This window comes from Novosphingobium sp. 550D, assembly GCF_057401885.1.
On sequence record NZ_CM171613.1, the window covers coordinates 226,913 to 284,583 of the forward strand.

The window sequence follows — 57,671 nt, forward strand, 5'->3', positions numbered from 1 at the left end:
CAGCCTTGCCGATGTCGAGGCCGCTGCGGCGCAAGGCATCAGCCTGATCATCAACAACCGCCCCGAAGGCGAAAGCGATGACCAGACGCCGGGCGATTCCATCGCGCAGGCCGCCGCCGCCGCAGGCCTTGGCTATGTCGCCATCCCCGTCACCCACGCCGGTTTCAGCCAGGCGCAAGTCACGGCCATGGTCGATGCGCTCAAGGGCGATGGCAAGATCCTGGCCTATTGCCGCTCAGGCACCCGCTCGACGCTGCTCTGGTCGCTGGCTCAGGCCAGCCTTGGCGCTGATCTGAACGAAGTCACCGCGCAGGCCGCCGCCGCCGGCTATGATGTCAGCCCGGTTCGACCGCTGATGGACATGCTGGCTGCACAGGCTCGCTAATCTATCAGCTAAAACGCAAAAAGGGTCGGGGTTCGCTCCCCGGCCCTTTTTTGCTGCCCTGCGCGCATAAAAAAGGGGCCGGAGCGGCTGGCTCCGGCCCTTTGTTAGTTTGTCGTTCGCAGGAGGAACATCGGTAGGCGGAACCGGGGAGGAAGAGAGAGAGGAGAAACCCCAGCCCCGCCAAACTTTTAAATTCACATGTTGTAGGCGCGTTCGCCATGCTCGGTGATGTCGAGGCCTTCGCGCTCGGCTTCTTCCGAGGGACGCAGACCGATGGTCTTGTCCAGAGCGATGAACAGGATCGCCGAACCAACACCCGAGAGAACCAGCGTCAGGACGACGGCCTTGATCTGGGTGATCACCTGACCAACCATGTCATAGGTGCCGGCCTTGGCGGGGAATACGGTGTAGTCCACCCAGCCCTGACCGCCCAGCGAGGGGTCGGCAACGATGCCGGTGCCGATGGCGCCGACGATACCGCCGATGCAGTGCACGCCGAACACGTCGAGCGTGTCGTCATACTTCAGCTTGTTCTTCACGGTCGACACGAAGAAGAAGCAGATCGGCGAAACGATCAGACCCAGAACGATCGAGGTCATCGGAGCCGCAAAGCCCGAAGCCGGCGTGATGGCAACCAGACCAGCCACAGCACCCGAAGCAGCGCCCAGCATCGAGGGCTTGCCATGCTTGACCTGTTCAACCAGCGACCAGCTGACAGCGGCGGCGGCGGTGGCGACGAAGGTGTTGATGAAGGCCAGCGAGGCCAGACCATTGGCTTCCAGATTCGAACCGGCGTTGAAGCCGAACCAACCAACCCACAGCAGCGAGGCGCCGATCATGGTCATGGTCAGCGAGTGCGGCGGGGTGGCTTCCTTGCCATAGCCTACGCGCTTGCCGATCACGAGGCAGCCGACCAGGCCAGCAATACCGGCGTTGATGTGCACAACCGTGCCGCCAGCGAAGTCCAGAGCGCCCCAACCATAGAGCAGGCCAGCATCGGCGGTGTTATCCGACAGGAAGTCGGGACCGGCGAAGTACCACACCATGTGCGCCATCGGGAAATAGATGAAGGTCAGCCACAGCACCGTGAAAATGATCAGCGGGGTGAACTTCACGCGTTCTGCAAAAGCACCCACGATCAGCGCCGGCGTGATGCAGGCAAAGGTCATCTGGAAGATGACATAGGTGTATTCAGGCAGATAGACGTTGTTCGAGAAGGTGGCCGCATAGGTGCTGGCCGAAACGCCCATCAGGAACGCCTTGGAGAAGCCGCCAACAAAGGGCGAACCGCCGGTGAAGGCCATCGAATAGCCCCAGCACACCCACACAAGGGCGGCCACCGAAACGATCATGAAAACCTGCATCAGCACGCTGAGCATGTTCTTGGTGCGGACAAGACCGCCATAAAACAGGGCCAGAGCCGGGATGCTCATCAACAGCACCAGCACCGCGGACACGAGCATCCAGGTGTTGTCGCCCTTGTTGACCATGGTGGCCATCTGTTCGGCGGTCGGCGCCTTGATCGGCGCGGCCTGCGCAAAAGCGGTGGTGGCGGCAAAGAGCGATGCGCCCAAAGCCCCAGCGCCGCAGATCATCTTGCGGATCATAGTGGGTTCACTCCTAAGGCTGGCACCGCTCACAGGGCGGTATCCCCGGTTTCACCGGTGCGGATGCGGACGGCCGAGGCCAGGTCGAGCACGAAGATCTTGCCATCGCCGATCGCTTCGGTGCTGGCGGCCTGCTGGATGGTTTCGACCACGCGCGGCGCCAGTTCGTCGCTGGCGGCGATCTCGATCTTCACCTTAGGCAGCATGTTGGTCGAATATTCGGCACCGCGATAGATTTCGGTCTGCCCTTTTTGCCGACCAAAGCCCTTCACTTCGGACACCGTCAGACCGGCGACCCCAAGTGCGCCGAGAGCTTCACGCACCTCGTCGAGCTTGAACGGCTTGATGATGGCGATGATGAACTTCATGCCTATCCCCTATTAGCCCACCGGCCCTGCGCCGGCATGCCAATAGGGATTGCAAGGGGCGTGCCAATTCATCGCTTCTTGAGATTTCGGTTCATCTCGGCGCGAATTGGCATCATCTGGCGGATAAATCATCGGACACCGCGCCCGATTCCTATGCATCTGCTTAAAATTTAGGCAGGCATTTGACCCTAAACGCGCCACGCCCAAAAAATTGCGCGCCAGAACCGGGGTTCCGACGCGCAATTTTTATCCAGCGATGATACCGACCCTTACCGCTCCTTGGTCGCGGAAAAGGTCAATTCGGGATTGCGCTCCTGCTGATACGAAACGTCCCAGACCGAGCGCGCCATGAACACCGGATCGCCATCGCGGTCCTTGGCCAGATTGGCGCGGTTGAATTCGGCAAAGTCAGACAGGGCCTTGGCATCGCCCTTGACCCAGCGCGCCGTGTCAAAGGGCGCCGGTTCGAGCATCGCCCCGACCTTATATTCCGCCTCCAGCCGCGAAATCAGCACGTCGAGCTGAAGCTGGCCCACGACGCCGACAATCCATTGACTGCCGATTTCGGGATAGAAAACCTGAATCACGCCTTCTTCCGAGAGATCGTCCAACGCCTTGCGCAATTGCTTGGTCTTGGTCGGGTCCTTCAATTGCACGCGGCGCAGGATTTCCGGCGCAAAATTGGGCAGGCCGGTGAAGCGTACCTTGTTCGTTTCCGACAAAGTATCGCCCACGCGCAACGTGCCGTGGTTGGGAATGCCGATAATGTCGCCCGGCTGCGCCTCATCGGCGATTTCGCGGTCCTGTGCAAAGAACAGGATCGGCGAATGCACCGCAATCGGCTTGCCCAAAGCGCTGGGAGTCAGTTTCATGCCGCGCTTGAACGTGCCCGACACCAGACGCATGAAGGCGATACGGTCGCGGTGCATCGGGTCCATATTGGCCTGCACCTTGAAGATGAAGCCCGTCACCTCGCCGCCCGAAGGGTCGATTACGCCAGCCTCGCTCGGCTGGGGCCGCGGCGGGGGCGCAATGCGGGCAATTGCCTCGATCAATTCGGCCACGCCAAAGTTTTTCAGCGCCGAGCCAAAGAACACCGGCGTCAGATCGCCGTGGCGATAGGCCTCTAGATCAAATTCGGGATAGCCCGCCTGCCCCAGTTCGATCTCCTCGGCAAATTCCTCCGGCACCGGCTCGTGATCGACCTTGCCCAGAAATTCGCGGCTGTCGCCCTCGGGACGGCTGATGCGACCGCTGTTCAGGTCAAGGATACCCTCAAACTGGCCGCCCATGCCCACCGGCCAGCTCTGCGGTGAAACGTCCAGCGCCAGCGCATCGGCCACTTCGTCAAGAATCTCGAACACCGGGCGGCCTTCACGGTCCACCTTGTTGACAAAGGTGATGATCGGCACATTGCGCATCCGGCACACTTCAAACAGTTTGCGCGTCTGCGGCTCGATGCCCTTGGCCGCGTCAATCACCATGATGGCCGAATCCACCGCGGTCAGCGTGCGATAGGTATCCTCCGAGAAATCCTCGTGCCCCGGCGTGTCGAGCAGGTTGAAGGTGATATGCCCCAGCCCTTCGAACTCGCGGGCAAAGGTCATCACGGATGACGTCACCGAGATCCCGCGCTGCTGCTCGATCTTCATCCAGTCCGAACGCGCGCGCCGCGCCGCGCCGCGCGCCTTCACCTCGCCCGCCAGGTGGATCGCGCCGCCGTTCAGCAACAGCTTTTCGGTCAGCGTGGTCTTACCCGCGTCAGGGTGCGAGATGATGGCAAAGGTGCGGCGTGTGGCGTAGGCTTGATTCATGGTCGCGCGCTTACATGGCGCGGGGCTTTTCGTCTATCCCGCGCTTACGCCCTTGGCGTCTATCCCGCGCTTACCATCACATCCATGCGGAACCTATGTACTTCACCCGACGGCAACAGGATAATCCCTGGCTTGGCACTGATCTCGCCATCGAAACCTTGTGGATCGGCATGGCCCGCCCATGGCTCGATGCACAGATAATGCGCGCCCGGCACCTGCCACAGGCCCAGATCCGGCGTATCGGGAAAGGCCATATCAAGCGCGGGGCCTTGCGGAGAAACATAGCGCAGCGCCCGGCTGGCCATATCTTTCCAGATCATCGCGTCCTGATCAAACAGCCCTTCATGCAGCGCCAATTCGCGCCCCACCACCGGCGTCGCCTCACCCTCGGGCAGGAGCTCGCCTGTGGCCTTGCTGACCCGGCGGACAGGCCCCGGTTCGTCTGCGGCGAATATGATCCGATGCGCGGTCTTTTCACCTCCGCCCGGCAAAGGCCATGCAAAGGCCGGATGATAGCCAAAGCTGAAAGGCATCACTCCATCGCCGCGATTATGCACTGTCGCGGCCATATGGAGCGTTCCGCCAGCCAAATGGAACGCCATCTCCAAACGGAAAGCAAAGGGGTAAACCTCACGGGTCGCCTCGCTATCCTCCAGCGCGAAAGTGACGGCATCCTCGCTCTGCTGAACGATGGCAAACAGATTGCGCCGCGCAAATCCATGGCGCGGCAGGGCATATTCGCGCCCTTCATGGCGGAACACATTGCCCGACAGAGCGCCGACAATCGGGAACAGCAAAGGCGCGTGGCCGGTCCAATAGGCCGGATCGGCGTCCGTCATATACTCTCGCCCCGCCCCATCGCGCAGCGAGCGCAGTTCAGCCCCCAGAGGATGGATCAGCGCGCTCCATTCGCCCGAAACGATACGTACCAGATTCTCGCTCACGCCATTCCCCATATCCGGCCCACAAAAAAGGCGCCGCGAGAATGCCCGCAGCGCCCTTTTATCTCAAGCCCTTAAAGCCTTAGCCGCGCAGAGTTGCCCCCTGCTTGGCGGCGGCGGCCGTCACCTTGTCGGCAATCGCCTTGAGGTCGGCTTCATTATAGCTCTTTTCCGTCGGTTGCAGCGTCACCTCGATGGCCAGCGACTTCTGACCTTCGGGCACGCCTTGGCCCCGGAAATCGTCAAAGATGCGGGCCGCGATGATATTCGCCTTATCCGCACCCTTGACCGCGCGCAGCAGATCGCCTGCGGGAAGCTCGGCCTTCACAAGGAAGGCAAAGTCACGCTTGACCGCCTGCAAGGCCGGGGGCGCATAATTGACGCGGGCAAAGCCTGATGCGCCCTTCTTGCCCGGAATGGCGTCGAGGAAGATTTCCGCCACCGCCACCGGGCCATCAAGGTCAAACGCCTTGGCGGTGGTGGGGTGCAACATGCCAAACCGCGCCAGCACATTTTTTGGCCCAAGGCGCAAGGTGGCTGACTGGCCGGGGTGGAACTGCGCGCCCGCCTCGCCCATGATTTGCAGATTGTCCACCGGCGCCCCCGCTTCGGCCAGCAGGGCCAAAGCCTCGGCCTTGGCGTCAAAGGCGTCAAACGCCTGCGCCTTGCCCGTCGCCCAGCCGCGCGGGGTCTTGTCGCCCGCCAGCACCACGGCCAGCGTCAGCCGCTCCGCCCCCTTGCCATTGGCATCGCGCAGATAGCGGCGACCAATTTCAAACAGACGCAGCGAAGAGCCCCCACGCGCCAGATTGCGCTTGGCCGCCGAAAGCAGGCCGGGGATCAGGCTGGGTCGCATGACCTTGAGGTCTTCGCTGATCGGATTGGCCAGACGCCAGAGCGGGCCTTCGGCAAAATGCTCCGCCTCGCCCTCGGGCAGGAAGGACCAGGTGATCGCCTCGTTAAGGCCCCGCGCAGCGGCGGCGCGGCGAAGGCGGCGCTCCAATTTCTGCACCGGGGTCGCGGTCGGCTTGGCCACGCCATCCTCGCGGGGCAGAGGCACGCTCTCGATCCCGTCGAGGCCGTGGATACGCACCACTTCCTCAACAATATCCGCCGCGCCATCGACATCCGGACGCCAGCCCGGCACCGTCACGGCCCAATCGGCACCCACGGCAAAGCCCAGCGCGGACAGGATGCGCTTCTGCTCGTCCCCGGCAATTTCCACCCCGCCCAGCTTGGTCACCAGCGCGGGATCGAAGGCAACCACCTTGGGGGTCGCAGGCGCTGCACCGGCGCGCACCACTTCGCTGGCCTCACCGCCGCAAATCTCAAGGATCAGCCCGGTCAGCAAATCAAGCCCGGTTTCAAGGAAGGCCGGGTCCACCCCGCGCTCAAACCGCGCACGAGCGTCCGAGGTCAGGTTCAACGCCCGCCCCGTCGCGGCAATCCGCTCCGGCGTGAAATAGGCGATTTCCAGCAGGACATCGGTCGTCCCCTCGCTGCACCCTGAATGTTCGCCGCCCATGATCCCGGCAATGTCATGCACGCCCGCATCATCGGCAATCACCGTCATCGTGTCGGTCAGATCATAGGTCTTGCCATTAAGCGCAAGGCACTGTTCACCCGCCACCGCGCGGCGGGCAACAACCGCGCCCGACAGCTTGCCCAGATCATAGGCATGGGCCGGGCGGCCATAGGTCAGCATCACATAATTGGTGATGTCCACCAAGGCCGAGATCGGGCGCTGACCCGCAGCCTTGAGCGCGGCCTGAAGCCATTCCGGGCTGGGGCCGTTCTTCACGCCCTTGACGGTGCGGCCATAAAAGGCGGGGCAACCATCGGTATCCTCGGTGCGGATTTCGACCGGGCAAGGGTAAGAACCGGCAATCCCCGGCGCGGCAATCGGCTTCAACGTGCCCAGACCAGCGGCGGCCAGATCGCGCGCGATGCCATAGACGCCCATGCAATCGGGGCGGTTGGGCGTGACCGAAATGTCGAACACCGGATCGGCGCCGTGATATTCGGCAAAGGCGGTTCCGACCGGCGCGTCTTCGGGCAATTCGATGATGCCGTCATGGCCTTCACCCAATTCCAGTTCGCGCATCGAACACATCATGCCGTTCGATTCGACGCTGCGCACGGCGGCGACTTTCAGCACCATGCCATTGGCCGGCACCACCGCGCCGGGCAGGCCCAGCACGCCGATCAATCCGGCACGCGCATTTGGCGCGCCGCAGACGACCTGCAAAGGCGCACCCTCGCCAGTGTCCACCGACAGCACCTGCAACTTATCCGCATTGGGGTGGCGCTCGGCGGTCAGGATGCGCGCAACGCGAAAGCCCTTCAGCTTTTCCGCCGGGTCCTCGATGCCTTCAACCTCAAGGCCGATGGCGTTCAGCTTGCCCGCGATCTGTTCGACGGTGGCTTCGGTTTCCAGATGGGCCTTCAGCCACGAAAGAGAGAATTTCATTGTTGCCGCCCCTTATGCCTGTACGCCAACGCCGCCCGAAAGGGTCGGCACATCAAGGCCGGAAAAGCCGTAATGGCCCAGCCAGCGCGCATCGCCATCAAAGAAGGCCCGCAAATCGTTCATCCCATATTTCAGCATGGCCAGGCGATCGACGCCCACGCCAAAGGCAAAGCCCTGCCACTGGTCCGGGTCATAGCCCCCAGCAGTCAGCACATGGCGGTTGACCATGCCCGACCCCAGCAGTTCCATCCACGAATGGCCCGGCGCATCGCCCGAACCGCCCACCACGCGGCGCCCGTCGACATAGGAATAGCCGGTGTCGACCTCGACGCTGGGTTCGGTGAAGGGGAAATAGGACGGGCGCAGGCGCAGCACGATATCGTCACGCTCAAAGAACGCCTTGAGCATGGTTTCCAGCGTCCATTTCAGATGCGCCAGAGTAATGTCCTTGCCGATCACCAAGCCTTCGACCTGATGGAACATCGGCGTGTGGGTGGCGTCGCTGTCGCTGCGATAGACGCGGCCCGGCGCGATGATGCGCAAGGGCTTGTCGCCCCCTGCGGCCAGCATCGCGCGGATCTGCACCGGACTGGTATGCGTGCGTAGCACCATGTCCTGCTCGGTCTCATAACCGCTGGCGGCCTTGTCGATATAGAACGTGTCATGCATCGCGCGCGCCGGATGGCTTTCCGGCATGTTGAGCGCGGTGAAATTGTGCCAGTCGTTCTCGATCTCCGGCCCGGTGGCGACGGCAAAGCCCAGATCGGCAAAGATCTCGGCCAATTCGTCCATCACTTGGCTGACGGGATGCACGCTGCCACGCGCGCTTTCGGGCGCGGGCAGGGTCAGATCGACCGTCTCGGCGGCCAGCTTGGCTTCGAGCGCCGCGCTTTCGAGCGCCGCCTTCTTTTCGGCCAGCGCATTCGTCACGCCTTCGCGAAGGGCATGGATTTTGGGGCCAGTCGTCTGGCGCTCCTCCGGGCTCATCCCGCCCAGGGTTTTGAGCAGGCCGGAGATCGAGCCGCTCTTGCCCAGAAACGCCACGCGCAGCGCGTCGAGCGCGTCCAGATCCTGCGCCTTTGCAATGCTGTCGAGCGCCTGTGCGCCGAGACTTTCGTAATCCATGCTATGTCCGTTTGCTGATGGGCGCGGCATCCGGCCATGCGCCTGCACCTGCGCCCGTTCCAACGCCCTTTAGGGCGGTGCGCGCCCAAGTTCAACCAAGTTCAGCCTTGCGCGATTTTCCGGCGCGGCGCGCTGGCCGCTGCCTCCATAGGGCGCGCGGGTGCGTGGGCGGCCAGACTGGCTCCCTGCGGCCCGTCCAGCGCCTGCACCGCAGCCCCGGCAATCCGCGCCCGTTCACGCATGATCGCCTCGATGATGGGATGGGGGATCTTGGCATATTCACGCGGGGTCATGCCCATGAATTGCCGAAACTCACGCACGAACTGGGCCTGATCGTGATAATGCCCATCCAGCGCGCCGATCCATTTCAGCGTCGGGTCCAGAATGAACTGGGCAAGGCTGCGCATGAACCGTTGGCGGCGCAGCAGAAGCTTGGGCGGAAAGCCGAAGGATTGCAGGCAAATCCGCTCGACCGTCCGCGCGCTGATCCCGCTCCTTTGCGCCAGATCGGCCACCGTCGAAACCGCCGGATCGACCAGCGCGGCATGGATCGCCTGCACGCGAATATCGTCGGCCCGCCCATGGCCCAGGCGCGACAGGAAAAACTGGCCAATGCGCGCCAATTCGCCCTCAACATCGGTTTGCGGGCCAAACAGAGTTTGAGCCAGAGGCAGGAAGGAGGAGAATACAGGATGTTGTGCCCCATCCAGCAAGGCATCCGCCATAGCCGTCGCCGATACACCGACAAATTTGTCCCAGCCCAGCGGCAAAAGTCCAACGCCCCAGATCCGGCAAGCACCAACCTCAAAACGAACAGCCTGACCGCTCGGCCCGGTGACCGCGAAATGGCAATCGGAAATGCTGTGGCCCGCCGGATTTTGCGCCACCAGCGGCGCGCCCGATGCAAAGCGCAAATTGCGCCCATTCCGGGTGAAGGTGATCGACAACCCTCTCGCCCGGTTCAAGGTCGATTTCGGCCAGATAGAAGGATGTGAAATAGCGCGCCAGTTCCGCAGGAGGGGCGAAAAACCGTGCACGGACGGCCGAACCGTGTGTCATTGTCACCCCCCTGTTTTTGTTATGCGCGCCGGGGGAAGAGTGCCTTATCGCAGACCTGAATGCAACGTCACCTTGGGAATGCGGGCAACAAAAAAGGCGCGAAAGGCTGGATTTCAGCCCCTCGCGCCTCTTTGTCCAAGTCTGCGAACCGCTTAGGCGGCAGGCAGAGCAGCCTTGGCCTGAGCCAGAACAGCCGAGAACACGGCCGCTTCGTTCAGAGCCAGGTCGGCCAGCGACTTGCGATCGAGTTCGATGCCAGCCAGCTTGACGCCGTTGATGAACTGCGAATAGGTCAGGCCTTCGGCGCGAACCGCAGCGTTGATACGCTGGATCCACAAGGCGCGGAAGGTCCGCTTCTTGACCTTGCGGTCGCGGTAAGCGTACTGACCGGCCTTTTCAACGGCCTGACGAGCAACGCGGATCGTATTCTTGCGACGGCCGCGGTAACCCTTGGCCTGTTCCAGAATATTCTTGTGCTTGGCGCGGGTGGTAACACCCCTCTTGACACGTGCCATACTTCAGTACTCCTCAGTTCAGCCCGTAGGGCGCCCACTTCTTGATCACCTTCGCATCGGCGTCGCTGATCACTTCGGTGCCGCGGTTCTGACGGATGTACTTCGCGTTATGGCTGATCAAACGGTGACGCTTACCAGCGACGCCATGCTTGACCTTGCCATTGGCGGTGATCTTGAAGCGCTTCTTCACACCGCTCTTGGTCTTCATCTTGGGCATTTTCATCTCCTTGATCTAGCGGTCCGTCCCGCTTGCCGTGGCAGCCCTTGATGGCCAGGCAGGCGAGCGAATCTGTCTGGCGACAAACCCTCCGAACCGGTTGAAGGGGCGCGCCTTAGGGGCAACGCCGGGCAAATGCAAGCGCCTTGGCGGCGTGGGTGTCTATATCCTTGATGCAGCGCGTTTTTGCGAATGATCCGCAAAAACGCTTGCTATTGCGAACGCGTCGCATTAAAAGCGAATCACTCTCTTTGGAGCCGAATGTCGATGTATATCTGCATCTGCAATGCCCTTCGCGAAAAGGATCTGCGTGCCACCGCCCGCTGTCATGCCGGCGATGCCGAAACGCTCTACAACCGCCTTGGCTGCCGCCCTCAATGCCGCCAATGCCTTGAAGACGCCGACCAGATCGTGAACGAGGAACGCAGCAGCGTCCCGGCCTGACGCTCGCATTCTATTTGCCTCCTGGGCCTCCGGCGGGTTAGTCATACCCCCCTCACTACCCGCCGGAGAGTTCCCATGAAGGGCGACGCCAAAGTCATCGAATTCCTGAACAAGGCGCTCTATAACGAGCTGACCGCCATCAACCAGTACTGGCTGCATTTCCGCCTGCTGGACAATTGGGGCGTGCACAAGCTGGCCCAGTTCGAGCGCCACGAATCGATCGACGAAATGAAGCATGCCGACCTTCTGGCCGACCGCATCCTTTTTCTCGAAGGTCTGCCCAATTTCCAGCATCTGGGCCGCCTGCGCGTGGGCGAAACGGTTGAGGAAGTCATCAAGGCAGACCTCGCGCTGGAAATGGACGCGATCCCGCTGCTGAAAGAGGCGATTGAATATGCCGAAAGCGTGCGCGATTTCATCAGCCGCGACCTGTTCCAGAAGATCCTGGAAAGCGAGGAAGAACATGTCGACACGCTGGAAAAGCAGCTCGACATGATCGAGCGCATGGGCATCCAGAACTATATCCAGCTTAACAGCGAAGCGGCCAAAGACTGATCAGCGCTTTAATCGGCAAAGGCCCGCGCCCGGCGGGCCTTTAGCCAAGCTGCAAAATCCCCCCCGGCAATCCGCATGGCCCCGCGCGGCAAAGCGCCTCGCCAGATATAGGCCTGCGCCCATTGCGTCCCGGCCATAACCCTGCGCCGCCGATAATCACACCCTTCATAGGCATCGAGCCGCGCCAGCGCCCGCGCATCAAACCCGGCCCCCGCACGATAGATCACACCACGCACGGACCCCGCCCCCGGAACCAGCGCCGGATACCATCCCCGCCGATCAGGCACGGCATAAAGCCGCCCCCGAACACAAGCGGGCCGCCCCGCCTCCAAAAGAGTATGGGCGGCCCGTTCATGCCGGTTACCGCTGCCCGCGATCAGCGTGCCATAGAAAAAGAAGTGACGCCCGGATCGCAAAAGCCGACCGGGATCAATGGTCGTGGTGGTGATCGTGGTTACAGGCCAGTGCCTCGACCACATCATCCTGACGCGCCGGATCGCCCATCGCCAGCACGTGCCCGGTCGAACCGGCATGCAGCGGATCGCCGTTCCAATCGCACATCAAACCGCCCGCGCCCTCAACCACCGGCACCAGCGCGGCCCAGTCGTGCAGTTTCAGCCCCGCCTCGCAAATGATGTCGAGATGGCCGCTGGCCAGCATGGCGTAATTATAGCAATCGCCGCCCATCACCATCCGGCGATAATCGGTCTTGGCCGCCAGAGCCATGAAGTGCTCGCCCTCATGGTCGCTGAAATAATGCGGGCCGGTGGTGGCAATGGTGGCATCGCCCAATTCGCGGCAGCGGCGGGTGCTGACCGGCTGGCCATTGAGCAAGGTCTTGCGGCCCGAGGCGCCCACCCAGCGTTCACCCGCAATCGGTTGATCAATCACGCCCAGCACCGGCCAGCCTTCGACCACCAGCGCGATCAGCGTGCCGAAAATCGCGCGCCCGGCCAGAAAACCCGCCGTGCCGTCAATCGGGTCCAGAACCCAGCTGCGGCCCGACGTGCCCGCCGTAATGCCATATTCCTCGCCAATGATGGTGTCGTCGGGGCGTTCGGCGCGCAGGATCGCACGCATCGCTTCTTCGGCGGCCTGATCGGCAAGAGTGACAGGGCTGGCGTCCTCCTTGCGTTCGCTGGCCACGCCAGAGCGGAAATAGGGGCGGATCGCCGCGCCTGCCGCATCGGCAAGACGTTGGGCCAGATCAATGTCAGCGTCGAGGTTCATTTTCATAGGGCGGCTTGTGCCTCTGCTGGTGGGGTACGGTCAAGCCAATGGTCAATCTTGACGTTCAATATCGCATGACAATCGGTTGACAAAAGGTGATGCAGGCGAAATTGAAACAATAAGTTTCCGTAAGTACGCCTTACGGCATAAATCAAAAGTTGGTCCAAAATTATATGCTAAAACCCACCAAACCTGCGCTCGATGCGGCGGTCACCCCGCTCGCAGGTCGGTCGAGTCAAGGCCAACCACTTTCATTTAATCGCGGACCAGCAGCCGATTTGGTGCCTTGGGTAGGCCGAATTTACGTTACGCCGGTTAAATTGCCACCTGATTACTGCCTTGTTTCTGGCATATTCAACGACACTTCTATGGTCCGCATCCAATTAGGCGGGGAATGGACCGCTCATTCGGCCGACGGGATCGTCCATCATGGCCGTTCTGCCCTGATCTTTGGGCCGCAGACCAAGCTTATGCCTATCACGGTGAAGGGCAGCTTCACCTCGATCGGCTATGCGCTCAAACCCGGCGCGGGCTATGCCCTGTTCGGGCGCAGCGCACACGAAATGGTCAACCGGCTAGTCCCGCTTGAACATTTCGGAATCGACAGCGCAGATACGCTGGCCGCCTTTGAACATGTCGATGATCCCGCCACGATTGCCAATATTCTTGAGCGCAGATTTCGCGATCTGGTTGAAAAGCTTGGCCGCCCCCACCCCAGCCCGATCAGCGCGGCTTTCGAGGCGCTCAGCTTTATCAACCCCAACGCAAGCATTGCCGAATTTGCCGAGGAAATGGCCATCAGCATGCGCCAACTGGAGCGGATCATCCGCCGCGACTTTGGCATGCCGCCCAAGCAGGTCATGCGCCGCGCCCGCGCGCTCGACATGGCCAGCCACCTGCACGGCGTGGCGGATGAGGCCGAGGCCGAGGAACTGATCCTGCGCTATTTCGATCAGGCGCAGATGACGCGCGAATTTACCGAATTGTTCGGCGTCACCCCGCGCCGCTTTGTCAAAACGCCCAATCCGCTGCTGACGCTGGCGCTGGAATCGCGCCAGGCCAAACGGCTGGAGGCGCTGGAACGCGTGCCGCCAGGCGGCAGCCGCCCATGGCAATAGGCAAAAGAAAAGGCCGGGCGGACCTGTTGAGGTCACACGCCCGGCCTTGATTCTTCGGGCCACTAACGCCCGGTCGTTATCAGTCGAACAGGCTCGACACCGAGCTTTCATCCGCAATACGACGGATCGCTTCACCAATCAGCGGCGCGATGGTCAGGAGACGGATCTTGTCCGACTTCTGGGTTTCTTCGGTCGGCAGGATCGTGTCGGTGATGACCAGTTCCTTGAGCGCCGAATTGTTGACGCGCGACACCGCCGCGCCCGACAGAACGCCATGGGTGATATAGGCGGTGACCGAAGCGGCGCCTTCATCCATCAATGCCTGCGCGGCGTTGCACAGCGTGCCGCCCGAATCGATGATGTCGTCGATCAGGATGCAGGTGCGGCCCTTCACGTCGCCGATGATGTTCATCACTTCCGATACGCCGGGCTTGTCGCGACGCTTGTCGACGATGGCCAGAGGAGCGTTGTTCAAACGCTTGGCCAGCGCGCGGGCGCGCACAACACCGCCAACGTCGGGCGAGACAACCATCAGCCCGGCATCGCCATTGCGCGCCAAAATGTCGGCGGCCATCACGGGCGCGGCAAACAGGTTGTCGGTGGGAATGTCAAAGAAGCCCTGAATCTGACCAGCATGCAAATCGACCGCCAGAACGCGGTCGGCGCCCGCAGTCGTGATCAGATTGGCCACCAGCTTGGCCGAGATCGGCGTGCGGGGGCCGGGCTTGCGGTCCTGACGAGCGTAACCGAAATAAGGGATCACGGCGGTGATACGCTTGGCCGATGCGCGACGCAGCGCGTCGATACAGATCAGCAGTTCCATGAGATTGTCATTGGCCGGATAGGCCGTCGACTGGACGACAAAGACGTCCTCGCCGCGCACGTTTTCATGGATTTCGACGAAGACTTCCTCGTCGGCAAAGCGGCGCACGCTGGCATCCGTCAATTGCAGTTCCAGATAGCCCGCAATCGCGCGCGCCAGCGGCAGGTTACCGTTACCGGCAAGGATCTTCATCTCGCGTATCTCCACTGCACGCGGCATGAAAGACTCACCGCCGCGTAGCTTCCCTCCCGCGCGCCTCTAGCCAAAGCTGGCAGGAATGCAAGGTTTGCGGACATGCAAAAGGGGACAGACCGCGCGGCCTGTCCCCTTTCGTGACATTTCACCGCAGAACGGATTATGCCCGACGATCGCCCTTGACCCAGCGCACAGTGCCCGTGCTGGCGCGCATGACGACGCTTTCGGTGGTCATGCGGCCATTGCGCAAGCGCTTGACGCCCTTGAGCAGCGAACCATCGGTCACGCCGCTGGCGGCAAAGATACAGTCGCCCTTGGCCAGCTCGGTCAGGTCATAGATCTTGTTGAGATCGGTGATGCCCCATTTCTTGGCGCGGGCCTTTTCATCGTCATTGCGGAAGACAAGGCGCCCCTTGAACTGGCCACCAACACAGCGCAGCGCGGCGGCGGCAAGGACGCCTTCGGGCGCGCCGCCCTGGCCCATATACATGTCGATGTTGGTTTCTTCGGTGTTGGTGGTGGCGATCACGCCCGCCACGTCGCCGTCGCCAATCAGATAGACGCCGCAACCCAGCGCGCGCAATTCGTCGATGAGATCAGTGTGGCGGGGACGGTCCAGCACGCAGACCACGATATCTTCGGGCGCCACACCCTTGGCCGCGGCCACCGCCTTGACGTTCTCGGTCGCGCTCTTGGCCAGATCGATGATGCCATCGGGGTAGCCCGGCCCCACGGCCAGCTTGTCCATATAGGTATCAGGCGCGTTGAGGAGCCCGCCTTCCTCGGCAATGGCCAGAACGGCCAGCGAGTTCGGGCCAGCCTTCGCACAGATCGTCGTGCCTTCCAACGGGTCGAGCGCGATGTCGATCTTGGGGCCGGTGCCCAGCGCCGCGCCGACCTTTTCACCGATATAAAGCATCGGGGCCTCGTCGCGCTCACCCTCGCCGATCACCACGGTGCCGTCGATGTACAGTTCGTTGAGCTTTTCGCGCATGGCTTCGACGGCGGCGGCGTCGGCGGCCTTCTCGTCGCCTCGCCCGATCAGCTTGGCCGAAGCGATGGCCGCCGCTTCGGTCACGCGGACCATTTCAAGCACCAGAACGCGGTCGAGAATCTTGCTGGCAGGAGTAGCGCTCATAATCTGTCCGATTCCTTCCGGGGTTTGGGCCACCCTGTTGGCCCCGTTTTTCGCCAGTGTGAATTCTGGTTGTGAATACCTATGCAGGCTTGTCCGCTTACCTATGCAAGATCCGATTGTCGAGCCGACAAATGCCGCAAACGCAAAGCCGAGGCCGCAATTGGCCCAACATACGAACCCAGCCCCGCACCGAACAAAGAAAAACGCCGGAGGACATGCCCCCGGCGTTCCAATTGCCGTACAAATGAAGCGTTTTTACGCGCCCAGAATCTGCATCACCAGCGGCTGGCCCACCAGACTGGGCGAACCTTCGAGCAGGGCCAGCGCCTTGGCGACGGCGGCTTCGGGCACCTCATGGGTGACGATGGCGACGATGACCGCGCCGTCCTTACTGGCCTGACCTTTCTGGATCAGGCTTTCGATCGACACGCCCGCATCGCGCATCGCCGCGGTGATTTCGGCCAGAACGCCCGGACGATCCGCCACAAGGAAACGGATATAGGCGCGGCCCAGACGATGGCCTGCAGGGGCGGGCGCCATATCTTCCAGACCACCCACAGGAATCGAGAAGGCCATGTCAGCCTCAAACCCGGTGTCCATGCCGCGCGCGATGTCGATCAGGTCAGCCACCACCGCCGAAGCGGTCGGACCATCGCCCGCGCCCGCGCCCTGAAACAGCAGGCGACCGGAGAAATTGCCTTCAACCACGACCGCATTGGTCGGGCCATCAACATGGGCCAGCAGATTGTCGAAAGGCACCAGATGCGGCGCGACGCGCTGGAATAGGCCGGGGGCGCCATCGGGCCCGGCATCGGCCTCGGCCGTGCCGATCAGGCGGATGCAATAGCCCAGCGAATCCGCCTGGGCGATGTCGGCGGCCAGAATGCGGCTGATGCCCTGCGTATCGACGCTGCCGAAATCGATCTTGGCGCCAAAGGCAATGGCCGAGAGGATCGAGAGTTTGTGCGCGGCATCGATACCTTCAATGTCAAAGGTGGGGTCGGCCTCGGCATAGCCCTTGGCCTGCGCCTCGCTCAACACTTCGGAGAAGTCGCGGCCCGTGTCCTCCATCGTGGACAGGATATAATTGCAGGTGCCGTTGAGGATGCCATAGATCCGCTCGACCCGGTTGGCCGCCGCGCCTTCGCGCAGGCCCTTGATGACCGGGATGCCGCCCGCAACCGCCGCCTCGAAACGCATGGCCACGCCCTTGGCTTCGGCTTCCTTGGCCAGAGCCATGCCGTGATGGGCGATCATCGCCTTGTTGGCCGTGACCAACGCCTTGCCATGGCGAATCGCATTGCGCGCCAGCGTCAGCGCCGGGCCATCAGACCCGCCGACCAATTCAACCACCACGTCGACATCGTCGCGCGCGGCCATCGCGGTCATGTCATCTTCCCACGCATAGGGGGAAAGATCCACGCCGCGATCCTTGCCGCGATCGCGCGCCGACACGGCGGAAACCTTGATCGGCCGTCCGGCGCGACGCGCAATAAGATCGGCATTGGCCTCCACCAGTCGAATGACGCCCGCGCCCACCGTGCCAAGGCCGGCCAGCGCAATGCGCAGGGGCGTCTTGCCGGATTGGGGCGAAAGAGCGGCTTGATCGACAGTGTTGGTCATCATGGGGTCCCTGAATTTGGCGTCACGCGCCGGGGCGCTTTGGACCCTGCGCCACTAGGCGGCAATTGGCGCGTCAGCAAGCCTATTTGCCCGGTTTGGCTATATCGCCGCCCCACGAAACCCGCGTGCGCGTGCAAGGCCCCAGATCACGGCGAACCAGCAGATAGTCGGCCACCGCCTGATCCTTGTCCGCCTGTGTTTCGCCCAGATTGGCCGCAGCAGGCAGCATTTCGGGCAGCGAACAGGCCAGACGATACCATTGCAGCGAATCCTTGGCCGGCGGGGCGTTGGCGACATCGACCACTTCGGAGAAGGACGCGCTCCAGCGCGAAGGCTGGTTGGGCTTGTGCTGAATGATGATCGCGGCGGGTGTCCCCTTGGCCGTGGTCAGGAAGATTTGCGTCTCGCCTTCCCCCGCCAGATCGCCCTGTTGATAAAGCGCCATGTTGATCCCGGTGATATGCGGCGGCGAATCAGGCGCGGCCAGATCGCTCAAAATCTTGCGGACCTGCGCATCGAGCGGCTGGCTCCAAGGCAGTTGTGAATCGGGGGCGACAAGCTGGATATCAGCCCCGCCATCGGCGGCAGGACGGGCAAAAAGCAGGACCATCTGCTTCTTTGGATTGGGAATTTTGTGTCGCGAATCAAGCCGGACATCGGCAAGATAGCGAATATTGGTCGAAACCGAGCCCTTGCCGCTCAACAAATCAATGCCCTGCGCCTCAAAATAGGCCCTTTGCACCGGTGTAAAGGGCGAAGCATCCCTTGGCAGGGGGATCGGAATCACTTTTTTCAGCTCTGCAAAAACGACCAAAGGCGATGATTCGGCCAGACCAACGAGGTCAGCATACGATTGTACGACATTTTGCGTAACGGGCTCCTGAGCCCCTGCACAGACCGGAACAAACAGCGGCAATAGAGCCGCAAAGCAAGCCGATTTTCTATGCCGGATGCCTTGAAACATCGCGGAAAACTCCGAAAAAATCGCCATTGGCGCATAACCCCTGCATTGGGCCCCTAAGGGTCCCTGTTAGAGACACCTTAACACAAATGAATTTTGCCTGAACCCTACCCCTATGCGCATAAGACGTTGCGCCGAGTCTGCAAGGTGGTTAGGATTGGCAAAAAAGCGGACCCCCAACAAAGGGGGCCGATGCGTTCGCCAAAAGCCCGCACATAAGGCATTTGGCGAATATCCGGTAAATCCGGCAGGGTGGATATGAGCTTTTCCCCATGGGCCTCGTCTTCGGACGCGGTTTGTGGTCGGCCCGGGGTTTGCCCGGGTGTTTGTATGGAGTGATGCGTCTGAATGGCCTACGCTGATCAACAATTGAGCGGTAATCGCCTTACCGCCATTATCATCGTTGCCTTGATTCACATCGTCGTTGGTTATGCCCTGGTCTCTGGTCTCGCCTACTCGGCAGCTCAGAAGATCATGAAAAAAGTAACGACTGTCGATATCAAGCAAGAGGAAGAACCGCCGCCGCCGCCGCCGCCGCCGCCGAAGGACGCTCCGCCACCGCCGATCGTCGCTCCGCCGCCGCCGGTGAACGTGGCGCCCGTCAGCGCGCCTGTGATCGAAACGGTTTCGGTTGCTCCGCCGCCGGCGCCGCCTGCCCCTGTGCTGGCTCCGCCTGCACCTGTGGCACCGCCGCCGCCGCGTTTCCAGCCCGTCGGTGCTGCCCCCAAGGGCAACCCCGCCAACTGGGTAACGCCGGAAGACTATCCTTCGCGTCCTCTGCGTGAAGGTGTGCAGGGCACGACCGGTTTCCGTCTGACCGTGGCGCCTGATGGCCGCGTGTCGGGTTGTGAAATCACGGCCAGCTCGGGCAATGCCGAACTGGACGCTGCGACCTGCAAGTACGCCACCAGCCGCGCGCGCTTTGCGCCCGCCAAGGATGGCGAAGGCCAGCCCACCACCGGCGTTTATGCCAATCGCGTGAAGTGGGTCATCCCGAAGGACTGAGCCACACTCCCCAGGGGATTGCGGCATTGGCGCCCGGTCCCTTTTGTAAACGATCTATTTCTCTATTCGAGAGCCCTTTGAGAGGACCATCGCATGCTTATTGACATTCTGACCGCCGCTGCTGGCGCGGCTCCCCAGAACAAGTTCGGCTTCAAGGAAGCCCTGGAACAGGGCGGCCTGATCGCTCAGTCGACCGTTGCCATCATGGCGATTTTCTCGTTCGGTTCGTTCTTCGTGCTCTTCACGCGCTGGTCGGACCAGTCCAAGATCTTCAAGCAGTACAAGGCTCTGGGCACGTTCTGGAAGGCCGGTTCGCTGAAGGAAGGCGCTGCCAAGCTGGAAAAGACCAGCCCGTTCCGTGACATCGTCGAAGCCGGTATCCTGGCCGAAGAAAACCACGGCAAGATGGCCGACAGCCTCGAAGCCCACGACTGGGTCCACTCGTCGCTCGCTCGCACCGAAGCTTCGATCGGCGCTTTCCTTGCTCGCGGCCTGCCCTTCCTCGCCACCGTTGGTTCGACCGCTCCGTTCGTGGGTCTGTTCGGTACCGTGGTCGGCATCTACCGCGCTCTGATCGCCATCGGTCTGGCCGGTTCGGCCTCGATCGACAAGGTTGCCGGTCCCGTGGGTGAAGCTCTGATCATGACCGCCATCGGTCTGCTCGTCGCTGTGCCTGCCGTGCTTGCCTACAACTTCCTGCAGTCGCGCAACAAGCGCATCAACGAACTGCTGACCGGCTTCTCGGCTGACGTTCTGGCCTACATCAACTCGAAGGGCGCCATCAAGCCCGTCGTGGCTGCTGCCCCGGTCAAGGCTGCTCCGGCTCCTGCCGCCAAGAAGTAAGACATGAGGTTGTATCCGGGTGGCCAGCCTGCCCGGATGCTACGGGGCGCCATACACAGCATGCGGTATGGTTCCCCGGTCCTCCCCTCCCCCCAATCCCTCCTCTCGAAAGAGGGCATTGCAAGAGTAGGATCATAACATGGCAATGTCTGTTGGCGGCGCGGGCGGCGAAGAAAAGCCGATGTCCGACATCAACACCACCCCTCTGGTGGACGTGATGCTGGTGCTGCTGATCATCTTCCTGATCGCAGTTCCGGTTGCGATCCAGACGATCCAGAAGCTTAAGATCCCTGTGATGGTTTCGCAGGAATCGAAGGATAAGGTCGAAAACCTGCTGATCTCGGTCAGCACCACCGACGCTGCTGGTCGCAGCGCCGGCGACCCCGGCTTCGAAGGCGCGTCGCGTGGTGGCGAATGCCGCATCTACTTCAATAACGTCACCCCGGTCGACTCGACTGAACTGTTCGACAAGGCGTTCAAGCGTCTTGACGACATCATCAAGCGCGAAGGTGGCGCAGAGGCTCTGCGTGATAACCCCGAAAAGGTGCCGCAGGTTCACGTTCGTGCCGACGTCGAAGCGCCCTGGCGCTGCGTCGCTGGTGCGATCTTCAACGTGCAGCGCGCGGGCTATCCCACGGTTGGCTTCATCTCGAACCCGGTCGATCCGAACGGCTGATAAGCCCTTTAACTCAGGAGTAACATCCCATGGCAATGTCAGCCGGTAAAGACGATGGCGAGCCAATGTCGGAGATGAACACGACTCCGCTGATCGACGTTATGCTCGTTCTGCTGATCATGTTCATCATCACCATTCCGGTGGCCACCCACGCGGTGAACATCGACCTGCCTTCGCCGCCGCCGCCGAATATGCCCAAGCCGCCGGTCGATCCGATCAAGAACAAGGTCGTGCTTACCCCGGACAACCAGATCCTGTGGAACGGCACGCCGATCGATCGCAGCGTTCTGGCCGCGAACCTCAAGTCTTCGCGCGCCATGGCGGTTGAGCCCGAACTGCAGTTCGAGCCCGACGCACAGGCCGGCTATGAACTGACGGCGAATGTGCTTAACATCATCAAGGCGTCGGAAGTGACGAAGTTCGGCTTCGTCGGTAACGAGCGCTATGCCACGTTCAACAAGGCCGCCAATGCCAAGTAAGGCAAAGGTGACCTGCTGATACGGCAAGAGAAGGGGCGGAGCGATCCGCCCCTTTTTTGTGCCTATGGCTCCATGGCCAGAGCGGCCAGAGCTTCGGCCTCCAGCAGCAGTTCATCGTCCGCGGCACCGGCGGGCATGCTCTCGCGCCCGATCATGGTCAGCGTGGGCACCGCCAGAGGGCTGACCCGCGAAAGGCGCTGATGACGGATCGCGGCCTGTGCCCGGTCCAGCACTTCCCCCACCCGCGCGATGTCGGTCATCTTTTGCCGCGCATCGGCCCATGCGGCCTGAAGCAAAAGATGGTCGGGTTCATAGCGCCGCAACACGTCAAAGATGAGGTCGCTGGAAAAAGTCACCTGCCGGTTGCTCTTGCGCTTGCCCGGCAATTGGCGCTCGATAAGGCCAGAGATCACCGATGCCTCACGAAAGGCGCGGCGCAGGAGAAAGGAATTTTCCACCCACTCGACGAATTCATCGACAAGGATATCGGGCGACAAGAGTGCGGCCGGATCCTCAATCGGGCGCAGCCCCCATACCGCCAACGCATAATCATTGGCGACAAAGCCCAGCGGCATCAGCCCGGACGCTTCCATCCGTTTGGTGATCAACATGCCCAGCGACTGATTCGCGGGCCAGCCTTCGAACGTATAGAAGGCGCTGTAGAACCGGTCCTGATGCGGAAAACTCTCGACCAGCAATTCGCCCGGTTGCGGCAGGACGGAAACGCGGGCCTGCACCTCGAGCCATTCACGCACATCGTCCGGAAAATCGGACCAGCGCGATCGGTCCGCAATCAATCCGCGCACCCGGTCGGCCAGATGCGAGGAAATCGGAATACGCGCGCCATTATAGGACGGGATTGCCGCCGACCGCCGCGACGCGCGTACCAGCAAGGAGCCTTCCCGCAGCGCTTCAACCTCCAGGTCCAATCCGGCGAAACGGAATGTATCCCCCGGCCCCAGTGAGGCGGCGAAATCCTCCTCGACCCGGCCCAGCGCGCGCCCGTTGCGAAAAGCCACCTCGACCATATCGGCGTCGACGATAATCCCTGCGTTCAGGCGATAGGAGCGCGCCAGATCGGGATGGGTCAATCGCCACAACCCGTCGCGCCCATGGGTGATCCGCCGAAACCGATCATAGGCCCGCAGCGCATAACCCCCGTTGGACACAAAGCCGAGGACGCGTTCCCACTCATCCTCGCTCACATCGGCATAGGCCGACGCCTGACGCACTTGCGCCAACAAAGCCTGTCCATCAAACGGTCCGGCGCACGCAATGGCCAGAACATGCTGGGCCAGAACATCGCGGCTTCCGGGGCGCAATCCCTCGCCATCGCGGGTGCCCGCCCGCACCGCCTCGACAGCGGCCACGGCTTCGAGGAATTCAAACCGGTTGCCCGGCACCAGCACCGCCTTGGACGGACAATCCAGCCGGTGATTGGCCCGCCCGATCCGCTGCAACAATCGGCTGGAACCCTTGGGCGCGCCCATCTGCACCACCAGATCAATATCGCCCCAATCCACCCCCAGATCGAGGCTGGCGGTGCAGACCAGCGCGCGCAACCGCCCCGCCGCCATGGCCGCCTCGACCTTATGCCGGGCCTCGGCGGAAAGGCTGCCGTGGTGGATGCCGATGGGCAGGTTTTCCTCGTTGCGATCCCACAGCAGCCCGAACGTATATTCGGCCAGAAAGCGCGTATTCGTGAAAATCAGCGTCGTGCGATGCGCCCGGATCAGGTCGAGGATCTGCGGCACAGCCCAACTGGCCGCATGGCCGCTCCACGGGATACGCTCGCCCTGTGGCAACAGGATCGAGACATCGGCGGGCGCACCCGTTTCGCCCTCAACCATCGCGACATCTTCGACACGCCCGCCCGGCGCGATCCAGCGGGCAAATCCCGCCGGATCGGCCAAGGTTGCCGAAAGTCCGATCCGCCGCATGTCCGGCGCCAATGTTTGCAGACGGGCCAGCGACAAAGCCAGCAGATCCCCCCGCTTGCTGGCCGCCATGGCGTGGATTTCGTCGATCACGATATAGCGCAGCGAGGCAAACATCGTCGCGCTTTCAGGATAGGACAAAAGCAGCGACAGGGATTCGGGCGTGGTCAGCAGGACATGGGGCGGATCATGCCGCTGCCGCGCCTTGCGGTCGGAGGATGTATCGCCCGTCCGCGCCTCTACCCTCAGGCCAAGGCCCATATCGGCCACCGGCGCCAGCAGCCCGCGCTGAATATCATGGGCCAGCGCCTTGAGCGGCGAGACATAGAGCGTGTGCAAGCCATCGGCCAGATCGCCCTCCGCGGCATCGCACAGCATCGGCAGGAACCCGGCCAGCGTCTTGCCCGCCCCGGTGTCGGCGGCCAGCAGCACGTGCCGCCCCGCGCCCACCTGTTCCAGAACCTGCGCCTGATGGCGGCGGATGTGCCACCCGCGCCCGGCAAACCATTGTGCAACGCGCGCAGCAGGCTGTCTCACCCCCGCACCACCCCGCTTTGTGCCAATTGATCGTCCAGTTCGGCCACCAGAGCGGCCAAACCGACCTGGCTGGTGCTTTCCACCCGCGCCACCAGCATTTCCTGCGTATTGGACGCCCGCAGCAGCCACCAGCCGCCATCGCGCGATACGCGCAACCCGTCCATCCGGTTGACCTGCCCGCCTTGCGCCTCCAGCCTTGCGGCCACCTCGTCGATCACGGCGCGCTTGCGCTCTGCGGCGACGGGAAAGCGCCATTCGGGCGTGTTAACACATCGCGGCAAAGTATCGAGCCAATCGGCCAGCAATCCCCCCCGCCGCGCCAGCGCGCCCAGCAGCCGAACAGCGGCGTAAAGCGCATCATCGAAACCATAAAACCGGTGTTTGTAGAAAATATGCCCGGTGGTCTCTCCGGCCAGCACCGCCCCGTTCACCTTCATTTCGGATTTGATGAGACTGTGCCCCGCCGGCCCCATCGTCGGAACACCGCCCAACGCGGAAATCCGGTCATAAACCGCCTGCGACGCCTTTACATCGCCCAGAATGGTCGCACCGGGGCAATCCATCAACACATCCTGCGCCAGCAGCGCCAGAAGCTGATCGCCAAGGATCGAGCGCCCCCGGCCATCAACCACCACGATCCGGTCAGCGTCGCCGTCAAAGGCCACTCCGAAATCGAGGTGTCTGGACGCGACCAGCGCGCGCAAGTCTGCGAGATTGGCCTCATCGGTTGGATCAGGATGGTGGTTGGGAAAATGGCCGTCAATTTGGGTGAAAAGCAGGTGGTGATGACCGGGCAAAAGTTGCGTCAACCGCTCGATGGCGGGACCGGCGGCACCATTTCCCGCATCCCAACCGATGGACATGGCGCCGACAATGTCATTCCATTCCGGCAACAACCCTTGGGCGATGCGGGCGATATAGGCGGGCATGACATCCACCGTTTCCACCAGGCCGCGATGGACGAGATCACCCGCTCCAACCTGCGCCATGGCCAGAGCGCCGATCCGCTCGATTTCGGCACCGAAGAGCGCACCCCCAAAAAATACTATCTTGAAGCCATTATCATCGCGGGGATTGTGACTGCCAGTTACGTGAATGCCGCCCTGCACCTGCTGCATTGAGGCTTCGGCGTAATAGAGCATCGGCGTCGGGCCGATGCCGATGCGCAGCACATCGACACCGCCATCGCGCAAACCCTCGACCAGCGCCGCCTCCAACGCGGGCGAACTGAGCCGCCCATCACGGCCAACGGCCATGCCTTGCCCGCCGCGCTGGCGAAAGGCCACCGCAACGCCGCGCCCGATCGCATAGGCATCATCATCGGACAGGTTTCGGCCATAGGTGCCGCGAATATCATATTCGCGGAAAATCGTCGGATCGATCATGCCCGCTTTTCAGGCTCTAAACGCGCCAGCAGCAGGTCGCGCGCATCATTGGCCTCATGCACCAGCGCAACATCGCCGCCCCGGTCGGGGTGAACCTGTGTTATCAGCTTCTTATGCGCCTCGATGATTTCGCCCCGCGCGGCCCCGTCGCGCACGCCCAACAGGCGGCGCGCCCGGTCCACCGGCGTCGGGCCGGTCATGCGTTGCCAATGCACCCACGGCCAAGCCCCCGTCCATTGCCGACAGGCCCATGACGCCAGCGCCAGCAACAGGATCAGCTTGATCATCGCCCGATCACCCCGCCGAAACGGCGTATGTGTCACGCTGGGCACGCGGAGCAGGCAGGTTCAAGCCCGCCACCAGCGTGCGCAATTCCTGACGCGCCACCAGATGGCTGGTGCCCAGATCGCCCAGATGCCCCTTGTCCAGCAGCGTCAGACCGCTGGGGAACAATTCGCGATAGATCACGCGTTCGGACAGGCCCTGCGCGATGCGGAAACCGACCCGGCGCGACAATTCGGCCAGAGCGCTGTCGATACGGCGCATGTTGCGCGCCTCGATATGCTGGGTACGGTTGCGCACCACGACCCAGTCCATTTCGCGCCGGTGTTCGTTGATCGTGGCCATGGCCCGCTTCTTGCGCGCCTCCCAGATCATTTCGGCATAAAAGGACAGGCGGCGCACCTTGAAGCTTTCCGCGTCCACCTGACCGATCAGGTCGAAATCGACAAAGCTGTCGTTGAGTGGCGTGACCAGCGTATCCGCGCTCATCGCCACATGGCGGGCGAATTCATCATCGCGCCCCGGCGTATCGAAGATCAGGTAATCGACATCCTGCGCCACCTGCAAGGCCAGCGCGTCCAGTTCCTCGGTCGTGGTGCCGCGAAATACCTCAAATTTCACGGTGGGCAATTCGATGCCGCGACGGCGCAGCGTTTCGCCGCGATTTTCCATATAGCGGTGCATCGTGCGCTGACGCGAATCGAGGTCAATCGTCCCGACCCGCGCGCCCAGATAGGCCAGCGCGACGGCAATATGCACGGCGGTCGTCGATTTACCCGTGCCACCCTTTTCATTGGCAAAAACGATGCGGTGGGGACCAGACATGGCGGCTCTCTCATCACAGGGTTGGCGGGTTGCAAAAGCATTGAAGCCCGCGCGTTGCAGGCTTAGTAGCCCCGGCGCGAACAGTGTCAAAACCTTACCGAAGGGGCCGTGCCGGTGCAAACCATCAATCACCTCAATCTGCTGCGCAATGCGGTGGCACAATTGCGCAAGACAGGTCGCGTGGCGCTTGTCCCGACCATGGGAGCCTTGCATTTCGGGCACTTAACGCTGATTCGCGAGGCGCGTAAGCATGCCGAACATGTCGTCGCGTCCATTTTCGTTAATCCCCGACAATTTGCAGCGGGCGAGGATCTGGACGCCTATCCGCGCCAATTGGCCGCCGATCAGGCCGCCTTGGAAGGCGAAGGCGTCGCGCTCTTGTGGGCGCCGACGGTTGATGAAATGTACCCGGCCGGCTTTGCCACCAATGTCGGCGTGTCCGGGGTCAGCGAGGGGCTGTGCGGCGCGGCGCGGCCGGGCCATTTTGATGGCGTGGCGACGGTGGTGCTCAAATTGTTCAATCAGGTGGCGCCCGATGTCGCGCTGTTTGGCGAAAAGGACTGGCAGCAACTGGCCGTGATCCGGCGGATGGCGCGCGACCTTGATCTGACCGCGCCGCATGTCGATGCGATCATCGGCGTGCCGACCGTGCGCGAGGACGATGGCCTGGCCCGATCATCGCGCAATGCCTATCTGTCGGCTCAGGAGCGCGCCGATGCGGTGGCTCTGCCCCGCGCGATGCAGATCGCCGCCGCCGCAATCGCGGACGGGGCGGATGTCACCCAAACGCTGGCCCGGATGGAACAGGCGATTCTGGACGGGGGTTTTGCCTCCATCGACTATGCCCAGCTTTGCGATGCCGACTCATTGGCGCCCATGGCCCAGCGTGGGACCGGTTCGGCGCGTTTGCTGGCCGCCGCCCGCATCGGCAAGGCGCGACTGATTGATAATATTGACGTTCCCTTGGGGTGATTTGTCGGACGAGAGCGGTGATTTTCACCGCAAGATGAACAAGAATTTGCCAAAATGGACATTTTGGTTTTGAAAATACATTATATATGCCGATATGGATAGTTGACACAAATTTCAGTTGCGCGAATCATGCATCTGACCTAGTTAGAACCTGCCTTTCAGGCATCCTCTCCCAAACTTCCAAGCCCGGCTTCGGCCGGGTTTTTCTTTGCCCGCTTTCCGCGCATGGCATTGGATTGTGCCATATTGGCTATTTTTTCATATAAAACATTCCAAAATGCGACACTCGCCCAACCTTCCCCTGAATATCGCCACCCCATGTGCGAACCACACACCGCAATTTGATCGCCATCAATTCCTCCTTGCCGCCAAACACTAAAGGCAGAACCCTGACCTGAAATCCGCATCAGGCAGTGCAAAGAAGGGGGCATGGCGTGGCGAAAAATTTGGCCGACGCAACAGATCGGAAAGGCATCCATTTCAAGCCGATTGCAACCGGCGCGCTGGATATGCGGATCAAAGCCAGACCATGACACAGCCGTCCGCCGACCTGATCGAAACGATGCGCGTGTTGGGACATCCCCTGCGGTACAAATTGCTGACGCTCATGGCCCGTGGCCCCATTTCCGTGGGCGAAATGGCGAGTGATACCGGCCACAGCCTGTCCGTAATCAGCCAGCAACTGGCATTGATGCGCAAAGTGGGATTGGTTCAGGCAAGGCGCGAGGCAAAACTGGTCTATTACTCTGTCGCGCAAAATCGATTGTCAAACATTGCCGATTCACTTACCCTTTTGTCAGGCGGCACGTAAATCACTGTTCAATAATACTTTATTGAACGCATGTAACGGGAAATCCATTCAACTTTTAAGCTCGCGCCTCTTGCAAATGAGAACGAAAAGCGGCAAGCTTGTTAAGTATGAAACCCAAGGATCTCGCCGAACTTAAAGCCAATGCATCCATGATGGCCGCTCGCCTCAAGGTCATGAGCCATCCTGAGCGCCTTCTGATGCTGTGCCGCATGGATGAGGGCGAGGTCAGCGTGAATGAGCTGGTCGCGATGACCGGCCTGTCGCAATCGGGCGTGTCGCAACATCTGGCGCTGCTGCGCGCAGAGGACATCGTCAACGTGCGCATCGATGCCCAAATCCGCTGGTACAGCCTTAAGGACCGGATCGTTCAAGGCACGATCCACGCCCTTTGCAAACTCTGCGAAGAACAGGTTTAATCCTGCTTCAACAGCACTTGCCGCCGCCGCCCTTGCCATAGCGGGCTTCCTGTCGGTTGCGGAAGAAGGTCTTGCGGTCCATCACTTCGCGATCGGGGTGGTGCGCGCGGATATGCGCCACATAGGCGTCATAGTCCGGCATCCCCACAAAGGCCCCCATCAACCGGCGCAGGAACCCCATCACGCCGCCATCTCGGCCACAGTGGGCACCGGCGAACGCAGCGCGCCAAGGCAGGTCCGCACCGCCGCCACCAGAATGGACAGCACGACGATCATAAAGAACCCGCACAGCACCGCATCGACGCGGTCGTTAAAGATGATCCGCTCCATCTGGGCCATATCCTTGGCCGGGGCCAGAACCTTGCCCGCCCCCGCCGCATCGGCATATTTGGCCGCATGGGCCAGAAAGCCCACCTTGGGATCATCCGAAAACAGTTTGAGCCACCCGGCCGACAAAGTGCAGATCAGCAGCCACACGGTCGGCACGGCTGAAACCCATGCGTACCGCTCCTGCTTCATGCGGAACAATACGGCGGTGGCCAGCATCAGCGCCGTTGCCGCCAGCATCTGATTGGAAATGCCGAACACCGGCCACAGCGTATTCACCCCGCCCAGCGGATCGGTGACGCCCTGATGCAGGAAAAAGCCCCATGCCGCGACGCAGATCCCGGTGCCGATCAGGCCCTGCACCGTGCCGTTCATCCGGCCAAACGGCGGCACCGCGCGGGCCAGCAAGTCCTGCACCATGAACCGCCCCGCCCGCGTCCCGGCATCCACCGCGGTCAGGATGAAAAGCGCCTCGAACAGAATGGCGAAATGATACCAAAAGGCCTTCATCGCCGCGCCGCCCACGACATGGCTGAAAATCTCGGCCATGGCCACGGCCAGAGTCGGCGCGCCGCCTGCGCGTGACAGGATCGTGTGTTCGCCAATATCCTTGGTCAATTGCATGATGGCATCGGGCGTGATGGCAAAGCCCATCGCCGTGACCGCCGCCGACGCGCTTTGCGGCGTCGTGCCGATCAGAGCGGCGGGGCTGTTCATGGTGAAATAGATGCCCGGTTCGATGATGGACGCGCCCACCAGCGCCATGATCGCCACAAACGCCTCGGCCAGCATCGCACCATAACCGATAAAGGGGGCGTCAGCCTCGGATGAGATCAGCTTGGGCGTAGTGCCGCTGGAAATCAGCGCGTGGAAACCCGAGACCGCGCCGCAGGCGATGGTGATAAACAGGAACGGGAACAAGCCGCCCGACCACACCGGCCCGCCGCCATTCACGAATTGCGTCAAGGCAGGCATCTTCAACGCGGGGGCCATGATCAGAATGCCAATGGCCAACGCGATGATCGTCCCGATCTTGAGGAAGGTCGAAAGATAGTCACGCGGCGCCAGCAGCAACCACACCGGCAGCAGCGAAGCAATCGCCCCGTAAACGATCAGGATCCAGCAAATCTGGATCGGCGTATAGGTGAACAAAGGCCCCCAAAACGCGGACTGCGCCACATCCTGACCAAAGGCCAGCGCGGCCAGCAGGCCCACCAGCCCCAGCAAGGACACCTCGCCCACGCGGCCCGGCCGGATCCAGCGCGAATAGACACCCATCGCCAGCGCCAAAGGCACCGTCGCCGCCACGGTGAACATGCCCCACGGACTTTCCGCCAAAGCCTTGACTACGATCAGCGCCAGCACCGCCAGAATGATCACCATGATCATGAACGTGCCCAGCAAAGCGATGCCGCCCGCCACCTCGCCCATTTCCATGCGGATGATTTCGCCCAGCGATTTGCCGCCCCGACGCATCGACAGGCACAGGATCAGAAAATCCTGAACCGCGCCGGCCAGCACCACGCCAAAGATGATCCACAACGATCCGGGCAGATAGCCCATCTGCGCCGCCAGCACTGGCCCCACCAAAGGCCCCGCGCCCGCAATCGCGGCGAAATGGTGTCCGAACAATACGTTGCGATCGGTCGCCACATAATCCAGCCCGTCGGCCATCGTATGCGCAGGCGTGGGTCGCGCCGCGTCCAGCCCCATCACCCGCGCGCCGATAAACCGCGCATAAAACCGATAGGAGGCAAAGAAACAGCCCAGCGAGGCCACCACCAGCCAGAGCGCATTGATCGGCTCACCATGATCGACCGCCACCTTGGCCAGGGCGCCCAGCCCCAGCAAACCTGCCGCGATCCACGGCCAGACGGCGGCTTTTGACGGGCCAGACATCAACTTCTCCCAACTGAATTCGCGCATGGGTTAACGTCTAAAGCGCGCAATTGCCAACCGACAAACGTCGCAGTTCAGCAAATCTCAATGGCCATGATCTCAATCGCTTCGGCCACGCCGCCAAAATCGACGCATTCGCCCGGCTCGGCCTCCATCATGGCGCGGGACAAAGGCGCGGAAAAGGACAGCAGGCCCGCCGCCGGATCGGCCTCGTCATCGCCCACGATGGTGATGGTGCGCTCCTTGCCCTTTAACCGGAACCGAACCGTCGCGCCAAAGGCGACGCAGGAACCATCGGGCGCGGGCATTTCCTGAGCCGTTGCCGCTCGCGTGCGCCAATAGCGCAGATGGCGGCGGGCGGATTTGATTTCCTCCTCATCGCCCCCCGCCGCAATGGCGGCCTCATATTCGGCGCATTTTTCATCAATCATCGCCTTGCCCCGCGCCGTCACCAGATTGGGTCCAGGCGGAATCGGCAGCTCGAATTTGGGTTCGAGATGTTCCTCGTCGCCGTCACGACGAAAGGCGACGCTCATGGCATTCTCTCCGTTTTCATCGCCCGCCTATGACATCGCGCCCGTTTTACGGCAAGGGAGCGGGAACCCCGGTCAGCACCCCGCCGCGCACCTGCGCCACGCCGGAAAAGGCCGGACGCGCCACCTGCAACGTATTGAGGTCAAACCGGCTCTCGGCCCCGATGCCGGTGATCTTGACCCCGGCATAATCCAGCTTTTCCCCCAGCACCGCCTTTTGCGCGAGGCCCGCCGGTTGCACCAGCCAGCCATAGGTGCCCTTGGGTGCCATCAATCGCGCATGCCCCGCCCCGTCCACCACCAGCGAGGCACGCTCGTCCATGCCCAGCCCAACCACATCCTTTGCCCCCCGCGCCCGGACATTGGCAAGGAAGGCGATCAACCGCCCCATGCGCTCCCGGATCATGAAATGGCTGTCGGTAAAAATCCGCCGCATCCGGGGCAGGTGCAAAAACCGGTCCACCACCGTCACCCCCGGCCCCATCGGATTGTCCAGCGCCTCTGGTGACGTGATGCCATCATCGCCGAACGCGCCGTAACCCCACCACCCCATGATGGCCAGACCGGCGCTGGTCCCGCCAATCGGACGGTCCCGCGCCAATCGGTCGATCAGGCGCGATAGCGGCGTCGCCTGCCAAAAACGGATATAGCGCGATTGGTCGCCGCCCGCGATAAACACTCCATCCGCCTTTTCCAGAGCCGACAGGATGCGCGGGTCATAGGCCGCCTTGCGCGATGAAAAGACGAAGGTTTCGACCGAAGTGACCCCGCCGATCTCCTTCATAAATGCCTCGCCCGCTTGCCCCCCCTGCGATGCGCGCAGAACGACAATATGCCCATGCCCGGCGCGTTCGACGAACCAGCGGAACGCATTCACATCCCAATCGCCCCCGCCCGACAGCAACAGGCCCGGCTGACGCTTGCCCGGTGTGGGCAGGCTGCGGTCGCCCGCCATGTAATGGGCGTAACCTTCCGCGGGTGCATCATCGGCCAGAGCGGGCGCCGCCATCAGGCCAAAGGCCAGCACCAAGGCTTTTACCAGTTTCACGCAAGGCTCCCCCATGGCCGTCAGAATGGAGGGAAATCTGACAGCCAAGGGGCACGGCGGCAAACCGCCAAATTGCGCAGATTATCAGCGCGTCAGCAGCGCCTCTACACGCGGCAGCGGGCAAAGCGCGGCGCAGCCTTCGATCCGCATCGGCTGGCGGATCACCCCGGTCCCGCCGCGACGGATCTGGTCCAGCGCCTGTGCGCGATAGGTGGCGCGCACAAAACGCGCCCCATCACGGCGGCGCAGGATTTCCAGAACGATGGCCCCGCCCGGCGCCGGATCATCCGCCGCAAAACCGGACACATGCCAATGGAGCCCCAGCGCCCCCGCCAGATTGGCGACATTGGTGTCATGGCCCGAAACCAGCGTCACGCCGCGCCTGCGTAGCCCCTCGCGCAAGGCGGGCAGCAATCCGGCCAGATTGGGCAGCGCAATATCACGCGGGCGGGCCAGAAGGCGAAATTCCTCGGCATGGAACGTGGAGAGGGCGGCGATATCCGCCTCGCTGGCCCGGCCCCAGCCGACCTCAGCCATCGGCTTCCCCTCGGCATATTCCAGCAACAGGATTTGCGCCGCCGTCGAAGCCCGATCCAGCGCGCCCGACAATTTGGGCTTGCCCGTCTCGCTCGCGCCGCGCAGCGAAGTGGGCACGCCGCCCACGCCGCAATCCCCCCGCGCCGCGCCGCAAAGGATCGCATCGATGCGGGCATAGAGCGGCCGCAACCGCGCATCCATCGCCGCCAATCCGCCCGGCCCGACCTCCTGAGCCACGCCGCGATCAGCGGCGGCGGGATCAAGCCGCGCAAGGCCCGATGACAAAGCGTTGAAGCGCGGATCTTCCTGATCCTGGGGCAAATGATCGATGGTGGGGGTGCAACGCAGCGCCGCCCGCGCCCAATGGCGGGCCGTGGCGATGGTGCGCTGGTCACTGTCGGCGATAATCCGCACTGCACCGCAATCGCGCAGCTTCATCCATCGCGCATCATCGCGCCCCAGCACCTCGACCCCCGCGCCGCCATGCGCCGTCAGATAGCCGGGCGCGACATCCCAGCGGGGCCATTCCTGCGCCGCCACGCCCCGTGGCATGGCCGGGTCTTTCGTCGGCGGGCGAACGCCATGGCGCATCATCACCACGATGCCCTCTCGCACCAGAGCATCGCGCGCGGGCGCAGCCTGCGCCCCGCCTGATGTCACCATGGCCATCACCATGGCCGCCGCCAGCAAGCCCGCCTTCAAACCCTTGATCATCATGCCATCTCCTGAACCCAACGCGGATAGGGGGCGAATACGACATGCGCGTGACAGAGCCATCAAGCCAAATCCTGCATCAATCCACCGCCCCTTTGGCTTGGACCAATGCCCCCTGAAACCCTAGTCAGGGTCATGACCGGCGCCCCGACGCGCCCACCAATCTTTCAGGAGGTTTCAATGTTCGATCCCGTCTCGATGGCGCACCGGCTGGGCGAAGGCCTGTTGTCCTTTCCGGTCACCCATTTCGACGCCCAGGGCGCCTTTGACGAAGGCGCGTTTCGCGCTCACTGCGCATGGATGCTCGAACATGAATTGTCGGGCCTGTTTGCGGCGGGCGGCACGGGCGAATTCTTCTCGCTGACGCCCGACGAGGTCGAGCAGGTCGTGCGCGCCGCCGTTGCCGAACGCAAACCCGATGTGCCGGTGATTTCCGGCTGCGGCTATGGCACGGCGATTGCTGTCGACATCGCCCGCCGGGCCGAGGCCGCCGGGGCCGATGGCATCCTGCTGCTGCCACCCTATCTGATGGGGGGCAAACAGGAAGGTCTTGCCGCGCATATCGAGGCGGTTTGCCGTGCGACGGGCCTTGGCGTGATCGTCTATAATCGCGGCAATGCCATCGTGAATGATGAAACGCTGGCGGGCCTGTGCGAACGCAACCCCAATCTGGTGGGTTACAAGGATGGTGTGGGCGACATCGAACTGATGGCCCGCATCTATGCCCGCATGGGTGACCGGTTGACCTATATTGGCGGGCTGCCGACGGCGGAAACCTTTGCCACGCCTTATCTGACCATGGGCGTGACGACCTATTCTTCGGCCATTTTCAATTTCATGCCGCAATGGGCGCTGGAATTCTACAAGGCTGTGCGCGGCGGCAATCACGCCCATGTGCAACAGCAATTGCGCGATTTCGTGCTGCCCTACATCACCCTGCGCGATCGTGGACGCGGCTATGCAGTCTCCATCGTCAAGGCCGGGTGCCGCGTGATCGGGCGCGATGCGGGGCCGGTGCGCAGCCCGCTGACCGACCTGTTGCCCGGTGAGGAAGCGGAGCTGGCCGCGTTGATCGAAAAGGTCGCGCCTTATGCTTTGCCGCTGACCGCATAATCTCGCGCGGCATTTTCACTTATGAAAATGCGCAACACGCTTTATCTGGGTTCCATGTTCGAACTCAGCCAGCTTCGCTGCTTCGTCGCGGCGGCCGAAGAACTCCACTTCGGCCGCGCGGCCCAGCGGCTCAACATGACGCAGTCGCCCCTCAGCCGTCAGATCCAGTTGCTTGAACGCATTCTGGATGTGACGCTGCTGGAACGCACCAGCCGGACGGTGTCGCTGACGCCGGCGGGGCGGGTGTTCCTGATCGAGGCGCGGCGGATCGTGCGGCTGGCCGAAAGCGCGTCCTTGTCGGCGCGGCGCGTGGCCAAGGGCGACGCGGGCAAGGTGGCCATCGGTTTCACCGCCGTATCGGGCTATACTCTGGTCCCGCAAATCGTCGCACAGGCCCGCGCCAGCCTGCCCAATATCGAACTCGAACTGCGCGAAATGGTCAGCACGGATCAGACCGACGCGCTGCTGACGGGCCTGATCGACATTGGGTTTGTGCGGCCCCCGGTGGTGCGGTCGGAATTTGAAACGCTCTCGATCCTGCATGAACCCTTGCTGGTCGCGCTGCCTGCGGGCGATGCGCGGCAAGGGCAATCGAGCCTGACGCCCGCCGATCTCGATGGCCAGCCGCTGATCATGTATGCGCGCCAAGGGGCGGGCTATTTCCACGACATGCTGGTCCGCCTGTTTGACGAGGCGCAGGTGTCCCCGCAATTCGTCCAGCATGTCACGCAAATCCATTCGATGCTGGGCCTTGTACGGGCCGGACTTGCCGCCGCGGTGGTGCCGCAATCGGCGCTGGGCCTGCACCCGGACGATGTGCAGTTCCGGCAATTGGTGACCCAGCCCGAATTTCCCGCCGAACTGATCATGGCGTGGCGGCGGGACAATGCCAATCCCGCCCTTGAACCCATGCGCCGCCTGTGCGCCGAGGTGATCGGTTAGATCACCCCCACGGAAAGCTGAGGCTGGGCCGGTTGGCATAACGCGCCATGCCCAATTCCAGCCGCGCCCCGGCCCCCGGCGCCAGATCCAGCGTGAAATGGCGCGCGCCAACGCGATGTTGTCGGCCATCGACACTCACGCTGTCGATGCGATGCTCGCCATAGGCGCCGCCCTGCACGATCACACGGCGGGGCTTGTCCCCAGTGTTGACCAATGTCACCTGCGTCGCCGTATCGCCCAGAGAATGGACCAGCGCCGCCACGTCGGCCGGCAACCCCGCCCGCCGCCGCGCCGGATCGAAATAACGCAACCGGCAATGCAAAGTGACGCCGCCCTGCGGCGGGCTGTCGGCGTTCCAAGTGGGCCGCGCAATATGCAGCCCGCCCGTGGTCAGTTGCACCAAGGCCTTGGCGCTGGCCGGGTTGAAATCCAGCGTCCAATCGGCCAGCCGCGTATCGGGCGTGGTATGATCCGCCCGCCGCGCCGCATCGCGCCGCGCCAGACGCGCCAGATCAGCCTCCAGCGCCGTTTCAGGGTAGGATGGATTGGCCCCTTCAAGGAAGCTGATCCAAGGATCGCTGCCTGCCGCCGCGCGGTCTTGCGGGTCTTGCGTGGCATACCAGATTTCAAACGCGCCCTGTCGGTATGGCCCCGCCTTCCACCCATGCCAGCCATCCGGGCCGAACAGGGTGGGCGTCTGCATCCGCCCATCGACCATACGCGCCTGCGCATTGATCAACGCATTGAGCCGCCGCCAGACATGGAAATATTCCCTGTCCCCGGTCAGCAAGAGCGCGTTGAAGAAAGCCGTGATCGCGCGGGGCACCCGGTTGCGCCCCTCTCGCTTGCCCGTCTGCGGGACCAGAGGCGCAAAATTCCAGCCATAGGTGCCGCCCCACCAATCGGGGGCCGCCTTGCCATCATGGCCGACCTTGCTGGGGAATATGCCGCCATTGGCCCGCGCGCGGTCCATCCACGCATCGGTGTAATCCAGAACCCAGCGGCGGAACCTTTCCCCCGCCCCCAAAGCATAAGCGTTCAGGCCCAAGGTGGTCGATTGCAGGTTCAGCGGCGTATCGCAGGCCACATCATCATATTCATCGTAATGGCGCAGGAACTGCTCATAGCTGTCCTCGCCATGTTCCAGATGGAACCGGCTGGCGTCAAACGGATCGCCCGCCCAGTCCAAGGGCGTCGCCCGGCGCAGCATCGGCCCCCGGCTGCCGTTCAGGATCGAGCGGATGACGCGATGCCTGGGGTCGTAATTGGCAACGGTTTTGTCCGCGCCGGTGTAGAAATCGGCAAACCGCCGGGTGCGCATCAACACGCGCGGATCGCGCGGCGCCGACAGGCCCATGATGTTGAACGTCGAAAGCCCCTCGGAATTATGCTGCCAATCCATCTGGACCGGGAATTCGCGGTAATACATGCCTTGGCGGGCAATCGGCACATCGCGGGTCTGGATGCCGGAATATTGGCGCAAATGCCCTTCCCAGAACCGCTGTGACAGCGTCAACAGGCTGTCATCGGCGCCCAGCGCATGCAGCAGCACCCAATCATTGGTCGCCTCGGCCGCATCGTCCGGCCCGTCATTGGCGCCCCATCGTTCAAAGACCTTCAGATGGTCCTGCGCATCGACATAGGTTGCGTAATAGTCCTTGCACGCCTGCGTATGGGCCGACAGCAATTGCCGCTGTAACCGGGCCCAGCGCGGGGCGACCATCGGGTTGGTGATGCGAATGGGGGCCGCGGGGGCCTTGGCCAGCGCGGGGCTGGCGACAAGCGCGACGGCCCCGGTCAGCATTTGCCGACGATGCAGGATCATGCGGCAATCTCCAGCCGGCGGATCGGGCCGACAATCACCGTAAAGGCCACGATGGTCAGCACGCAATGCGCCGCCACAAACAACAGCGCCAGATCAAACGAACCGGTCGCCCCGACGATATAGCCAACCACAATCGGCGTGACGATGCCCGCTGCATTGCCGAACATGTTGAACACGCCGCTCGACAGACCCGCCAGCTTTTTGGGCGCAACATCCGCCATCACCGCCCAGCCGAGCGAAGCCACGCCCTTACCAAAAAAGGCCAGCGCCATCACCGCGATCACGGCGGCCTGACTGTCCAGCCAGACGCAGCCCAGAATGCTGGAGGCCAGCACCATGCCCAGCACCAGCGGCATTTTGCGCGCAACATCCGCCATCACCGCCCAGCCGAGCGAAGCCACGCCCTTACCAAAAAAGGCCAGCGCCATCACCGCGATCACGGCGGCCTGACTGTCCAGCCAGACGCAGCCCAGAATGCTGGAGGCCAGCACCATGCCCAGCACCAGCGGCATTTTGCGCGCCCGGTCCAGATCGCCGCTGCGCTTCAAAATGCGGTCGGAGATCACACCCCCGACCAAGCCCCCGCCAAAGCCGCAGATCGCGGGCAAAGCGGCGGCAAAACCGGCCTGCGTGATCGAAAGCCCGCGTTCCTTGACCAGATAGATCGGGAACCATGTGACAAAGAAATAGGTCAGCACATTGATGCTGTACTGCCCGATATAGATGCCCATCATCATGCGATTGGCCAGCAAGGGCTTGATATTGGCCCAGTTGAAGGCCACGCCCTGCCCGCTGCTGCTTTCCAGCGAAATCTGGCCGCCGCCTGCGCGGATAAGGTCAAGTTCGGCCGCATTGACCCCCGGATGCCGGTCCGGCCCATGGATCATCTTGGCAAAGATCACCGCCGCCACAACACCGACGACGCCCATCATCCAGAACACCGAGCGCCAGCCAAAGGAATGCACCATCCACCCCATCACCGGCGCAAAGGCGACCAGCGAGAAATATTGCGCGCTGTTGAAAATGGCCGAGGCGGTGCCGCGTTCGGAACCGGGAAACCATGCCGAAACCAGCCGCGCATTGCCCGGAAAACTGGGCGCTTCGGCAAGGCCCACCAGAAAGCGCAAGGTGAACAGCGCCGCCAGAGCCGATACGCCCGGCACAATCCCCACCAACCCCTGCGCCGCGGTCAACAGCGACCAGCAGGCAATCGCGATCGTATAGATCCGCTTGGTCCCGAAACGGTCCAGCAAGGCCCCGCCCGGAATCTGCGCCAGCGCATAGGCCCATGCAAAAGCGGAAAGCACATAACCCGTCGCCACCGGTGTCAGCGCCAGTTCCTTGGCCGCCGCGCTGCCCGCGATGGAGAAGGTGGCGCGGTCGGCATAGTTGAGCGTGGTGACCAAAAAGATCAATGCGATGATCTGATAACGGGTACGTGTGGGGGTCTGGGCGCCCGGCGCAAGCATCTCATTCTCTCCGCATGGTCTTTTTTGACCATCCGACGATAGGCATAGTGCAAAGGATCGTCCAAGCCGATTTTGGCGATGATCCAGCCAAATTTCGGCACAATGGGAAACAAACCCGCCCAACACCCCGCCATCAGTGCGCGATTGGCAATGATTGATGCCGGATTGGGATTGGCATTTGCCCCCATTGCCGGTCTATCCCCGCCATCAATCCGGCGCACCTGACCGGTATGGGAAATTGAGGGGATTAATGATGGCCCATTCCATCCGCCGCGGCGCGAAGGCCGCCCTGCTTGTTACCAGCGCGATTGTTGCCGCTCCCGCCGTCATGGCGCAGGAAGCGCCCGCGCCCATCGCCAAAGAACCCGCCGCCGCCGAAATCGTGGTGACCGGTTTCCGCGCCAGTCTGAACAGCGCATTGGGCGTCAAAAAGGCATCGGCCGCCGCCGTCGATGTCATCAAGGCCGAGGATATTGCCGAATTCCCCGACCTGAACCTTGCCGAATCGCTGCAACGCATTCCCGGCGTCGCCATCAACCGCGTGAATGGCGAAGGCCGCAACGTTTCGGTGCGCGGCCTGGGCGCCGATTACACCCGCGTGCGCATCAACGGGATGGAGGCCATCGGTACCACCGGCGGCACCGACAATTCGGGCGGCGTCAACCGTGGTCGCGGCTTTGACTTCAACATCTTTTCCTCCGACCTCTTCAACTCTCTGGCCGTGCGCAAAAGCGCCAGCGCGGACGTTGAAGAAGGCTCGCTGGGCGCCACGGTCGATATGCAGACCGCCCGCCCCTTCGATTTCAAAAAGCCCACCGTGACCTTCTCGGCTCAGGCCAGCTATAATGATCTGGCGCGCAAGACCACGCCGCGCCTGTCGGCTCTGGTTACCAAGAGCAATGATGATCAGACCTTTGGCGTGTTGATGAGCTTCTCCTATGAAGCGCGCCGGTTGAAGGAAGAAGGCGCGAACATCACGCGCTGGACCTATGGCGGTTTCAACGGCGGGTTCAACGCGGCCTCGACCGTGCCGGGTTATACCATCGGCCAGATCAACAGCGCCAACATGTTCCACCCGCGCATTCCGGGTCTGGTCAGCTATGACATCGATCAAAAGCGCCTTGGCGCTTCGGCCTCGATCCAATGGCGTCCGGGCGACCGCACACTGCTGACGCTGGACGGGTTGTTCTCCTATCTGGACGGCACCCGCGCTGAAAGCCAGTTTCAGGCGATCAGCTTCAGCCGTTCGGGCACCGGCAAGCCCCAGACGATCATTCGCAACGGCACGGTCGATGGCAATGGCAACCTGATTTCGGGCACGTTCGACAATGTCGATCTTCGCACACAGGCGTGCTATGACGTGCTGCGCACGACGTTCTACAATCTGACGGCCAATCTGGAACATTCCTTTTCGGATCGTCTGAAGTTCACAGGTCTGGTGGGCTATTCCAAATCCGCCTTCACCAACCCGACCCAGACCACGGTGACGCTGGACGCGGCCAATACGGGCAATTTCTTCTACGATTTCTCGACCCGTTTCCCCACCATCCGCCCGGGCGTAGACATCACCAATCCGGCCAATTTCTCGTTCAACAGCGGCACGTCCGAAGTGCGCATTCGCCCCCAAACCGTCGACAATGCCTTTGGTACGGCCAAGGGCGCGGTGGAATGGAAGGCCAATGACATTCTGAAGGTCAAGGCCGGTGTCGACTGGCGCCGTTTCACCTATGGCTCGACCGAACAGCGCCGCCTTTCGGGTGAAACCGTGGTCAACACGCTGACGCCTGCACAAATCGCGGCGGCCACCACGGTGTTCAGCGGCTTTGGGCGCGGGCTGGCCGTTCCGGCGGGTACGCCCACGTCATGGGTGGTGCCTGATCTCAACGCCTTTGCCAATCTCTATGGCATCTACAGCAACCCGACCTATGCGGTGGGCGGGATCGAAAATGCCACCGCGCGCGGTTCCTATATCACCGTGCGTGAAGACGACCTTGGCGTGTGGGGCATGGATGAATTCAACCTTGGCGACCGGGGCATTCCGCTGCGTGGTGACATTGGCCTGCGCTATGTCAACACCAAGCAATTCTCGACCGGCTATGCCAGCCAGGGCACCAACATCAATCTGGTGATGGCCAGCCGCAGCTATAGCCGCCTGCTGCCCTCGGCCAATCTGGTCTATGACATCAGCCGGCAATTGCTGATCCGTGCGGGCGCGGCCAAGACGCTGGCACGTGCGGGCATCGCCTCGCTGACGCCGGGGGGCAGCCTGTCGGTGTCGGGCGGCAGCCGCACGTTCAGCGCGGGCAACCCCGATCTGCGCCCGACCGAATCGACCAATCTGGACCTCAGCCTCGAATATTACCCGGCGCGCGGGGCGATCTATTCGGTCGCCTATTTCCAGAAGGATATCGGCAGCTTTGCCCAAACGCTCAGCACCGCCGTACCTTTCTCCTCGCTGGGTCTGCCCGCATCCCTGCTGACCGGCACGACCGCATCGGCCAGCGATGTGTTCATCGCCAGCACCCCGGTCAATTCCAAGGGCGGCATGCTGCGCGGCTTTGAAATCAACATGCAGCAGCCCTTCAGCTTCCTGCGCGGGATCGGCAAGAATTTCGGCGTTCTGGGCAACTTCACCTATGTCACCTCGAACATCGAATATCTAACCAGCGCCAATGGCAGCACCTCGGTCATCGCGCCTCTGGTCGGCCTGTCGAAATATGCGGCCAATGGCACGCTGTATTATGAGGACAAGAAGTTCTCGGTGCGCGGGTCGGTGGCCTATCGCTCGAAATATCTGACCGCGGTGCCCGGCACCGAAGGGCAAAGCTGGAACGGCACCAACCGCACGATCAACGTGGATGCACAGGTCACCTATGCGCCCAATGAAAAGCTGAAATTCAGCCTTGAAATGATCAACCTGACCGACGCGCTCAACGATCAGTTTGTCGATGCGACCAACCGCCTCAACGTGCTGACCCACAGCGGCCGCCAGTTCAACCTTGGGGCGAAACTCACCTTCTAAAGGGTCGCAGCTCCCTTTTCAGGCGGATCACCCCATCCCCGCGTCCGGCACTCCCAACACTCCCGCCGGACGCGGGGATTTTCATGTGACAGGAATTCAAGACATGATCGACGGCAGTATTTTGATCGCGGGCGCCGCCCATCAGACCCAAACCCGCTTTTCCGCCATCGATGCGGCCAGTGGTCAGGCTTTCGGCCCGGATTTCAGCGTATCGACGCCCGACCATGTCGATGCCGCCTGCGCCGCAGCCCGCGCCGCCGCGCCCGCCTTTGCCCGCGATGCGGCGGCGCGTGCCGATCTGCTCGAAGCGATTGCGGGCGAAATCCTTGCCCTTGGCGATGGGTTGATCGAAACGGCGATGCGCGAAACCGGCCTGCCCCGCCCCCGGCTGGAGGGTGAGCGGATGCGCACCGTCAACCAATTGCGCCTGTTCGCCGCCGAATTGCGCGGTTTTGGATGGCAGGATGAAGTGTTTGAACCGGCCGATCCGGCCCGCGTGCCCCCGCGCCCTTCGCTGCGGCGGATCAACCGGGCGGTGGGGCCGGTGGCGGTGTTTGGCGCGTCCAATTTCCCGCTGGCCTTTTCGGTGGCCGGGGGCGACACGGCCTCGGCGCTGGCGGCGGGCTGTCCGGTGGTGGTCAAGGGCCATTCGGCCCATCCCGGCACCGGCGAATATGTCGCCCGCGCCGTGACCAATGCCGTGGCCGACAGCGGCTTCCCGGCGGGCATCTTTTCCTTCCTTCCCGGCAACAATCGCGCTCTGGGCACGGCGCTTGTGACCCATCCCGTGATCAAGGCGGCGGGCTTTACCGGCAGCCGCACCGGCGGCCTTGCCCTGATTTCTGCGGCGCAGGCCCGCCCCGAACCAATCCCGGTCTATGCCGAAATGAGCAGCATCAACCCAGTCCTCCTCCTGCCCGCCGCGATGGCTGCGCGGGGGGCCGATCTGGGCCGGGCCTATGCCGCCTCGCTCTCGATGGGATCGGGCCAATTCTGCACCAACCCCGGCCTGTTGCTGGCGGTAAAGGGGCCGGACCTCGACGCCTTCCTGTCCGCCGCCGCCCAGGCTTTGCAGACGGTGGCGCCGCAGGTCATGCTGTCCCCCGGCATCTGCCGCGCCTATCGCGAAGGCGTCACGGTGCTGGACGGCCATGCGGGCGTTACGACCGTGTTGCGTCAGGACGCGCCCGACAATCGCTGCGGCGCGGCGGTCTTTGCGGTGGATGCGCAAACCTTCCTGACCGATCCGGCCCTGCGCGAGGAAGTGTTCGGCGTGTCGGGCATGGTGGTGCGCTGCGCCTCGCCCGATGATTTCGCCACGGTTCTGCAATCGCTCGAAGGGCAATTGACCGCCAGTTTCCACGGCGATGAAGGCGACTGGCCGCTGGCGCAGGCCTTGGTTCCGTTGATGGCGGAAAAGGCCGGGCGGGTGATCGCCAATGAATGGCCCACCGGGGTCGAAGTGTCGCGCGCGATGGTGCATGGCGGGCCATTCCCGGCGACGTCGGATGTGCGGACAACCTCGGTCGGCACGCTGGCCATGGCGCGGTTTCTGCGCCCGGTCTGTTTCCAGAACATGCCTTTTGCCATTGATTGATCCGGTCCGCCCTGCGCCCCGGACCAGCGCAGGGCGGATTTTGCCGCAATACGCAACATCACATGCGTAAATATCCCAGATAGACCATGCCCATCGCGCAAACCTCGACCCCGTATGATCGGTCAGAGGAAGGAAATGCAATCGATGGCATGGAGCAACAAACTGCTCGGTCGAAGCCGTGGGCTGAACAGCATACCGTGGCGGCTGGCGCTGGTGGCGCTGGTCTCGCTTGGCTTGCCTATCGTGGCTCTGTTCGTGGCCGGAATTGGCCCCGGCACCATGATGGCTGCTGGCGGTTTGCTGTTGCTGCCGGTGCTGGCCAATTATCTGGTGGGGCGCGTTTTATCGGCCAAGATCCTGTCTCTGCGCGACAGCACGATGGCGATTGTCGAGGGCGACATGTCGCGCCCCGTCACCACCAAAGGCCCCTGTGAAGTGGGCGAGTTGGCCGACAGTTTTCGTGAAATGGTGGCACGCCTCAACCACAATATGGTCCGTATGAATATACTGGCCTATACCGACCCGATTACCGGATTGCCCAACCGCACCGTGATCACCCACGTACTGGCATTGGCCCAACGCACCCAAAAGGCGGATTGTGCGGGGGCGATCATCTTCATCGATCTGGACGGGTTCAAGCGGATCAATGACACGCTGGGCCATGATGCGGGCGATGAATTGCTGCGTCAGGTGGCCGCGCGGATCATTGTGTGCGGTTTGCAATTGGGGGTGGAGGATCTGGAAACCTGCACCAATTCCTTTGGCGAATTGTGCGACACGTGCCCGACGCGCCCGATTCTTGCGCGTTTTGCCGCGGATGAATTCGTGCTGATGCTGCCCGGACGGCATGACACCGGCAAACTGGACGCGATGGCGCGGCAAATTCGCGCGGCTCTGGCCGACAGTTTCACCATATTCGGTCATGAAATTTTCATCGGCGCCAGCATGGGTATCGCCCGCATACCCGAAGATGCCGATACGCCCGATCAGTTGCTGGCCTATGCCGATATTGCCATGCATCGCGCCAAGGAAAGCGGCAAGGACACCCACGCTTTCTTCGACAGCGCACTGAAAGGCAAGGTCGAGGAACGTGCGCTGATCGAACGCGAATTGCACCATGCGATCGAACGCGATACACTGGAATTGCATTATCAGCCAAAATTCGACGCCGGCACGCTGGCCGTGACCGGGGTGGAGGCATTGGCGCGTTGGGAATGTCCGGGCGTGGGCCGGGTGTCGCCCGAAATTTTTGTCGGTATTGCCGAACAATGCGGGTTGATGGTGCCGCTGGGCCATTCGATCCTGCGCATCGCCATTCGTCAGGCGCGGCAATGGCTGGATGAAGGGCGCCCCTTGCGCGTGGCGGTCAATGTATCGCCGGTGCAATTTGAACGGCCCGGCTTTGTCGAATCGGTGCTTTCCATGCTCGATGAATTCGGCCTGCCGCCGCAATGGCTCGAACTGGAAATCACCGAGAGCATTGCCATGACCGATTTTGACCGCACCCGCGAAAGGGTCGATGCCCTGCGTCAGGTCGGCATTTCGATTTCGATTGATGATTTCGGGGTCGGTTATTCCAACCTCTCGCAAATGGCACGGTTGAATTATGATGCGCTCAAGGTCGACAAATCATTGGTCGATTGCATCGGCGATCATGGCAAGACCGAATCCATGGTGACCGCGATCATCACCGTGTCCAAGATCCTTGGCCACAAGATCATCGCCGAAGGGATCGAGAGCGCCCAGCAGATGACCTATCTTCATGCGCGTGGGTGCCATGAATTTCAGGGCTTCTACCTCGCCCGGCCGATGGCGGCCAAAGAACTGAGCGAATGGCTGGACCAGCGCGCGCAAAACCCGGTGCAGGATATGCAGGGCCAGATCGAGGACCGGATGCAATTGCGGGCCTAAACCAGCACCTTGTGCCAATATTGCAGCGGCTTGATGCTTTCCTCCGCCCCGCCGTGCTCTTTCCACGCCAGATGGGTGATCAGATCGGGGATCGGCGCATAACCCCGCGCCCGCCAGAACCCGTCCAGAGGGCGATAATCCACCGGCCTTGCAGGGTGATCGGCGGGGCGCATCACGCTGGCAAAACAGGCCGTCTTGGCACCACTGGCCACAGCTTGCGCCTCGCGGTGATTGAAGAATTCATGGCCTAGGCCGCGCCCACGATATTGGGGCAACAGCACGCTTTCCCCGAAATAGAACAAGGCGTCCGTGTCCATGCCCCGCGCCGCAAAGGGCGCGCGAAATTCCGCCTTTTGCGCCTGCATCGGACTGGCCGTGGCGGCGCCCACGATACGCCCGCCATCCATCGCGGCCACCAGAACCGCTTCGGGCGCGGCCATGAATTCGCGCAGGTAATCGGCCTCATAGTCCCGATCACCGTCATAGAGATAGGGCCAGTGGGCAAAGACCGCGATGCGCAAAGCCGCCAGATCATCCATCGCCGCCCGGATTTCGTCCCCGGTCAGCGTGCGAATATGCAGGCTCACGCCCCCTCCTTTAATCCATATCCCGCCAGCATGGCGGCCTCATGCGGGGCGTCCTTGGATGCCTTGGCAATCGCGGCTCGGCCTTGTTCGCCCCGGTTCATACCGATCAGGGCCAGCCCGCGCAGGATCTCATCGGCCGCCCCTTTTCGCATCGCCAACGCCTTGTCAAAATCACCCAGCGCCCCGGCATAATCCTTTTGCCGCAAACGGATCAGGCCGCGGCTGCCGACAAAATTGCGGGTTTCGCCGTCGCGGCGGATGGCGGCGTCGCAATCCTTGGCCCCTTTGTCCACATCCACATTGGCCAGCCCGCGCAGCCAGCAGCGCTCATTATACAGACGCCCAAGCATGTGATCCTCACGGTGCAGCGCGATCATATCGTCCAGCAAGGGAACGCCCTGCGCCGCCTGCCCCAGATCGGACAGTGTCGTGGCCAGCACCATATTGTCCAGATCACCCTTGGGCGCCAGTTTCGCCGCGCGCTGGGCCACGGCAAGCGCCTCCTTGGGTTCATCCGCGATCAGCCCGCGCGCCCATACCGCCATCAATTTGGGATCATCGGGCCGCAATTTCATCGCCTGCGCCCAATCCTTGCGCGACAGGTCTCGCTGGTGGTTGCCGGCATAGGCCAGCGCCCGGTCGCGCCAGTAATCAGCCTCGTTGGGATTTTGCGCGATGGCGGCGGACAGGTCTTCGATCGCCCCGGCATAGTCCCGCTGGGCCAGCCGCGCCGAACCGCGCCGCGCCAGTTCGGCGGCATCCTTTGGCGCTTCGACCTTGGCCGCGCCGCCCATATTCTGTTCGACCGTATTGAACTTGCCCGAGGCATGTTCGGTGCTGGTCGAAAAAATCGGGCCGCCATTATAGGTGATGTAAATCCGGCTCTGGCTGCGCGACACCAACAGGTGGTGCGAAAGGAAAAAGTCCATGCCGATGATGGCATCTTCGCTGTCCAGATCCTGATCGATCACCGAAATCGGCGTGTTCGCGATGGTTTCGCCGCCAATATCAAAGGTCTTGAGCCGCACCACCCAGCGGTTGCGCCCCTTGATGCCGATGCCATGGGCAACGCCATCCGCTTTGGCATCCGGCCCCGTCAGGTCAATGCCCGCCTTTTGCGCCGCCGCCCGCGACAACACCGTCCCCGGCGCCCCGGTGTCCAGCATCGCGCGCATTTTCACGCCATTGACGGTGATGGTGGTAAAGATGTGGCTGGGCATGGAAAACCCGCCATCCAGCAAGGGGCTGATCCCCAAAAAGCGGTCGCCCGCCCAATAGGCCAGATTGGCCTTGCCGCAACCCTTGGCGCTCATCAGGTTGATCTGGCCATGGGCAAGGTCGAATTCGGTGTCAAAGGGTTGGAACAGATTGGCCCCCAGAAAGCCATTGCCCGCATCGCTGCCGCCGACCAGAAAATCCATGCGCGGGAATTTGTATCCGGCCAGCCCGACATCGGCGATGTGGGCGACCATGACATCGGCGCTGCCCCCGATGCCACTGACATGCAGGCCTTGAGGCGGCGGGTCGAGGCGTTGTTCAAGCTGGGCGGCGCGGGCGCGCGACATGAAGTGGAAGAAGGCGCCCGTATCGATCCACATATCGGCCTTCTGGCCCTTGATGGTGACGGGGACGCTGGCGCGCACGCCCTGCATCGTGACGGGCAATTTGGCAACCGGCCCATATTGGCATTCGGCTTGGGCGGCCCCGGCCCCAAAAGCCGCACCCGCGAAAGCCATCAACGCGCAAAACGAACGGCGCCAAATCTGGGGCAAATCCCTAACTCCTCATCCGATCCGAGGATGAGAGTGCCAGAATTTCAAGCAAGGTCAACCAGCTGACCTTTACCCCACCAGACGCAGGACCTGTCGTTTTACCGCGCCTGACCATTCGACAACACAGGTTCCGCGCTCGCTGTTCTTGGCGCTGTAAAGCGCGCGGTCGGCGCGTTGCAACAGGTCGTGGCGGCAATCGCCCTGCCCCTGCAATTCCACCGCGCCGATGGTGGCGGACACCACCACCCCATCCTCGCCCCGCCCCAGCGGAAAGCGCAAGACCCGCAGCAGATTTTCCGCCAGCCGGGGCAATTGCGCAATCATTGCCTGATCGGTGATAACCAGCGCGAATTCATCGCCCCCCAGCCGCGCCGCCAGACAATCGCCCAGCCATGGCGATCGCAATTCGGTGGCGACCTTGCGCAGGATATCATCGCTCGCCGCATGGCCGAACGTGTCATTCACCGCCTTGAAATTGTCCAGATCAATCAGGACCAGCGCCATGCGCTCGCCACGCAACTGGGCCTGGGCCACGCATTCATCGACATAGGTGACGAAACGATGGCGGCTGGCCACATGGGTCACTTCATCCACATTGGCCCGGCGGTCCAGTTCGACGAACAGTTCATGGCGTTCGGACACGTCCTGAAACACGCCGATCAGGCCGACCACGCGGCCATTTTCCAGTTCCGGTTCACCAATCGCCCGCACCCGCTTGGCCACGCCCCGCGCCGACACGAAATCCAATTCCAGATCATAAGAAGCGCCAGTGTTGATCGCGCGCTCGATCATCGCGGTGATACGTTCCCTGTCGGCGGGCGGGTAATAGGACAGCGCATCTTCGACCGGATATCCCTCGCCGGGCGGCTGATCGTGAATGTCATAGACGCCTTCGGACCACGTCACGGTCTGTTGGCCAATATCCATCCGCCATGACCCCATGGATGCCATGCGCTCGGCCTGACGGAATTGGCGTTGCAGGCGCTGTTGATCGGCATAGAGGCGATTGATGCGCGATGTGTCCTCGGCCATGGCCATGCTGGACACCATGGATTGCAGGATCGCCTCGACCCCGCGGGCCAGACCGGACAGGCGTGCAACATCGGCATCGGTAAATTCACGCGGGCGCGTGTCGATCAGGCAAAAGGCGCCAATCCCTTTGGCGTCCAATTCCGGCCGAGCGCGGACGCGCAGCGGCACGCCGGCGTAGAACCGGATCCCCGGCTCCCCCGTCACCAAACCGTTGAAACAGAAACGCGCATCCTCGCCCGCGTCATGGACCACCAGAGGGCTGTCCTGTGCCACGGCGTGGCGGCAAAAGGATTGTTCGATCGGCGTGCCTTCGGCATCCAGCCCGAAGCGGCCGACAAAAACCTGTCGGTTTCCGTCCAGCAGGCTGACCAAAGCAATGGGCACGTCAAACATATCAGCCGCGATGGCCGCTAATTCGGACAACGCACTATCCCGCGTTTCCACCAATTGTCGGATATAAGGCATTCAGGCCCCTCCCTAGGGTGCGTCCAAGGATTGAACGATCTTGCCTAAAAATTCGTGAACATACCTTTGTTCCGACCCTAGGTCGCATTACCCTGATACATCGGCAATAACGTTTGCGAATTCAGCAAAATGGTTTCTTTTCAGACCATTGTGCATCAACACAATCCTGCCGTCGGACGATCTAACGGGCTTGATGATGTTCATGCGGGATGATCGGCACAAATCATCTGGCGCCATCTTCCATGGGCCAGTTTTTTGACAAAGTGGGGCAACCCATTGGAATACGAGCTCACACCTGTCGAATTGACCGACAGCATGGACTGGGGATGGCCAAATTTAGATCAGAATCTGCGGCATAAGATATCCGCATCCAAATTTGGCACATTCAGGCCGAAGAACTGGATCAGATCATCGTGCCGCAACAAGCGTGAACACTTCCCATTCCCCAATCTCCAATCGATCGACAACGGTGTTTCGGCCGTCAGGCAAAGCGCACAGAAAGTGACCAGCGCGCTCCAGCGTCATTCGCCCTTCAAAGCGGTCCATATGGAAACCACGCAAGTGTTCAGTCCAACCTGGATTGTCATCGGATAGAATGATCGGTTCAGCCCAATTGTCATCAGGCATCATCTGCACGATTGCCCCGCCCTGATCGCTTCCCAGAATCGTGCCATGCACGGTTTTCAGCCACATCGGCTCTGGAAAGGCACTCCACCCCTTGATGGCCTCATTCCAGTTTCCGCGCCAACGATCTGCACCATTGTACACGTTGTGATGCACCAAGGCCTTCATGGGATCATAAGCAATCGGGGACGATACCCGCAGAATGTCCAAAGCCGCCTGCTTCATTTCCTGTTCGAAATGCATTTCAAGACTAAAGCGCCGGCCATTTTCCGCGATTTGGCGGGCCATATCATCGTGCGTACGGCACCATTCCACTTTTTCGGCAAGATCGCTCAGATCCTGTTTGACGGGCACATAGTGCGTCCAAGGTTGAATGCGGTTATGGAACCACTGCACCCAAGGACTTTCCACCTTTATCATGCAGCACCCCAGACGCAGACGCTGGATGAAGTTCCACGAGTTCGTATTGCCGTCAATATCAATCAGGTATTTGAAATGCGCCATGTCAGTGAGAGGCAGATAGGGCTTCGTCAGGCCTTCCGCCTCGAGACGTTGGGCAATATCGGCTTTTTCACCATCCGGACATTGCACCAGCGCCACGATGCCAGCATCCGCCTGATCGCCCAATGCTTGCAATCGCCGGCACAAATCATAGCGCGGCAGGCGTTCCAGCGTTTCCATCGAGAAGCCAACCTGGTGGATGCCCGCACCATGCACCACGCCGGTGGTTGAACCGCGCCACGCAACAGCATTTCGGCGCGAGGACCACGAAGGCAAATCGGCCCCTTCGCCCAGAAAGTCCTCGTAGCCCCGTTCCATGAAATAATAGAGATCGGGGACCAGCGTAATATTGTTCCACTCCGGTCGCTTTTCCCAGGTGACGCTGGGAATATCGCGCGGACAATCCTCTCCCTGAAAGATATAGCGCAGCGAAATATCGCTTCGGCCGTTCTGCGAACAGATCAGATACGGCGTGATATACTTACGATGGAGATAGGCGATGTACCGACTCAACCTGCTTTGCGGAAGCGAAAGAGAATGGTCGGACATAACCTGCATCGCGTGGTGCCCGGCCAGATCAAAGATCGTGACCACAGACAACCAGTTATCATCCCCCAAAAGCCCCAAGGATGCAGGATTGACTTTAACAGAATCCACGTAAAATCTCGCTTTAGCAAATGTTTATGCCGGCACACCACCCTGCGCCAACAACAGTGCATTACATGCTGTGTTCCTTGACGCCGGCCCACAACAACCAGCCAATCCCGTAAAGGAAGAAAAGTCCGGCAAAAACAGAAATGATCATTTGCAAACGCTTTGGAAACTCCGCTTTGCCCGGCATATTGGGATCCACCACACGGATCAGATAAAGCTGCTTGCGACGAGCCTCGGCCTGCGCAGCCTGATAGCGCACCGCCGCCTCGGAATAGACCTTGGCGATCTCATCGCGCTGAATAACCAACTGCTCATAATCGGAAAGACGGCTCGCAACGGAATGGTCAGACCCGGCGATCTTGCTATCCTGCCCTGCCACTTGGGATTCCAGCGCACGAACCTGCCGCGCCAATGCCTGATATTGCGGACTGGCGGGGCTTACCACACCAGCCATTGCCTGCAACCGCGCGCGGGCATCCACCAGATTGGCCGTAAGGCTGGTCACCAGGTTCAACTGGGCGCGCCCCGTGCTTTCCGGATCGACGTCGGCATTATCGCGCCGATAGGACGTCAACTTGACTTGCACCTCTGCCAATTGCTCACGCGCCTGATTCATTTCACGCAAAGAAGAGGCGATATTGTCCCGATAAGTGCGCTCATTGATGGCATTGATCTGCCGCTCACCCAATTCCAACAGACGTTGCGCCAAGTGGTAGGAATCCTCCGGGCGGAAGCTGTGGACGGTCAAATGGAGGACGCCACTGCTCTCATCGGCCTGCACGTCGATATGGCGTTGATAATAGTCCAGCAGGCGCTCGGGCGCCGGGCGCTCTGACCACAGGCGGCTGAATATGTCTGCTTCTGGCCGGCGAAAAATACCCACCAGATCGTCCTTGTTGGCCAGTTCCTTTACGGCGTTGTGCGACAAAAGGTACTCCTGAACCATCACGGCATCTGGCCCTGTCGCACTGCCGCCGATGCTAAAGCCCAGCATCTGTCCCATGCCCGAGGTCGAGGCGACACTGTCCGAGCGGCGAACAACGAAATTTGCACTGGATTCGTACTGATCAGCGGCAAAAATCGTATAATAGCCAGCCACCGCCAACGTCGGCAAAACGACAATCAGAAAGAATGCACGGTTTTTCTGCACAATGCTCAACAGCTGAGACAGCAGACTCCCCCCCCTGCTTCGCGTACCGATCTGGGCCTTGGGTTGAATAAGTCCGTGCACTAGCAGGCACTCCATTTCAAAAATAGCAAAGTCATGAGATCAAGGGACATGAATTTCCCGCCGGATACGGCGGATTTCGATCAATCCCCAGAAGGTCAAGAAGCAAATGACACCGACCACAAAATCGATATGCATCCATTTGTCAGATGCCTGCTGGAACTGGCCATAGCGGGCCATTTCAAAAATGCCCATCATTGGATTCCAGGCCATATAAGCGCGCGCGCCGGATGGAAGGAAGGACATTGAAAACATGGCCCCACTTAACGGTCCGGTGAAATAGGTAAGTGGATGGATCAGGCGCTCCACAAAGGCGCTGCGATAGGAATAGGCCGCAACAATCATGCTCACCGCAAACGAAAATGTTCCAATGAGCACCAGGGCGCCGATCACATAAATCGGCCGTGCGGGAAAAGTGGACAAGCCGAAGATGATTCCCAGCACCTGTAACAGGATCAGCGCAGAAACAGCCGCCAAAAAGTCCAGCGTCATCTGAGCGACAATTACATCAAGAGGTTGGATCATTCGGTGATAGAGCAGAGACTCTGACGAATGGAGAATACCATCCGACCTGGTCGTGGCCGAACGGAACACCATGAACAGACAATATCCCGTCAGGATAAATGTGAAAGGCGCAATGCCATGCGACTTTTCACCATGCGTGGCCAGCGTATGCAAAAGCGTAATAACCGAAGCAAGCATCAAGGGCTCGCCAATTACCCAAAGGTAACCGATGTTGTGACGGCCATAGCGCGACTGCAAATCACGCAGCAACAAAGCACGCACCACCGCCGCCTGAACCGCCAGCCCCTCCAACAGTTGGTCCAGCCAGGAACGCTGCCCACCTTTCGAAATTTGCGTTTCCGTGCCCAAAGTCACTGTCTCCGCACGATCAGGCAAAAGGCTGCTTTTCCTGAATCATCGATGGCCAAATCCTGCGCCTCAGCAAAAGCCAAAGGCGCGACCGAGTAGCCCATTCCGATCAGGCGGAACACCCACTTTTTGATTTCATTGCGGGCATACCCCACCGATACCAATGTATTTGCGTCATAACTTATGCAGACGACCCCCAGACCTCCAACCTTCAGCCTCGATAGCCAGCCATAGAGATCATCCCACCGCATCGCCCCATCAGGGCCACCGCCTACGGCATGAGGCCACAACAGAAAATCCGCAAATTCCTGGAGGCTTTCATCCGGCACCGCGTCACGAAGCGACAAGGCAAAGCGCTGCTGCGCCAAATATTCTACGGTCGCACCGTGGATCGGGCCTAAGGCCCAACCGTCAAGACCTGCTATATCCACACCATAACAGGGCAAAGCGGCCAGGCATACCGCCTCACGCCAGTCGAGCAGCTGTTCATCGGTCGCGCCCTGCCCTTGCAATTGGCGCCATGTACAATCTTGAGAAACCGGGCGATCCCGCAAAACCGCATCATAATGAATCAGGCCCGTTGCCGGGCCTGATTCAGGAGCACCGCTCGGTTGGGCCAATAAGGATCTGGGCGCCTCGATTTCGACGGCCTCTTCATCCGCAGGCTCGTCCAACAGAATTTCGACCTTCTCCACCGACAGGTTGGTCTGTTCGGAAAAGTAGCCATACAAGGCGTAATCGACACCCTTGATCGCCTGGAAAGGGAGATAGACCTCCAAATCCTGTCGACCGTCCACCTCCAAATCGATGCGGTTACCAGCCGCAAGGCTAGGCGGATAACCTGAATCAGGGCGAAATGCATGGACACGCACCGTCAATTCACCCTGCGAAGATTGGGCCCCGATCAACTTTAGCGAATAAATGGCACGGCCCGGACGCACCGTTTCATACCGCGTATGAAAGCAATATTGCGGGTCTGGCGAAGGCTGCCCCCCGCCAAAGCCGCTGAGCTGACTGGCATATTCAACGAAATATGAGAAGGGGTCTATTTGACGCACCGATCAACGCCTCAGGACAAGAATAATATCTTGGTGGGGGGGCATTTGCAGGATCTGTTCCAAAGTGATGTCGACAATCCCATCGACAGGATCAACACATGACAATGAAAAACCGGGCTTCGTCAATGCCCTGACAAATTCCGCCGGATCAGCGTACCGATCTGGCGTAAACTCCAGAAGCACAGTTTTCAGCATGCCATTGTCAAGCAGACCCTGAGCCCCGGCCCAGACGATCTGCTCTGCGCCTTCTACGTCAATTTTGGCAAATTCGATATTCGCCCAATCTGCGCGGCCATCCAATCGGGCCAACGGAACACGGGCAGCGTCCAGGGGCAGGCCCGCGTCAATCGGCACAATATGACCGTTTTTGGGATCGCCGGGCGGGACAAGCAAAGCAACTTCACCAGAATTTTCCGACCCAAGTGCGACTTGGTGCAGCGCGATGCGGGAGGAAAAGCCGTTCATGGAAATGCTGCGGTTAAGCAGACAAGCCATGCGAGGGTTAGGTTCAAAGGCATGGACCATACCGGCATCGCCCACCAGATCGGCAAGCAACAAAGCATAATAGCCCAGATTGGCCCCGATATCGGCCACAACCATGCCGGGCCGGACCAGCGAAACAAGAGCCTCTGTGACCCACATTTCCCAATAACCATCGAGCATCAGATGCGGCGAAAGCCCGAAATCCTGACTATCGACATACATTTTATATCGACCCAGCACCCGACACAGGGCGGTATTGTCGCCAAGGTATGCACTGTGACATAGACTTCGTATCGTCGCCTCATTGAGGGTCCGAGCCTCGCGTTTGAGGTCTAACGCGGAAACCAAATCCGAAACATATTCAGGAGCTTTCCCCATACCGGCCTGATGCCCGGCAAGCTTACTGACGATTTTGCGCAACATTCGGATGCAACTACCTACTGGTCAACTTTTGCGCAATCTACTAATGGCTCGAGGAACGGATTCAAATCCAATGACCCAAGCCTCGGACGCGACGAGAGAATGCGATCATGATCAAATTTCACGACGTGTCAAAAATTTACCACGCCAGAGGGCTGACGCGCCGAGTGTTTTCCGGCCTGACGTTTGATATAAAGCCGGGCCAAAGTCTAGCAATTTGCGGCGCTAACGGAGCCGGCAAATCGACCCTTCTTCGATTGATCGGCGGCGTAGAATTCCCAACCGCCGGCCATATTGAGCGACAGATGAAGACATCTTGGCCGATCGGATTTGGCAGCTGCTTTCAAGGCTCCATGACCGGCGCCGACAATGCCCGCTTCATCGCTCGCATTTACCGGCATGATGAGCAGGAAGTCCTCGATTACGTCGAGGATTTTGCCCGCCTTGGGGCATATCTCAATCAACCTGTCAGCACATATTCTTCGGGCATGATTTCGCGCCTGGCTTTTGGCGTTTCGCTTGCCATTGATTTTGATTGCTATCTCGTGGACGAGGTTGCCGCGGCAGGCGACGTGCGTTTTCGCAAGCGCTGTGAGGAAGAACTCATGTTGCGGCGTGACCACAGCACGCTGATCATGACGTCGCACGATCCATATATGCTTGAACAGTACTGCACGCATGGCGCGGTGTTGTATCGAGGGGCGTTGACCTTCTATGACACGGTAACCGAAGCATGCGAGGTACATCACGCGTTGCAGATGAGGCATTGATCTCGTACAGCGACAGAAGGTTCTTTCCGCTCCATCCATTTCGTTTTCAAGAGATTTACCCATATTTTCAACTGTTTAAATAAAATTGGGTGAATATTCATTAGTACGGCGAAAATTTCATGAAGAACCCTGGCAAGCCGCAGGTAAATTCAGATTTTACAGCAACTTCTTCAGCTGCATTACACACGACTGCAGATATTGAGCATACGCGTATAAATCTGGGCCTGCTGGCAAAGGCAGAACGCAAGGCATTACGCTGGTTGGTCATCCGCGTACCCGATAGCGTGCATCCGGATCATCTGACGCTTCTGGGGGTGCTGGGCGCGATCCTGACGATGATCGGTCTGATTGCGATGAATATCGCCTACTCTTTTGCCGTTTTCGCCATTCTGGGATTATTGCTGAATTGGCTCGGCGACTCTCTCGATGGAACCTTGGCACGCTATCGACAGATTGAACGCCCTCACATCGGCTATTTCATTGATCATTCCTGCGACCTCATTTCGCAGGTCTTCATCTTTGCAGGGCTTGGCCTTTCACCGCATTTCACCATTTTTTCAGCGGTTTTGGCATTATCGATGTACATGCTGATGAGTTCCTATACCTACCTCAAGGTAATGGTTATCAAAGAGCACAATCTTTCCTACGGAGGCATGGGCGCGACAGAGCTTCGGCTTGGCATCGCTTGTTGGGCGTTGCTGGAAATTGCCATTGGTCATCAATTGGTCGACACGAAATTTATGAAATATGCGCTGCTGGATGAAGTGATCTCCATCATGTGGGTTGCCATTTTCCTATGCTTCGTTTGGATGGTTAAGGTTGACCTGGCAAAGGCAAAGACGCTTTTCGACAAGGATCCCGGCACCGACTTTGACAATCTGGGGAGTCGCTTCAAACCCTAGATTTCCCCGAACTGCGCCTTCCTTCCATAGCAAATGCGCGACCCAAAAAATGATCCGTGTTTGAAAGGGCATCGCAATCGCAATCAAATCATTGTCCTCGCCCCCTCCCCCTCCATCGACAATTGGCAGACGCGGTCTATGAGCACCCCATCCACACGACCACTCTTTCGCATCCACTCCGTGCGACGGTCCTTGCAAACGGCCGCCGCAGCCTTGTCGGTCACGACCTTGTCCGCATGCGCCAGCCTTCCGACCAGCGGCCCAACGGTTAAGCAAGTGGTCAACGAGGCCAACGCCAACAAAGCAGCCCTTCCTTTCACCTTGAAGGTGTTGGACGCCCAGACCCTGGCGTCGATCCCCACGATCGCCGATCCCGGCGTGCTTCGTTTGGCCGCGTTAAATGCCAATGCGGTTACAGAGCGTGCCGACCGAATTCGCCCAGGGGACAGTCTGAGCATTTCAATCTTCGAAATCGGGGTCAGCCTGTTCGGGCGCGGGGCCATGCCGGCAACAAGCGCTGGCGCGGCCCCGGCAACCTCGACCGCGGCATCGCAAAGTTTTGTATTTCAAGTCCGTGAGGACGGCTCGATCGATTTGCCATATATCGGG

At 61.1% G+C, this 57,671-nt stretch carries 54 protein-coding genes (2 of these 54 running past the window's edge); 19 read left to right on the forward strand and 35 right to left on the reverse strand.

Annotated elements, in window-relative coordinates:
- A protein-coding gene (locus AC2S2E_RS01115) for a protein tyrosine phosphatase family protein (protein ID WP_486523429.1) crosses the window boundary here: on the forward strand, positions 1–385 show its 3' portion. The gene continues 44 nt to the left of window position 1, outside the view; only the last 385 of its 429 coding nucleotides appear in the window; its start codon lies beyond the left edge, outside the window; it ends in the stop codon at positions 383–385.
- A 194-nt stretch (positions 386–579) separates the two neighbouring features.
- Here the strand turns inward: AC2S2E_RS01115 and AC2S2E_RS01120 are convergent, their stop codons facing one another.
- The 9 genes from AC2S2E_RS01120 to rpmI all read right to left on the reverse strand — a co-directional run bounded on the left by AC2S2E_RS01120 (position 580) and on the right by rpmI (position 10,501).
- A complete protein-coding gene (locus AC2S2E_RS01120; protein ID WP_476104313.1) occupies positions 580–1,992 on the reverse strand; it encodes an ammonium transporter in 1,413 nt (470 codons plus the stop codon).
- Between the two features lie 29 nt (positions 1,993–2,021).
- Positions 2,022–2,360: a P-II family nitrogen regulator gene (locus AC2S2E_RS01125; protein WP_168603000.1), complete on the reverse strand. Its 339-nt coding sequence runs from the start codon at positions 2,358–2,360 to the stop codon at positions 2,022–2,024.
- Positions 2,361–2,629: 269 nt separating this feature from the next.
- Positions 2,630–4,174, reverse strand: coding sequence for a peptide chain release factor 3 (locus AC2S2E_RS01130; protein ID WP_486523430.1), 1,545 nt, complete (start codon positions 4,172–4,174; stop codon positions 2,630–2,632).
- Positions 4,175–4,233: 59 nt separating this feature from the next.
- Entirely contained in the window at positions 4,234–5,118 is an 885-nt protein-coding gene (locus tag AC2S2E_RS01135) for an aldose 1-epimerase family protein (protein WP_486523431.1), read from the reverse strand.
- 79 nt (positions 5,119–5,197) lie between these two features.
- Positions 5,198–7,585, reverse strand: a complete 2,388-nt coding sequence (gene pheT, locus AC2S2E_RS01140) for a phenylalanine--tRNA ligase subunit beta (protein ID WP_486523432.1) — start codon at positions 7,583–7,585, stop codon at positions 5,198–5,200.
- Positions 7,586–7,597: 12 nt separating this feature from the next.
- Positions 7,598–8,710: a phenylalanine--tRNA ligase subunit alpha gene (pheS, locus tag AC2S2E_RS01145; RefSeq protein WP_486523433.1), complete on the reverse strand. Its 1,113-nt coding sequence runs from the start codon at positions 8,708–8,710 to the stop codon at positions 7,598–7,600.
- 101 nt (positions 8,711–8,811) lie between these two features.
- Positions 8,812–9,675: a helix-turn-helix domain-containing protein gene (locus AC2S2E_RS01150; RefSeq protein ID WP_486523434.1), complete on the reverse strand. Its 864-nt coding sequence runs from the start codon at positions 9,673–9,675 to the stop codon at positions 8,812–8,814.
- A gap of 246 nt (positions 9,676–9,921) precedes the next feature.
- Complete coding sequence (gene rplT, locus AC2S2E_RS01155) at positions 9,922–10,284, reverse strand: 50S ribosomal protein L20 (protein WP_476104319.1); 363 nt, start codon at positions 10,282–10,284, stop codon at positions 9,922–9,924.
- Between the two features lie 13 nt (positions 10,285–10,297).
- Positions 10,298–10,501: a 50S ribosomal protein L35 gene (gene rpmI / locus AC2S2E_RS01160; RefSeq protein WP_476104320.1), complete on the reverse strand. Its 204-nt coding sequence runs from the start codon at positions 10,499–10,501 to the stop codon at positions 10,298–10,300.
- Positions 10,502–10,762: 261 nt separating this feature from the next.
- On the opposite strand from rpmI, the gene AC2S2E_RS01165 reads away from it, so the two are divergent.
- Both AC2S2E_RS01165 and bfr read left to right on the forward strand, forming a co-directional pair.
- Complete coding sequence (locus tag AC2S2E_RS01165) at positions 10,763–10,945, forward strand: (2Fe-2S)-binding protein (RefSeq protein ID WP_486523435.1); 183 nt, start codon at positions 10,763–10,765, stop codon at positions 10,943–10,945.
- Positions 10,946–11,020: 75 nt separating this feature from the next.
- Positions 11,021–11,500: a bacterioferritin gene (gene bfr, locus AC2S2E_RS01170; RefSeq protein WP_476104322.1), complete on the forward strand. Its 480-nt coding sequence runs from the start codon at positions 11,021–11,023 to the stop codon at positions 11,498–11,500.
- 8 nt (positions 11,501–11,508) lie between these two features.
- Here the strand turns inward: bfr and AC2S2E_RS01175 are convergent, their stop codons facing one another.
- Together AC2S2E_RS01175 and AC2S2E_RS01180 are read right to left on the reverse strand one after the other, a co-directional pair.
- Complete coding sequence (locus tag AC2S2E_RS01175; RefSeq protein ID WP_486523436.1) at positions 11,509–11,982, reverse strand: gamma-glutamylcyclotransferase family protein; 474 nt, start codon at positions 11,980–11,982, stop codon at positions 11,509–11,511.
- Entirely contained in the window at positions 11,930–12,730 is an 801-nt protein-coding gene (locus AC2S2E_RS01180; protein ID WP_476104449.1) for an inositol monophosphatase family protein, read from the reverse strand. The genes AC2S2E_RS01175 and AC2S2E_RS01180 overlap by 53 nt, the downstream gene beginning before the upstream one ends.
- A 281-nt stretch (positions 12,731–13,011) precedes the next feature.
- On the opposite strand from AC2S2E_RS01180, the gene AC2S2E_RS01185 reads away from it, so the two are divergent.
- The gene (locus tag AC2S2E_RS01185) at positions 13,012–13,848 is read left to right on the forward strand and encodes a helix-turn-helix transcriptional regulator (RefSeq protein WP_486523437.1); all 837 of its coding nucleotides are present in this window, start codon (positions 13,012–13,014) and stop codon (positions 13,846–13,848) included.
- A gap of 79 nt (positions 13,849–13,927) precedes the next feature.
- Here the strand turns inward: AC2S2E_RS01185 and AC2S2E_RS01190 are convergent, their stop codons facing one another.
- The 4 genes from AC2S2E_RS01190 to AC2S2E_RS01205 all read right to left on the reverse strand — a co-directional run bounded on the left by AC2S2E_RS01190 (position 13,928) and on the right by AC2S2E_RS01205 (position 18,414).
- On the reverse strand, positions 13,928–14,863 hold the full coding sequence (locus AC2S2E_RS01190) for a ribose-phosphate pyrophosphokinase (protein WP_476104325.1): 936 nt from the start codon (positions 14,861–14,863) through the stop codon (positions 13,928–13,930).
- A 163-nt stretch (positions 14,864–15,026) separates the two neighbouring features.
- Positions 15,027–16,004, reverse strand: a complete 978-nt coding sequence (gene glpX / locus AC2S2E_RS01195) for a class II fructose-bisphosphatase (RefSeq protein ID WP_486523438.1) — start codon at positions 16,002–16,004, stop codon at positions 15,027–15,029.
- Positions 16,005–16,259: 255 nt separating this feature from the next.
- Positions 16,260–17,630 (reverse strand): homoserine dehydrogenase, encoded by a 1,371-nt coding sequence (locus AC2S2E_RS01200; protein ID WP_486523439.1) that lies wholly within the window; start codon positions 17,628–17,630, stop codon positions 16,260–16,262.
- A gap of 79 nt (positions 17,631–17,709) precedes the next feature.
- Entirely contained in the window at positions 17,710–18,414 is a 705-nt protein-coding gene (locus AC2S2E_RS01205; RefSeq protein WP_486523440.1) for a hypothetical protein, read from the reverse strand.
- A gap of 648 nt (positions 18,415–19,062) precedes the next feature.
- On the opposite strand from AC2S2E_RS01205, the gene AC2S2E_RS01210 reads away from it, so the two are divergent.
- The 4 genes from AC2S2E_RS01210 (at position 19,063) to AC2S2E_RS01225 (ending at position 21,591) form a co-directional block, all read left to right on the forward strand.
- Complete coding sequence (locus AC2S2E_RS01210) at positions 19,063–19,593, forward strand: energy transducer TonB (protein WP_476104329.1); 531 nt, start codon at positions 19,063–19,065, stop codon at positions 19,591–19,593.
- 93 nt (positions 19,594–19,686) lie between these two features.
- On the forward strand, positions 19,687–20,436 hold the full coding sequence (locus AC2S2E_RS01215) for a MotA/TolQ/ExbB proton channel family protein (RefSeq protein ID WP_476104330.1): 750 nt from the start codon (positions 19,687–19,689) through the stop codon (positions 20,434–20,436).
- Between the two features lie 139 nt (positions 20,437–20,575).
- Entirely contained in the window at positions 20,576–21,112 is a 537-nt protein-coding gene (locus AC2S2E_RS01220) for an ExbD/TolR family protein (protein ID WP_486523441.1), read from the forward strand.
- 29 nt (positions 21,113–21,141) lie between these two features.
- Positions 21,142–21,591 carry an ExbD/TolR family protein gene (locus tag AC2S2E_RS01225; RefSeq protein WP_486523442.1) on the forward strand — a complete coding sequence of 150 codons (450 nt, stop codon included), beginning with the start codon at positions 21,142–21,144 and terminating at the stop codon, positions 21,589–21,591.
- A gap of 62 nt (positions 21,592–21,653) precedes the next feature.
- Here AC2S2E_RS01225 and AC2S2E_RS01230 read toward each other — a convergent pair whose 3' ends face one another.
- The 4 genes from AC2S2E_RS01230 to AC2S2E_RS01245 are packed head-to-tail and all read right to left on the reverse strand — an operon-like array spanning position 21,654 to position 26,557.
- On the reverse strand, positions 21,654–24,065 hold the full coding sequence (locus AC2S2E_RS01230; RefSeq protein WP_486523443.1) for a ligase-associated DNA damage response DEXH box helicase: 2,412 nt from the start codon (positions 24,063–24,065) through the stop codon (positions 21,654–21,656).
- Positions 24,062–25,450 carry a phosphoglucomutase/phosphomannomutase PgmG gene (pgmG, locus tag AC2S2E_RS01235; protein WP_486523444.1) on the reverse strand — a complete coding sequence of 463 codons (1,389 nt, stop codon included), beginning with the start codon at positions 25,448–25,450 and terminating at the stop codon, positions 24,062–24,064. Before pgmG ends, AC2S2E_RS01230 begins: the two co-directional genes overlap by 4 nt.
- Positions 25,447–25,737 (reverse strand): J domain-containing protein, encoded by a 291-nt coding sequence (locus AC2S2E_RS01240; protein WP_486523445.1) that lies wholly within the window; start codon positions 25,735–25,737, stop codon positions 25,447–25,449. The genes pgmG and AC2S2E_RS01240 overlap by 4 nt, the downstream gene beginning before the upstream one ends.
- A 7-nt stretch (positions 25,738–25,744) precedes the next feature.
- Positions 25,745–26,557, reverse strand: coding sequence for a division plane positioning ATPase MipZ (locus AC2S2E_RS01245; RefSeq protein WP_476104336.1), 813 nt, complete (start codon positions 26,555–26,557; stop codon positions 25,745–25,747).
- A 114-nt stretch (positions 26,558–26,671) separates the two neighbouring features.
- Here AC2S2E_RS01245 and panC point away from each other — a divergent pair, with 114 nt between their 5' ends.
- Positions 26,672–27,529 (forward strand): pantoate--beta-alanine ligase, encoded by an 858-nt coding sequence (gene panC, locus AC2S2E_RS01250; protein ID WP_486523446.1) that lies wholly within the window; start codon positions 26,672–26,674, stop codon positions 27,527–27,529.
- A 158-nt stretch (positions 27,530–27,687) separates the two neighbouring features.
- Here panC and AC2S2E_RS01255 read toward each other — a convergent pair whose 3' ends face one another.
- Positions 27,688–28,008 (reverse strand): hypothetical protein, encoded by a 321-nt coding sequence (locus AC2S2E_RS01255; RefSeq protein ID WP_486523447.1) that lies wholly within the window; start codon positions 28,006–28,008, stop codon positions 27,688–27,690.
- 50 nt (positions 28,009–28,058) lie between these two features.
- Between AC2S2E_RS01255 and AC2S2E_RS01260 the strand changes: the two genes are divergently transcribed.
- Positions 28,059–28,340 (forward strand): ArsR/SmtB family transcription factor, encoded by a 282-nt coding sequence (locus AC2S2E_RS01260; RefSeq protein WP_486523448.1) that lies wholly within the window; start codon positions 28,059–28,061, stop codon positions 28,338–28,340.
- 107 nt (positions 28,341–28,447) lie between these two features.
- Positions 28,448–28,756: an ArsR/SmtB family transcription factor gene (locus tag AC2S2E_RS01265; protein ID WP_486523449.1), complete on the forward strand. Its 309-nt coding sequence runs from the start codon at positions 28,448–28,450 to the stop codon at positions 28,754–28,756.
- 7 nt (positions 28,757–28,763) lie between these two features.
- On the opposite strand, the gene AC2S2E_RS01270 is transcribed toward AC2S2E_RS01265, so the two are convergent.
- The 5 genes from AC2S2E_RS01270 to AC2S2E_RS01290 form a co-directional block, all read right to left on the reverse strand.
- Positions 28,764–28,937, reverse strand: a complete 174-nt coding sequence (locus tag AC2S2E_RS01270) for a YbdD/YjiX family protein (RefSeq protein WP_486523450.1) — start codon at positions 28,935–28,937, stop codon at positions 28,764–28,766.
- Complete coding sequence (locus AC2S2E_RS01275; protein ID WP_486524656.1) at positions 28,937–30,982, reverse strand: carbon starvation CstA family protein; 2,046 nt, start codon at positions 30,980–30,982, stop codon at positions 28,937–28,939. Before AC2S2E_RS01275 ends, AC2S2E_RS01270 begins: the two co-directional genes overlap by 1 nt.
- A gap of 74 nt (positions 30,983–31,056) precedes the next feature.
- Positions 31,057–31,518 (reverse strand): GreA/GreB family elongation factor, encoded by a 462-nt coding sequence (locus tag AC2S2E_RS01280; RefSeq protein WP_476104341.1) that lies wholly within the window; start codon positions 31,516–31,518, stop codon positions 31,057–31,059.
- Positions 31,519–31,564: 46 nt separating this feature from the next.
- On the reverse strand, positions 31,565–32,563 hold the full coding sequence (locus AC2S2E_RS01285) for a cyanophycinase (RefSeq protein WP_486523452.1): 999 nt from the start codon (positions 32,561–32,563) through the stop codon (positions 31,565–31,567).
- Positions 32,564–32,647: 84 nt separating this feature from the next.
- Positions 32,648–33,817 carry a histidine-type phosphatase gene (locus AC2S2E_RS01290; RefSeq protein WP_486523453.1) on the reverse strand — a complete coding sequence of 390 codons (1,170 nt, stop codon included), beginning with the start codon at positions 33,815–33,817 and terminating at the stop codon, positions 32,648–32,650.
- A 177-nt stretch (positions 33,818–33,994) separates the two neighbouring features.
- Here AC2S2E_RS01290 and kdgD point away from each other — a divergent pair, with 177 nt between their 5' ends.
- Both kdgD and AC2S2E_RS01300 read left to right on the forward strand, forming a co-directional pair.
- Complete coding sequence (gene kdgD, locus AC2S2E_RS01295; RefSeq protein WP_476104344.1) at positions 33,995–34,927, forward strand: 5-dehydro-4-deoxyglucarate dehydratase; 933 nt, start codon at positions 33,995–33,997, stop codon at positions 34,925–34,927.
- Between the two features lie 21 nt (positions 34,928–34,948).
- The gene (locus AC2S2E_RS01300; RefSeq protein WP_486523454.1) at positions 34,949–35,869 is read left to right on the forward strand and encodes a LysR substrate-binding domain-containing protein; all 921 of its coding nucleotides are present in this window, start codon (positions 34,949–34,951) and stop codon (positions 35,867–35,869) included.
- 1 nt (position 35,870) lies between these two features.
- Here AC2S2E_RS01300 and AC2S2E_RS01305 read toward each other — a convergent pair whose 3' ends face one another.
- Both AC2S2E_RS01305 and AC2S2E_RS01310 read right to left on the reverse strand, forming a co-directional pair.
- Positions 35,871–37,694 carry a DUF8034 domain-containing protein gene (locus AC2S2E_RS01305; RefSeq protein WP_486523455.1) on the reverse strand — a complete coding sequence of 608 codons (1,824 nt, stop codon included), beginning with the start codon at positions 37,692–37,694 and terminating at the stop codon, positions 35,871–35,873.
- Positions 37,691–39,163, reverse strand: a complete 1,473-nt coding sequence (locus AC2S2E_RS01310) for an MFS transporter (RefSeq protein WP_486523456.1) — start codon at positions 39,161–39,163, stop codon at positions 37,691–37,693. Before AC2S2E_RS01310 ends, AC2S2E_RS01305 begins: the two co-directional genes overlap by 4 nt.
- A gap of 250 nt (positions 39,164–39,413) precedes the next feature.
- Here AC2S2E_RS01310 and AC2S2E_RS01315 point away from each other — a divergent pair, with 250 nt between their 5' ends.
- From AC2S2E_RS01315 to AC2S2E_RS01325, 3 genes are all read left to right on the forward strand, one after another.
- Positions 39,414–42,185: a TonB-dependent receptor gene (locus tag AC2S2E_RS01315; protein WP_486523457.1), complete on the forward strand. Its 2,772-nt coding sequence runs from the start codon at positions 39,414–39,416 to the stop codon at positions 42,183–42,185.
- Between the two features lie 103 nt (positions 42,186–42,288).
- Complete coding sequence (locus tag AC2S2E_RS01320) at positions 42,289–43,782, forward strand: aldehyde dehydrogenase (NADP(+)) (RefSeq protein WP_486523458.1); 1,494 nt, start codon at positions 42,289–42,291, stop codon at positions 43,780–43,782.
- Between the two features lie 144 nt (positions 43,783–43,926).
- Positions 43,927–45,693, forward strand: a complete 1,767-nt coding sequence (locus AC2S2E_RS01325) for a bifunctional diguanylate cyclase/phosphodiesterase (RefSeq protein ID WP_486523460.1) — start codon at positions 43,927–43,929, stop codon at positions 45,691–45,693.
- Here the strand turns inward: AC2S2E_RS01325 and AC2S2E_RS01330 are convergent.
- From AC2S2E_RS01330 to AC2S2E_RS01365, 8 genes are all read right to left on the reverse strand, one after another.
- Positions 45,690–46,280 (reverse strand): GNAT family N-acetyltransferase, encoded by a 591-nt coding sequence (locus tag AC2S2E_RS01330; RefSeq protein WP_486523461.1) that lies wholly within the window; start codon positions 46,278–46,280, stop codon positions 45,690–45,692. The two genes, AC2S2E_RS01325 and AC2S2E_RS01330, sit on opposite strands and share 4 nt — an antisense overlap.
- Positions 46,277–48,016, reverse strand: coding sequence for an aspartyl protease family protein (locus AC2S2E_RS01335; RefSeq protein ID WP_486523462.1), 1,740 nt, complete (start codon positions 48,014–48,016; stop codon positions 46,277–46,279). The genes AC2S2E_RS01330 and AC2S2E_RS01335 overlap by 4 nt, the downstream gene beginning before the upstream one ends.
- Positions 48,017–48,121: 105 nt before the next feature.
- Complete coding sequence (locus tag AC2S2E_RS01340) at positions 48,122–49,549, reverse strand: diguanylate cyclase domain-containing protein (protein WP_486523463.1); 1,428 nt, start codon at positions 49,547–49,549, stop codon at positions 48,122–48,124.
- Between the two features lie 408 nt (positions 49,550–49,957).
- Entirely contained in the window at positions 49,958–51,331 is a 1,374-nt protein-coding gene (locus tag AC2S2E_RS01345) for a glycosyl transferase family 90 (protein WP_486523464.1), read from the reverse strand.
- Positions 51,332–51,392: 61 nt separating this feature from the next.
- Positions 51,393–52,478, reverse strand: coding sequence for a KpsE/RkpR family capsule polysaccharide export protein (locus tag AC2S2E_RS01350; RefSeq protein WP_486524658.1), 1,086 nt, complete (start codon positions 52,476–52,478; stop codon positions 51,393–51,395).
- Positions 52,479–52,598: 120 nt separating this feature from the next.
- Positions 52,599–53,435 (reverse strand): ABC transporter permease, encoded by an 837-nt coding sequence (locus AC2S2E_RS01355; protein ID WP_476104359.1) that lies wholly within the window; start codon positions 53,433–53,435, stop codon positions 52,599–52,601.
- Complete coding sequence (locus AC2S2E_RS01360; protein ID WP_476104360.1) at positions 53,432–54,487, reverse strand: hypothetical protein; 1,056 nt, start codon at positions 54,485–54,487, stop codon at positions 53,432–53,434. The genes AC2S2E_RS01355 and AC2S2E_RS01360 overlap by 4 nt, the downstream gene beginning before the upstream one ends.
- 3 nt (positions 54,488–54,490) lie before the next feature.
- Positions 54,491–55,393 (reverse strand): FkbM family methyltransferase, encoded by a 903-nt coding sequence (locus AC2S2E_RS01365; protein WP_486523465.1) that lies wholly within the window; start codon positions 55,391–55,393, stop codon positions 54,491–54,493.
- A gap of 107 nt (positions 55,394–55,500) precedes the next feature.
- Between AC2S2E_RS01365 and AC2S2E_RS01370 the strand changes: the two genes are divergently transcribed.
- The 3 genes from AC2S2E_RS01370 to AC2S2E_RS01380 form a co-directional block, all read left to right on the forward strand.
- Positions 55,501–56,160 carry an ABC transporter ATP-binding protein gene (locus AC2S2E_RS01370; protein ID WP_476104363.1) on the forward strand — a complete coding sequence of 220 codons (660 nt, stop codon included), beginning with the start codon at positions 55,501–55,503 and terminating at the stop codon, positions 56,158–56,160.
- A gap of 119 nt (positions 56,161–56,279) precedes the next feature.
- Positions 56,280–57,062, forward strand: a complete 783-nt coding sequence (locus AC2S2E_RS01375; protein WP_486523466.1) for a CDP-alcohol phosphatidyltransferase family protein — start codon at positions 56,280–56,282, stop codon at positions 57,060–57,062.
- A gap of 213 nt (positions 57,063–57,275) precedes the next feature.
- Positions 57,276–57,671, forward strand: the beginning of a protein-coding gene (locus AC2S2E_RS01380; RefSeq protein ID WP_486523467.1) for a polysaccharide biosynthesis/export family protein. 714 nt of this gene lie beyond the right edge of the window; only the first 396 of its 1,110 coding nucleotides appear in the window; it begins with the start codon at positions 57,276–57,278; the stop codon falls past the right edge of the window.

Coding starts and splice junctions, on each gene's coding strand:
- AC2S2E_RS01365 (WP_486523465.1), bottom strand. CDS start 55,393: ATGTTGCGCAAAATCGTCAGTAAGCTTGCCGGGCATCAGGCCGGTATG.
- rplT (WP_476104319.1), bottom strand. CDS start 10,284: ATGGCACGTGTCAAGAGGGGTGTTACCACCCGCGCCAAGCACAAGAAT.
- AC2S2E_RS01270 (WP_486523450.1), bottom strand. CDS start 28,937: ATGGGGTTCCTGCGCCGGTTGATGGGGGCCTTTGTGGGGATGCCGGAC.
- AC2S2E_RS01375 (WP_486523466.1), top strand. CDS start 56,280: ATGAAGAACCCTGGCAAGCCGCAGGTAAATTCAGATTTTACAGCAACT.
- AC2S2E_RS01175 (WP_486523436.1), bottom strand. CDS start 11,982: ATGATGTGGTCGAGGCACTGGCCTGTAACCACGATCACCACCACGACC.
- AC2S2E_RS01180 (WP_476104449.1), bottom strand. CDS start 12,730: ATGAACCTCGACGCTGACATTGATCTGGCCCAACGTCTTGCCGATGCG.
- pgmG (WP_486523444.1), bottom strand. CDS start 25,450: ATGATCGATCCGACGATTTTCCGCGAATATGATATTCGCGGCACCTAT.
- AC2S2E_RS01215 (WP_476104330.1), top strand. CDS start 19,687: ATGCTTATTGACATTCTGACCGCCGCTGCTGGCGCGGCTCCCCAGAAC.
- pheS (WP_486523433.1), bottom strand. CDS start 8,710: ATGGATTACGAAAGTCTCGGCGCACAGGCGCTCGACAGCATTGCAAAG.
- AC2S2E_RS01320 (WP_486523458.1), top strand. CDS start 42,289: ATGATCGACGGCAGTATTTTGATCGCGGGCGCCGCCCATCAGACCCAA.
- AC2S2E_RS01335 (WP_486523462.1), bottom strand. CDS start 48,016: ATGGCTTTCGCGGGTGCGGCTTTTGGGGCCGGGGCCGCCCAAGCCGAA.
- AC2S2E_RS01165 (WP_486523435.1), top strand. CDS start 10,763: ATGTCGATGTATATCTGCATCTGCAATGCCCTTCGCGAAAAGGATCTG.
- AC2S2E_RS01120 (WP_476104313.1), bottom strand. CDS start 1,992: ATGATCCGCAAGATGATCTGCGGCGCTGGGGCTTTGGGCGCATCGCTC.
- AC2S2E_RS01310 (WP_486523456.1), bottom strand. CDS start 39,163: ATGCTTGCGCCGGGCGCCCAGACCCCCACACGTACCCGTTATCAGATC.
- AC2S2E_RS01225 (WP_486523442.1), top strand. CDS start 21,142: ATGGCAATGTCAGCCGGTAAAGACGATGGCGAGCCAATGTCGGAGATG.
- AC2S2E_RS01200 (WP_486523439.1), bottom strand. CDS start 17,630: ATGATGACCAACACTGTCGATCAAGCCGCTCTTTCGCCCCAATCCGGC.
- AC2S2E_RS01370 (WP_476104363.1), top strand. CDS start 55,501: ATGATCAAATTTCACGACGTGTCAAAAATTTACCACGCCAGAGGGCTG.
- pheT (WP_486523432.1), bottom strand. CDS start 7,585: ATGAAATTCTCTCTTTCGTGGCTGAAGGCCCATCTGGAAACCGAAGCC.
- AC2S2E_RS01300 (WP_486523454.1), top strand. CDS start 34,949: ATGAAAATGCGCAACACGCTTTATCTGGGTTCCATGTTCGAACTCAGC.
- AC2S2E_RS01325 (WP_486523460.1), top strand. CDS start 43,927: ATGGCATGGAGCAACAAACTGCTCGGTCGAAGCCGTGGGCTGAACAGC.
- AC2S2E_RS01280 (WP_476104341.1), bottom strand. CDS start 31,518: ATGAGCGTCGCCTTTCGTCGTGACGGCGACGAGGAACATCTCGAACCC.
- AC2S2E_RS01240 (WP_486523445.1), bottom strand. CDS start 25,737: ATGATCAAGCTGATCCTGTTGCTGGCGCTGGCGTCATGGGCCTGTCGG.
- rpmI (WP_476104320.1), bottom strand. CDS start 10,501: ATGCCCAAGATGAAGACCAAGAGCGGTGTGAAGAAGCGCTTCAAGATC.
- AC2S2E_RS01275 (WP_486524656.1), bottom strand. CDS start 30,982: ATGTCTGGCCCGTCAAAAGCCGCCGTCTGGCCGTGGATCGCGGCAGGT.
- AC2S2E_RS01305 (WP_486523455.1), bottom strand. CDS start 37,694: ATGATCCTGCATCGTCGGCAAATGCTGACCGGGGCCGTCGCGCTTGTC.
- AC2S2E_RS01190 (WP_476104325.1), bottom strand. CDS start 14,863: ATGAAGATCCTTGCCGGTAACGGTAACCTGCCGCTGGCGCGCGCGATT.
- AC2S2E_RS01265 (WP_486523449.1), top strand. CDS start 28,448: ATGAAACCCAAGGATCTCGCCGAACTTAAAGCCAATGCATCCATGATG.
- AC2S2E_RS01220 (WP_486523441.1), top strand. CDS start 20,576: ATGGCAATGTCTGTTGGCGGCGCGGGCGGCGAAGAAAAGCCGATGTCC.
- AC2S2E_RS01315 (WP_486523457.1), top strand. CDS start 39,414: ATGATGGCCCATTCCATCCGCCGCGGCGCGAAGGCCGCCCTGCTTGTT.
- AC2S2E_RS01130 (WP_486523430.1), bottom strand. CDS start 4,174: ATGAATCAAGCCTACGCCACACGCCGCACCTTTGCCATCATCTCGCAC.
- bfr (WP_476104322.1), top strand. CDS start 11,021: ATGAAGGGCGACGCCAAAGTCATCGAATTCCTGAACAAGGCGCTCTAT.
- AC2S2E_RS01260 (WP_486523448.1), top strand. CDS start 28,059: ATGACACAGCCGTCCGCCGACCTGATCGAAACGATGCGCGTGTTGGGA.
- AC2S2E_RS01125 (WP_168603000.1), bottom strand. CDS start 2,360: ATGAAGTTCATCATCGCCATCATCAAGCCGTTCAAGCTCGACGAGGTG.
- AC2S2E_RS01340 (WP_486523463.1), bottom strand. CDS start 49,549: ATGCCTTATATCCGACAATTGGTGGAAACGCGGGATAGTGCGTTGTCC.
- AC2S2E_RS01245 (WP_476104336.1), bottom strand. CDS start 26,557: ATGTCTGGTCCCCACCGCATCGTTTTTGCCAATGAAAAGGGTGGCACG.
- kdgD (WP_476104344.1), top strand. CDS start 33,995: ATGTTCGATCCCGTCTCGATGGCGCACCGGCTGGGCGAAGGCCTGTTG.
- AC2S2E_RS01210 (WP_476104329.1), top strand. CDS start 19,063: ATGAAAAAAGTAACGACTGTCGATATCAAGCAAGAGGAAGAACCGCCG.
- glpX (WP_486523438.1), bottom strand. CDS start 16,004: ATGAGCGCTACTCCTGCCAGCAAGATTCTCGACCGCGTTCTGGTGCTT.
- AC2S2E_RS01290 (WP_486523453.1), bottom strand. CDS start 33,817: ATGATGATCAAGGGTTTGAAGGCGGGCTTGCTGGCGGCGGCCATGGTG.
- AC2S2E_RS01255 (WP_486523447.1), bottom strand. CDS start 28,008: ATGGATGCCTTTCCGATCTGTTGCGTCGGCCAAATTTTTCGCCACGCC.